The sequence below is a fragment of the Burkholderia sp. Ac-20345 genome (genome assembly GCF_017104825.1).
GTDB classification, from domain to species: domain Bacteria; phylum Pseudomonadota; class Gammaproteobacteria; order Burkholderiales; family Burkholderiaceae; genus Burkholderia; species Burkholderia lata_B.
The window spans coordinates 1-43,005 of the sequence record NZ_JAAGPO010000077.1 but is presented as its reverse complement, the minus strand read 5'-3'; the positions used below and the strand labels follow the sequence as shown (position 1 = coordinate 43,005).

Here is a 43,005-nt window from a genome sequence, read left to right as displayed (position 1 = left end):
AACAGGACCGTGAAACGACTCTACGCCGATGATAGTGCGGATTCCCGTGTGAAAGTAGGTAATCGTCAGGCTCCCTAAGCCAGAAACCCCCGCCCGAAAGGCGGGGGTTTTTGCATTTCAGCGGCGGGAATGCGCGGAGCATTCGGCATGGCTGCATGTCGTGCTGCGATGCATCGCGATGCCGTCGGATGCGGAGAGGATGGGACGCCGCGTCCCTCGAGCTGGCTTCAACTGACCCTGGCCCCGAACACGGCCGACCCCACTGCGATTCCTCTGTGGAGTACGGCCATGAAATCGGATCGGATCTGTGCCGCCTGCGGCGCACCCTTCACTCCGCTCTTACACATCCCGCATCAACGCTTCTGCTCGGCCAAAGCGTGCCAGCGTGCTCGCCGGCGTGCATGGCAGCACCAGCGCATGCGAGTCGATCCCGACTATCGCGAGAATCAGATCCGCGCCCAGGCCAGCTGGCGGGCCCGACATCCTGACTACTGGCGGCACTACCGCGAGACGCACCCGTCTTATCGCGATCGCAATTGCGTGATGCAGCGACGACGAAATGCACGGCGCATTGCTAGTCCTGTTGCAAATATGGACGTGTGGCCAGCCTGTCGCCCACTGGCATCTGGGTTCTACATCCTGCGCGACGTGGTTGAGGCCGGCGTTGCAAAGATGAACGCGTGGACCGTGCACATCGCCGTGCTGTCTGAGCCGAGACCTGTTCCGGCGTGATTGCAAAGAGATGACGTGTTCGACAACGGTCTATGGCCTGCTACCTTGCCTGTGTACTCGCTCGCATTCGACGTCGTAGCAAGGCGCGACGCGTCCGCCGATACAAGTCCTCATAGTTGATGTCGAGGACGGTGCAGCGAGGAGCGGTTGCCGGTGGGAGCTGGATCGTGGACCTCGAATGCACATGCGAATCCGTTGGCGAGCAGACTTGCAGGATGCGGGCTGCTGAATACGTTCGGATGTCGACGGAGCACCAGCAATACTCGACGGAGAATCAGCGTGATCGGATTCGCGACTATCGTTGCAGTCAAGAAATCAACCAAGAGCCGAGGCTAGCGACCAAGCATACAGGCGTGAAATGGCGTTGCTGTTGCTGGTCGGGTTTGGCGTGTTGACCAGGCTCGGTGCGTCGTTCAGTAGGCGATGGCGGTATCCACGCGGGTCAACTCGACAAAACAAGATTTGAATTCTCTATGCCCTGCGCCCGTTCTGGAATTCGTTGGGCAGGCTGGTGCGCCAAGCCTTGGCGCAATAGAAGGCATTGAAGCCATTCCGCTGGTTGATTTCCGTCAGCCCGTGGAAGAGGCGGATGACAGTTTCCTTGCTCGGCTGATCGCAATCGAGCCGGCTGCCCTCATCCACGTGCAGCACGTTGGCACTGGAGACGATGCCGCGTCCGGCCAGTTCCTCGCGCAATGCTAACAATTCGTCCACCGGTTCAGTATAGAGAGCGTCTCTGCCATCTTCGGGCCACATAGGCGCGGCGCGAAGATGAACGCTTGGCAAGCGTTTGATGCGGAGGTGATCGGCGCGTCCAGCCCCCGCCTCAACCGGTTATCCATCGAGGCCTGGGCCGATTGCTTCGAGCAACGCGAGTGCTGCCTGAAGCGCAGCGTAGGCATTATGTACGTCAGCCCGATTATTACGCTTTTGGATGTCTGACATTATATCGGCTGCGATCGCAACAAGTATCTTCGCGCGGTCTGGCAAAATTAGCGGATCGATCGCTAGAAGGACGTCCTCTGTGATTTTATCCACTTGAACCTTCTGGCTGCCTAGTGTCTTAAGCCGATTGACATAATAGTTCTCCCAGACCGTTGGCATTGGATTTCCTCCCTCAGTGTGGACATGCGTCGTAGTCCAACAAGGAAATGCGGATAAAAGTGAATACCCCATCTGTCCGTGCCCATAACAGCGCTGGGCATATGCTCAAGCCATCGCAACTTACACAAGTGGTTCGCGGGGGGGCGTCGCTACCTGGCAGTATAGTCAAGGTTCGAGACGACACATATTATGGCAATCACTCGGTGTTTTAGATCGGATCAAACCAAAATCCCGTGGACAGTCGGTGCACGGGACATCTGTCTGGTCCTCAGTAATTGACTGTTCAAGCCCTTAGGGGAGTTTGGTCCGCAATAGCACAGTGGTCAGGTGCTCCATTGAGGCAAATTTCTGCACAAAAAAAGCCGAGCAACTATGAGAGTTACTCGGCTTCCAATTTGCTAAGCGGCTTGTCGGTAGTGGTGACACATTGTCGATTCCGTCCCTACGGGAATACCCCTATTAACCATTGGCGCCGCAAGTCACTTGCTGCCGGTTAGGTAAGCTCGCCAAGGTCCCGGATGACGATTGCTTGACGGTGTAGGCCAAACGCAGCAACTCGGTCACCCAGTCGCAAAACTGTGGCGCCAGTCGCACTTACTCTGGCGCCCTACGACAGGTGGCGGCTGTAGAAAGACTCATATCGCGAGAAATCGCGCCTTATGGAATAAGGATTCTGAGCAGAGGGCGGACCCATAATCAGAGAAAGTGGACGCATAAATCGAGAAGAACCGTCCAGGCCACCTCGGACTTGTGCCTGAGCTTGTGACGGGACGGGTCCTATCCCACAAGCATCGCTCCCTCAGGTTCGTACAAGGTACCGCAAAAAACTGCGCGTCCGGCAAGGCAATTTAAACGATTTGTGCTGGCGGACGAAGCCTCTCCTTGCACGTCGGCAGTCAAGAAATGTCCAAGTTTCGGAGACCGGCCTACAAACACGCCAAGCAAATCGCGCTAGCCGATTAACGAAGCAGCTACTGAATAAGCCCCTCTCTATCTCGGCCCGCGCCGGTGCCGTCGGTGGCCGGTCGAGGCGCCGGCGTCCGCTCGTCGCAACCTGGCCTGGAGGGCACTCATGAAATCCCCACGCCTCTGTCTCGCCTGTGGCACCGCGTTCGTGCCGCTGCCGCACGTTCCCCGTCAGCGCTATTGCTCATCGGAATCCTGCCAGCGAGCCCGTCGACGTGACTGGCAGAACCACCGGCTCCGTATCGACAGCGACTATCGCGACAACCAGGCACGGGCGCAGGCCAGATGGTGCGCGGGGCACTCAGGCTACTGGCGCGAATATCGAGCCTCGCATTCGGCGTATCGCAAGCGCAATAGCAGCATGCAGCAGACGCGCAACGAACGGCGGAATTTCAGGCCGATTGCAAAGATGGACGTGTCAGGGCGTCCGCAGTCCCTAGGCTCGGGCTTCTACGTCCTGTGCCACGCGGATGACGCCAACGTTGCAAAGATGGACGCGTGGACCGTCCATATAACCGTGCTGTCTGCGCCGACGGCGCCGCCGGTCTGATTGCAAAGAGATGACGTGTTACGCGTAGGCGTCCGGCCTGCTACCTTTGCCTTGTCACCGTTCGCTTTAGAGCGCCACGCCCCGATTTGAGGACGCGGCGTTCGCATTCGGGCTTCTCCCTGCGCATGGTGCCTGCTGCGTGTCTGTGTCTGAGTTGTGGAGCGGAGAATGTCATTCAACAGCGCAGGTGCACCAAGCGTAGCCAGCTCCCTGGCAGGACGGGCAGCTGAGTACGTCCGCATGTCCACGGAACACCAACAGTATTCGACTGAGAATCAGCGCGACCGGATTCGAGACTACGCAACCCGTCGCGGATTCGACATCGTGCGCACATATGCCGATGAAGGGAAAAGCGGTCTTCGAATCGACGGTCGCCAAGCACTTCAGAATCTCATTTCCGATGTGACGAATGGGAAGGCTGATTTCTGCATAATCCTCGTCTATGACGTGAGTCGTTGGGGCAGATTCCAGGATGCCGACGAGAGTGCGTACTACGAATACATTTGCCGCCGTGCAGGAATTCAGGTTGCGTACTGCGCCGAGCAGTTCGAGAACGACGGGTCGCCAGTCTCGACCATTGTGAAGGGGGTGAAGCGCGCAATGGCCGGCGAGTACAGCCGAGAACTGTCTGCGAAGGTGTTTGCCGGCCAGTGTCGTTTGATTGAAAAGGGTTTCCGGCAAGGAGGCCCAGCAGGCTATGGGTTGCGTCGAGTATTGGTCGACGAGCACGGTCTCATGAAAGCGGAGCTGCGTCGAGGCGAACATAAAAGCCTGCAGACGGACAGGGTTGTCCTGATGCCGGGGCCGGAAAGCGAGGTGCGAATCGTCAATTTAATCTATAACTGGTTTATCGACGAATCGCTCGACGAATACGAGATTGCAGCTCGCCTTAACGGTATGAATGTGCGCACTGACCTTGACCGCGAGTGGACGCGGGCGACGGTACGGGAGGTATTGACCAACGAAAAATACATTGGCAATAACGTATACAACCGAGTGTCATTCAAGCTGAAAAAGATGCGTGTGATGAACACCCCCGACATGTGGATTCGAAAGGAGGGAGCATTTCAGGCACTTGTTCCGAGCGAAACCTTCTATACCGCTCAGGGCATCATGAGAGCGAGAGCACGTCACTACTCAAATGAGGAGTTAATTGAGCGATTGCGCAACCTGTACCGTGCCCGCGGATTCCTGTCTGGCGTGGTGATTGACGAAACAGACGGCATGCCTTCTACGTCGGTCTATGTTTATCGCTTTGGCAGTTTAATCCGTGCCTATCAGACTGTCGGTTTCACTCCTGGTCGAGACTATCGTTACATTGAGACCAATCGCTTCTTGCGACAATTGCATCCAGAAATTGTCGCGCAGACGGAGAAGAAAATAGCCGATTTGGGCGGCACGATGATACGCGACACCGCAACCGACCTACTGACAGTGAACGACGAGTTCACAGCGTGTATTGTGCTCGCACGGTGCCAGGCGCATGGCAATGGCCGAAATCATTGGAAGGTGCGCTTCGATACGAGTCTTCTGCCGGACATCACCGTTGCGGTTCGGCTCGACCAGGCGAACGCATCGACGCTCGACTACTACCTGTTGCCGCGTCTCGATTTTGTGCAACCGCGTATTCATCTCGCCGACCAAAATCCAATCGAGTTCGAGAGCTATCGCTTTGACACGTTGGACTACTTGTATGGAATGGCCGAGCGCGCTCGTCTCAGGAGAGTAGCGTGAACTCGCGACAGCAGCCTGGAGAAATTCGGATGATTCCGGTCTCTCAGATTGAAGTCATTAATCCGAGAGAGCGCAATGGTCGGGTCTTCAACGAAATCGTCGACAATATCAAGACCATCGGCCTGAAGAAACCTATCCTGGTCACTCCGCGAGTGACGGCTACGGGCATAGAAAAATACCTGCTTGTATGTGGCGAGGGGCGATTGAAGGCATTTCGCACGCTAGGGGAAGCGACTATTCCCGCACTCGTGGTGCATGTGAGCGACGAGGATGCGTACGTAATGAGTCTGACGGAAAACATCGCGCGCAGACAATGTCGGCCCATCGAGCGGCTTGCCGGCATTCGGCTACTGCAGGAGCAGGGTTATGCGCCGAAAGTCATTGCCGAAAAAACGGGTCTTACATCGACCTACGTTCACGGCATCCTCACGCTATTGCACCAGGGAGAAGAGCGGCTTGTCGTTGCAGTGGAGAAAGGCCTCGTTCCCCTCAATGCGGCTCTCATGATTGTTGGTGCCGGCGACGACGACGCTGAAATACAGGCAGCGCTCCAAGAGGCCTATGAGTCGGGAAAATTGCGGGGCAAGCAACTGATGAGTGCTCGCCGCGTCATCGAGCGCAGAAAAGCACTCGGAAAGAGCACCGCGCACAATATGTCGAGCAAGTCCGCCGCCGTCACGACGTCGAGCCTCGTGCGGACGTATGAACGCGAGGTCGAGCGTCAGAAGTCGATGGTGAGAAAAGCGGAGTTCGCGCAGCAACGGTTGTTATTTGTGGTCGGCGCATTGCGGCAACTGTTTGCCGACGAGAACTTCGTTAACCTGTTGCGCGCGGAGGGACTGGCAAGTCTGCCGAAGTATCTTGCCGAACGCGTCTGGCCAAGCGGGAGTGCCACATGACAGGCGTAATTCTTGGGTTCATCCCCGAGCCATTGTCGCTGCCGGTCACCGGCATCTTGCCTTCGCGCAGAGTACCGACACCCGTGGTTGAATCGCGAAAATTCAAGCAGATAAAAGCCTCCATTGAGGAGGTGGGCCTTATCGAACCGCTCTCGGTAACGCCGGTGAACCAGTCGTCGGGGCAGCACATCCTGCTAGACGGGCATCTACGTTTGCGTGCTATCCAGGAGTTGGGCCACGAGCAGGTTGCTTGTCTTGTCGCGACCGACGACGAGAGCTACACCTATAACAATCGTGTCAACCGCCTCTCCACAGTGCAGGAGCATCACATGATTCGGCGAGTGATTGACCGAGGCGTATCACCCGAACGATTGGCGAAGGCTCTTTCCGTCAATGTGTCGCAGATAGTGAAGAAGATGTCACTGCTCGACGGCATTTGTCCGGAAGCGGCTGAGCTTCTGGGAGACCGGCAATTCTCGCCAGAGCTTGTCCGCGCGCTTCGCAAAATGAAACCTACGCGGCAGGTCGAATGCGTTGAACTGATGGTGGCTGCGAACAACGTGTCGGTCGCCTACGCAGAGGCATTGTTGGTGGCAACGCCTGCAGTGCGTCTTGTGGGTGAAAAGAAGCCACGTAAACTCAACGGCGTTAGCCCGGAGCAGATGGCCAGAATGGAGCGAGAGATGAGCAATCTGCAGGCACAGTACAAGCTCGTGGAACAGACATACGGCCAGGACGTGTTGAATTTGGTGCTCGCAAAGGGATATCTGGCCAAGCTCCTCGAAAACGAATCTGCTCGGCAATACGTTGCGCAACACCATCCTGACTTGATGGTGGAGTTCGAATCTATCATTGCAACCATTTCTCTCGACCAGCAGCAAGTCAACGCGGTCCTCTAGTCAAACAGGGACCATCAGCTCAAGGCGAAAACTTTCGGCCCTTTTGCAAAACACAAACTGCTTTCGCCTCACGACTTCAGATGAAACCTGCGGTCGGCGGCAGTTACGGGATAGAATTCTCCCAGCAGTCGGTCTCGTGGGTCGAACTTCGGACTTGTACCAATCGGGGAAACGAGTACGTGCGTTCTAAATTGTTCTTCTTTTATTGACCTGACCATTCCGAATAAGACCTGCTTTGTAGGCGTGTCACGATGATAGTGGTTACTCCGACTCGTGCTGCTCAGGCAGAACCATGGGTCATATGGAAATTCCACTAACACATCTCTCGTCTGGGCCCTTGCCATCATCATTGATTCTCCGTTTCCCTCGGACTCTTTGTCTGGGGTGTAGAAGAAGTCTAGCTTTACAGATATAAAATCTCCATTCGTGACCAATTCCGTCAAAAGCTCGGGTTCGTCCAGATAAGGCGTGATATCTAGGACCGCCCTATTTCGTGCCAGCAGTTCAATCAGTTGAGTGATGTAGGCGGCGAGGTAGATTTGCTTGTCGCCACTTACAAAGTACCCTCCGTTGTCGCGGGGCGCCTGCCAGTTCTCGTCCACGAAATGTCCATGTTCATTCAGAATTCCAAGTTCGGTCAATCTCTCGCGCGCCAGACCCGTCGGAAAATCGGGGAATTCAAGCGTGCTTTGCAGAACACGACGAAAGTTTACCCAGTCCCAGCGTGCTTCATAAATCCGCCTGGCCGCAGACTCGAGAATCCACCGCTCAATGGATTCGCAAGATTTCTCCCATTTCTTTTTGTAATTTATTATGCGCTCAGGCGTCAAATTTTGCTCCAGCTCAAAATTGGCGTGAGCTTTTGAGTGGTGTGCCGTGCACAATACGGCTAGATTGGAAATATCATGGTTTTTGGAAATGCTATATTTTTTGATATGATGAATCACGACCCCAAGTCCCCGCTTTCTACAAACGCAACATAGCTCGAGATTGCTCGCGAGCACCTGCCGTAGTGTTTTTTCTGGTACAGGTGTTCGTCGCTTATTCAATGACGAGACGACCGATTCGGGCAAGCCAAACTGCATGAGCTTCGATGCGGACAAATTCCGTAAATCTTCTGTCGAGTACCTAACCGATAGATTTGCGGCAACTCGAGTGTCGCATCCTATGCCAACAAGATAATAAAATGTTGCGTTGGGGGCGTGCAAAGTAGAAGTAATTTCCATATTGCTCGATAGATTTATTGGAGCAACATTAATCGGTGAATTAAAATAATCGATGTCGTTGCGAATCTTGGATGTGTACCCGATTTTCACATAAGTTTCTGGGTAATGCGCGGAAAAACAATCTGATGTCAGGCGCTATCATGTCGCTTGTGACGGCGGCTTTCGCCGAGGTTTACTAGCGCGCTGTCTCGGAATCGCATGCCTGGTCATCATCACAGGATTGATAGTTGGGATGGGGGCAATCAGCTCGAGCCAGGACTCGCGGCCCAAGGTGCGTACGACCTCGATAAGCGTATGCAAGGACGAACCGTTTCCGCTTTCGAGATTCCGGAGCGAACGTACGCTGATGCCTGCTCGTGCCGCCAGCGTCGCTTGGTCAAGATTTCGATGAAGGCGCAGCGTTCTCAAGCTATTGCCCAGCTCGATTTCCCACTCTTGGACTGTGCGAATGCGCATCGTTGATTTCCCACGTGAATTGGCGCGTCAACCATGCATCAAATTATAGGCAAAATTTTGCCGATTGAACTGGAAATCTTCAGCTAATGGGCAAGATATTGCCTTTTGTGGTGAGCCGGTTAACCGAGGCCAGAGGGACACAGCCTGCGCTGATTGCTCCTCTCCGGAACGTCCGTTCGTCGGAGCCCGGATGCAAGTGCGGAAGTCATGCGTCTACTCGGGGCGCTGAACGGTACGGGATGAGCACCTGCGCTCCATATATCGCCCGCGAGCGTCATGTCGGACCGTTCACAAAAACCAATTCACGCTATAAAGACTTCGTTTCGATAAGAAATTTTTATGTGACGTGTTCCTGGGGGCGGCCCTCGGAGACCCCTATACCGTTCTGCATTGCATTCGCGCTTGCCCGCCGAGTCATCGAGCCGCCGGGCAGGAGTGCCGCCCAACCCGCCTGGTTGGCTTCGGCCGCACGATGCAATGCCGCTTGCGTGAACGGGGGAATCCACCGGCAGCGCGCAGGGGAAAGCCGAGACTGCGGGGATAGCGTCTGAGATATCGGCAACGGGATGGCGAAGCTAGCGTCCCGGAGGGCGCGTATAGGCTGGCGGGCGAGGCGGCTCCATACCGGTGACAATGTGGGTGGAGAGGTCGAGTGGAAGGTTCTCCTGGGCATTGGTGCCGTAGGGAGGGCTGGGCTCAGCCTCACCACCCAGCGACTCAGACCCACGGATATGCTCAAGGCTGAGCCGCTTTGGGATAGTCGCAATCGTTGTGAAACGAGCGGCCGCCGCTACCTGCTGTGTTGCCGATGTGACGCTGGTAGACCGCAAAAGACTACCTTCATCGTCTATCAGAGCAGGTAGCGCCCCTCAGCCGATGATTTTGACCCATGCCCTATCAACTGCAGATGCCTTTCGCTGGCGGCACGTTCTTCAGGGCAAGTCGTCACCGTATCGAGCGCGTCCTGCATTGCTCTCGCAGTCGGCCGCACTGCCGACCGCCCTCGTCTGCACTTCATCGGTGCTGAGGTGCGGCCCAGAGTCCGGGCAATGCTGCTGCCGAAACCCCTAGGTCGACATCGAGCGGGTAGTGCCGAAGCAACCGTACAGCGATTGCTTGAACTGCACTACGGCTAGCGAGGTCGTCGGAAGATGCGAGCAGCTTCAGGAGCTCGCGCGTCTCAATGACGGCTTTCGTACGTTCATACGGGGTCGTCATCATCACCTCCATCAAGCAGGCGTTCAGTGACGTCGGTGTATGACGTCACCTCGTTCAGTTCGCACCATCTTTTCCAGATGTACTCGCCATCGAGCGACCAGCCTTTCTTGCCGACCAGTTCGTAAACGCGTCCCGATTGAGTCACCCCCTGCAAACTGACCCGGTCGAACGTCAAAATCTGAGAGCTGACTCGTCCCGACGAGTCCAGCATATCCACGCCAACAAAATGTCGGCTCCCATTCTGCGTTTCGAATATGCACCATCGAGATAACGAAATCTTCGGCAATTCGGACGCGGGGCGTGGTTTCCAGATGGGCATCGCAGTCTCCTAGTGGTGGAAAGTCACATCCTTCTGCTCAGTCACTTGGACCGGGCTGCACTACGTGAGAGTCGAACCACGTCACGAACGGCGCTTACATCGCCGCTTGAAGCACACTGTCGGTTCGACGTATCGCTTTCTCATTGCGCCAACGATGCAGGAACAAACAGGTCGTGCCCAGCTCTTGCGCCGATAACGGCCAATCGGCCGAGGTCAGCGATACGAATCAGCGCGCCCCGCATTGCGCCATCAGGAAGCCGCTTCGCACCGACCAGTTCGACGCGGGGCAGCAGGCGCGACAACGCCGACGACGTCGTACCCATGGCACGCGCCAGGTCCGCCAGCGGGACGAAGGTCTGCCTGAATGCCAGCAACTGGTGCGGTAGCACGACGTGGCAAGGTTGGCCGCGTCGTTGAATCGACTCGGACGCCAGTAACCCTTCGTCCATCCAGTGCTGAATGGACTCCCATTTCCAGCCGGTCGCTTGCGCGAGCTGCTGAATCGACATGCCAGCCTCGAGCAGCGGTGTGCCGAAATACCGTGAAGCGTCCGCTGTCGTGAAGGACATTTCGCCCAGTGTCGGAGCGTGCTTGATGGCGTTCACGTTGCCGCCTGCAATGGCTTGCATTAGCGACTCGATAGCCCGCTGGTCACCCATACGCCGGCTAGTCATCTCCGCCCATGTCAGCGTCGAATCTTCGGCAATGGCAGCAGGTTCGACCCGCTGGTCGACACGCCGATACAAATCCAGTATGGATTGGTGCTCGACCGGGCCACCCTTCATCAGGTCTTCCCGCCAGCGGATGTCTGACCGGATTACACCCGCTGCTTTCATGCGTTTGAGTACGGCAGGTGGAACACCCGCGACTTCACAGGCATCCCTATCGGAAATCCATTCGGAGCGTTGTCGTTGGATGCGCTCAACTTCAGCGCACGGAATTTCGAATAGTTGGCCACGCGTGCCGGTGCGCCGGGCACGGTGCTCACACTCACCGGCGAGCATGGAGTCGCGCAGGCGTGAAACGCTGACGCCAATGGCCTTCGCAGCATCCGGCGCACGAATGTATCCGGTCGCATCCGCGGCGATTGCCTTGGCCGAATCCAGGCCTAAGACGCAATCGGATTTCTGGGCAGCGGCATCGATGATGATTTGCAACAGGGGCTCGAGCGCCGTGCCCTGGCAAACCTTGCGCAAATTGACGTACCAGTCGCCCAGCAAGGTGTTCAGCGTGCGAGCATCCTTGCGGCCGGCGGCAATGCGCTGCTCGACGTGATTTCGGAAACCGATTGGCCAGTCGACCAGCAAGGCTTCGAGCGGAGAGAGGAATTCGACTGCGTCGGCGACGAACTTCGGCAATACCGCGCCGCGTGGCAACCCGGGGCGCGTCGGGTCCGAATATTGGCAGAGTGTGCGGATGACCTTCACCAGCACATCGATGTCCACGTCGTGCAGAGAAGGTTTCACGCTGCCAGCCTGCTGCCCGTTGCTCGCAATCAGCGTCGATAGCCACTGCTGCGCCGGGCTTGCGGGCACACGCGGCATGCTGCTCAAGTCATGACCGCACGAGCACAATCCAATGTAGAGCCGCTCCGGTGAAAGGTGCTTGCCGCACGCGTTGCACTGGTCGACCAGCAGAATTTTATGTTGCGGACATGCAGTGACATAGGCGTGTTCCCAGTGGTGTCGTAAATAAGGCGATTCAGCCAGACACGCCGGACACACAGCATCAGCTTGCGCACGGTGCAGACGTCCCCAATCCCGGCAGAGATGTTCCTGATGTCTGGTGCGTTCGGCCCATGCCGGTTCCAGGCCGAGGTTACGCGCTACATCGTCCGTACGTGTGAGCAAGGCGCGGCGATTGCGCTCGACGCCCGCCGAACTTGCGAGGTCGCGCCAGTTGAAAAGCGCATTGTCTGCGGCAAGGCGTCGGTAGTAGCCCATCCCCGACTCGTCGTCCCGGGGAGCGTAGGTGAGAACGAGGCTCATTGTTTGTCTCCTGATTTTTTCCGAACTGGTATAGACGCGGCGTTACTGGTCAGGACATGAACGTATGCCTGTTTCAACGCAGCGGGCTCCACCCCTGCGTCAGCGATGCCAGAATCCTGGAATGCCAGTATGTTTGGCGACCCTGCGTGACTGACATCTTCAAGCGCCTTTTGGCAGTCAACGTATGTAATGGCACGCGGTGGCTCGTGTGCCATCAAGCTCGCCAGCTCACGCATGAAGTCAGCGAGAACGCCAACCAGGCCGCCGGTGAGCAAATAGCTTTGCTGCGTCAACACGCGGGCGGGCACGTCAATGGGATAGCCAGCCGCAGCGAACAGGCGCGCGTAATTCACGACACATGAAATGTAGGCAGCCATTTGGTCAGCTATGCTCGCGTCATACGGTAGAAAATTGCGAGCAGGACAAGCGCGGCGACGCAGCTGCTCGTTTGCTGAAAAAAGTCGCTCGAGTCGCGGAATGCCGAAGAGAATCAGCGTCATGCCGAGCGTGTCTGTTAGGGTCTTGAGCCAATCGCTTGCCGCGCGCGGAGGCACCCTCGACCCTTCATCAACGAGGTGCGATATCTCATCAAAAATCACGATACGTGTGCCGGCCAGGCGAAGCTGCGTCACCATCAAGTCGAACATCGCGCCCGCTGTCATGCTGCCTGGAACCAGGATACCCAACGCACGCAGTACACTTTTAGGAAGCAGTTTGGCCGTTGCGGATTGGGGCACCTCGACAACCAGCACGGGCACGTGACGCCGTCCATCGATACGAGTTTCAGGATAGTCACGAGCCAGCTTGGCGATGAGCGAAGACTTGCCCACACCGCTGGGACCCGGAACGCGAATGACTTTTGGTGCAAAGCCGTTAAGCGCGTCGTCGATTCGTCGTTTGAGTGCTGTGAGGTGCTCCACGAACATAGGATGAGGAAGTTCGCAGGCCTCAATGTCCATGCGCAGTTGTTGGGCTGGTGTCACAGCAGTTTTTCTCCGGTGTTTCTGTTCACGATGTCCATCACGGGCGCGTCGTCGTACGAGATGGCATCAGACTGAAGGTCTTCCACCGGTAGCGACGGATTGGTCGAAGGTGATGGCCCGAACGGCGCTGCCGTAGATAGCGGTCGGCCGATGGCTCGCTGGACGGCTGTCCCTTCTTTGGCGCGCCGCACGGTTTCTTGATTTTCTTCGCGCTTACCGCGGGTTCTTCGCTTTTTGGCTGTCCCGTTTTGGGTGACGGCCTCGTCCATGTCGCGCAGAAATTGCACCTTTTCGTCCGGAACTGTCCAGTCATCCATGCCCGCATCGAATCGGGCTTTGGCCTCCGCAAAAGTCCATGCCGGGGTGTCCGGGCGAACGTGTTCGTGCGTCAGCGTGACGAGCGGAAGGTCATCTCCCTCGTACACGTACGCCTGGCGGAAATCGTCCGGGTTGTAGACTATGTGGAGCTGCGCACGGTCGCCGTACCTGGCCAACAAATACGACATGGCTTCACCTCGGTACCTGAATCCATGTTCAAGCGTGATTCCCGTCTTGGCGCTCAACACGCACTTCTTGTGTTCGAAGAGTGCAGCCATCCATTCACGACGCGGCGGCGGCATGGTGATGGGATGACCCATTTCTTCGGTCTGGTAAGTCAGGCGCTCATGGGGCGTCTTTCCCTTGACCGAATCGACCAGCAGTTCGTCCCAACGCAGCCGGTCGAGTGGGCTGTTGACCCAATCCTCATAGAGCCATCTGACAATCCATTTTTCGAGTGCATCGACGCTCATCAATTCGTCACCCAGCGCCTCCGGGTCACGCATGCCGTCCTTTCCTTCGAAGCGCGTGCAGCCCGGAAGAAGCTGTAATGCCTCCTTGAGCGTTCTGTTCAGACGCTCGATGAATGGCTTGCCTTGAGCCTCCTTCGCCTTGCAGTGTTTGATGTCCATTCCCAGTCGCTCAAGACCGACAATTCGTCCACCTTTGGTTTCCGGACCGTTATCAAAAATAACTTGTGCGGGTGTGCCATAAATATTCAGCGCATGAGCGATGCCAAATTCCTGGAAGCGGGCCGCCTTGGCAGGCGTCAGGTACATTTCGAGGCATAACAGCGAATCCATCTCGCGCGGCGAACCAATGACGAGGTGCCATCCCACCGGATATCCAGTGCAGACATCAATTGCGAGCACCAGATAAGTGGTTCGGGCAATGCCATGGGGGGTGAGCACAACGAATGGCAGATGGAGGGCATCCTGCTCAATGCGGGCGAACGGGAACGCTGCCCGTATACGCTTCTTCGCGAACGACTTGCCGGCGACCCGATTGAGCGGGTCCATCCGGTCGGATTGAGCATCGACGGTCAAGCCGCGAATTGCGGCGCACACGAACTTGCGGCTGATGGCGTGCTTAGCCACATGTAGGCCTCGACGACGACCCTCACGATTGACGTATCTTGTCACGTCGAGAACCGTCCACTTGGAATCGGTGACCAGGAATTCGTTTTGGATGACCTCTTCGACGAATTCGATAAGGTCCTTCGAGTACCTCGCTGTCGCATTGCCTTTGTTCTTGTCCCCCTTGAGGACCGGAAGGCCGAGCAGTTGATTGCAGTGGGCTCGGTACAAGGCTGCGCGCGAAGGAAACGAGCGAACGGGCTTATCACCGTTTTCCACCAGATAAGCTTCGCGGGCCAGCGGAATCGCTGCGTTAAACGACAAGCCGCGTTGGTCACGGATGGCATCAATACGCCGCAGTGTGTCGTTCAGCAGGCGGACCTTGCCGTGCAATTCCGGATTGTCGTACTGGGCGGCAATGCTGACGCGCGGCATTCCCTTTCGATGCAGGACCAGCCTGCCTTCCGAAATCTGTGCGCGGATGTCATCGTATTTGACGTAGAGGGCTTCACTTTTCTCGCCATCGAAGAGCTGGATGGCGCCGGCATGCAGGCGACCGTCTATTACCTCGAAGTAGCTGTCCGCTTTCCCGGGAAGCGCCAACTTGTCTCCGGCACGCAGGTCGGACATCATGACCACAGTTCCTCAATCAAACAGAGGTGGCTCAGGTCACCATATGCGGCCGACAGTTCGAGCGTCGCGCAGATGTGGTGATGCGCTAGGTCTGCTTGCAGTACACCGACAGCGAGCAATGACGGAATCAGGCCCGTCGGAATCTCGAGGTCGGCGCACAGTGCACGCTGCAGCGCCGGACCGGATTCGCAATAGTGTTCGACCCGGTCAATGATGTCCGCCGTCAGGTGTTCGTGGGCCCGAGCTATCGCCGGCTTCAACAGTTGGGCGTTGACAACGGCCGGGTGCCACTCATCCGCGGGCACGACCACCGTGGAGAGCGGATAGCAGTACGCCTCCATGATTTCCCGGGCCCGCTCGACCTTGGCCCAGTACCGCTCATCGCCCTCGAAGCCCTGCAGTTTGACCTCGTATGCACGCTGCAGGCCGTCGGCCTGCACAGTGGCAAAGTCAGGCGTGTACTCCACCTCCCCGGCGCGACCACCGCGCATCTTGCGTGCTTCGGAGAGTTCCTCACGCGTAAACAGCAGCCGTTCACCGACCAGGTCGACGGTGAACGGTTGCTGTCTGAAAGAGCGCACGCGCGGGTCGATGCACAGCATGTGCGCTACCAGACGTTCCGCGTCGGATTCGACAGTGATGTGGCCGTCGGCCTTCTCGGCATAGGTGCCGATGCGGGCCTTACCATACGTACGGGCCGTAAGTCGGACGCCGGCGTTCGCAGCACTCCGGCGACTACGGACGCCATAGGACGGTGCGCTTCTCATTTCGCACCTCCGGCTGGCGGGTGCAATTGAGTGCTGGCCTGGCTATTCGTCTGGGATACCGCAGCGGGCCGTCGGGTCGGTGAGTTGGTTTGTAAGGATTTTGTGGGCATTCTGTCCTCGCAAAAATGGTTTGCTAAGGACGTGTAGCGCTGCCGATTTTGCGTCGGTCGTATACGACCGAAAATTGCCGTGAGAAACTTCAAGTCCCAGAAAAACAGAGGCGCGAGCAACGTCGAGAGGGAACGATGGAAGAACTGCCGCACAACCGTGACCGGGCGCCGGGCCAGCCCTACGAGCAGTGGGAAGAAGAGGCGAAGGGGCTTATAGAAGAGGGGATGGACCGGTGCGAAATCGGCTACAAGCAGCTTTCGCGGATGCTCGAGGAGCTGGGAATCGAGGAATCGCCCGACCAGATAAACCGCAAGGTGAATCGCAAGCGGTTCTCGGCGGCATTCCTGCTCGCCTGCTTGCGCGCAATGGGCGTGGAGACCATTTCGCTCAAAAAGGAACTGAGTAATGCGAAGGCGAAGTAGGCGATAGGCCGCCCACTTCGACGGATTCGTCCATAGCCAGACCTGTTTCATCGCCGGCTCCCGTGTCGTACCCTCTCATAAATAGGGGGCCTGACCATGCGGGCGGTCGATAGACGAATACAGGCTCGTTCTTGGTACTACGCGCCGGCGTTGCACCGGCATGGGTTTACCACGGTAGGCAATGGTCAGGGGATTTTCAAGATGGGTGGGCTCCTGCGGCTTCGGGCTTGTCGGCGACGTCGATAACCCCCTTCCAAGCAGCAGATAAAAAGGATGCGTGTCATTGAAAGGAATGCCATTGGCTTTCATATTTCAAGGTAGACTTGCAAGGAATCGCGCGGACTACGTTATGCATCGCGGGTAGGAACCTGTTTGCTCGTGACGGTAAATGCCGATGCGGCGCAAGCACAAAGAACCATAAGTCTTCGAATACGGGGAATCCTATGCACGTCGATATAGCAGGACGAGTTGAAAACCTGTCTCTTCCAATTACGCAGCCGTACATTCCGGTCTTTGAATGCATCGTCAATTCTCTCGAGTCAATTGATGAGTCGGCGCGTAAAGGCGGACGCATCGATGTCTACTTTCACCGAGATGATAGGCAAGGCCGCTTAATCGACGGTGGAGACGACTACCTTGGCGCTGTTCGTGATGTCACCATCGTGGACAATGGTGGCGGGTTTTCTGACATCAACGCAAAGGCATTTTTCGTCTCCGACTCGACTCGCAAAGCGGCGAAAGGAAACAAGGGCGTCGGTCGCTTCACTTGGCTCAAAGTGTTCGAGAAGGCAACAATTGAAAGCGTGTACAACCAAGGTGACGAACGTTACCGTCGTAGTTTCGAGTTTCGCAAGTCTGAGGAGGGGGTCGAGAACGAAACCCTTAGCCTTTGCGAAGCCGGTGAAGTAAAGACGACCGTAAAGCTGCTCAACATTCGGTCGGAATATCAAAAGCATTTTCCGAAGTCGCTCGATACACTGGCGCAGAAAATCATCGACCACCTCGTCATCTACTTTCTAAGTCCCGGATGCCCAGAGGTGTGGATTCACGATGACGAGCATGAACCAGTCAATCTGAACGAGTACTTCCGCGCCGAGGCCGACACCCGTGCGACCGAGCACAAGTTCGCAGTTGGCAAGCACGAGTTGAATGCGGTCATTGTTCGCTTCGACTCCAGCCTGAATCGACGGCACACCGTCTCCTACTGCGCAAACAAGCGCGAGGTTATTTCCTGGGGCGTAGGCACACGAGTTCCAGACTTCAAGACAAGATTCGTCGACGAGGCGGGAAAGTCGTTTGTTTTCAAGACATACGTGTTCGGGCAATACCTCGATTCGCGCGTTGATTCTTCGCGTACGCAGTTGGTCCTGTCTGGCGAAGACGAACTCGAGCTCGACGATGAGCTGAGTCGACCGCAGCTGGACACGGCGGTGACAGACGTTGTAAAGAGTGCGGCTGCGCCCTACATGACCACGTTGCGTGAAGAGAAGCGACGGAACATCGAAACGCTGGTTGCCAACAAGGCTCCGCAGTACCGCTTCATGCTTAGCGAACGGTATGGCCAGTACATTGACCGTATCTCCCCAAATGTATCCGACGACCAGCTGGACATCGAGCTGTATAAAGTTCAGAAGGATATTGAACTCGCTCACCGAGAGCAGGCGCGTCAGATTGATAGTCTGCCACTCGATGGTCAGCGTAACAGCGAAACGTACAAGCACTTGCGCGAACAGTTCCTTCGCGAGGAGAGCGAGCTGGGCCAGGCTGCTCTGGCTAGATATGTGGTGCATCGGAGGACCATCCTCGAGCTTCTCGATAAAGCCCTCGAAACGCAGGACGACGGACGTTACGTTAAGGAAGAAGCTGTTCACAGCATCATCTTTCCGATGCGTGCAAGCTCCGACGACGTTGACTTCGACCGGCAAAACCTTTGGGTAATCGACGAACGCTTGGCATACCATTGGTACCTCGGGTCCGACCTGCCACTGAACCGGCTCAAAGCTGTCAATTCGGACGAAAATGACGAACCTGACATCGTCGTTTTCAATTCCGCGAAAGTGTTCGCCGAGACAAAGCGCAGCTTTAACTCCGCCGTAATCGTTGAGTTCAAGCGGCCCGAGCGCAACGAATACCCCTCAACGGAGGAAGACCCCGTCGAGCAGGTGATTCGCTATGCTCGAAAACTCCGTGATAGCAAAGCCAAAACGGACGAAGGAAGAACTATAGAAGTTGCAGAATCGACGCCGTTTTACGCGTACATCGTGTGTACGTTGACTCCCAGAATACGAGACATAGCGCTCACCCGAGACTTCATGGTCACGCCCGACGGCGCAGGCTACTTTAGGTTCCACACACAGCTGAACTGCTATATCGAAATTCTCTCGTACGACAAGATGCTGGATGACGCCAAAAAGCGGAACCGTGCGTTCTTCGAGAAGCTGCAGATACCAATGCTTTGAGCGTGCCTTAGGCTGATTCACCGGGCGCCGGCTGCGCGCCCGAAATACAAATCGCATCGAAAATCAGCACAGAACCAGAATAGCCCCTCGCTTCGCACGTGTCAGTGCTACGTAAAGCAACTGTCTCCGGTTGCTATCCTCGGTCTGTTCCCTGACATACGAACTCGGCGCCACGACGGCGACATAGTCGAACTCGAGACCCTTCGCCCGATGCATCGTCGCCATGTGCACCACACCTTGTTCTTCGGTGTGATTGCTCTGCGCGGTAATCGCCACCGTCCTCTCGCCGGCCTTCTGCAGCAGGAGCTCCAGGGCGTCACGAACTTTCTCGCTGGACGCCACCACACAAAAACTGTGAGGTGGCTGACCATCTGCCGTCCCCGGCCACTGGTGCAAGAACTCGTGGACTTTCTCGCCAGCCGGCTCCAAGCCGCTAACCTCGACTTGGACCGGAGCCGGCCCGCGCGTAAGCGAGCGATAACGGCTCGACTCGTCCTGGCCGTCATCGAGGTCATCGACCTCCACACCCTCTAGCAGCGCAACTGCCTTCTGGCGGATTTCGTCGGTGGTCCGGTAGTTGATGTAGAGCTTACTGGAGCGTCCCCGGATGTCGATACCGCACTTGCTCATCGCCGCCCGGTGACGACTGTAAATACGCTGGTGACCGTCACCGACAAAGAACAGGTCATTCTCGCCTGCGGGAATCATTGCGCGCAATAGTCTCAGCGCCTGCGGGCCGAAGTCCTGCGTCTCGTCGATGACGATGGCGCTGTAGGACGGGATACGGGACTTGTCTGCGTCGAACATGGACGCCACCTCGCGGTAGGCATCATCCACCTCCTTGAGCTTGCGGGACGCAAGCTGCCCGCGGTACTCCTCGAATACCGGCCACACGGCGTCGCGCTTTGCGCGGCTGAGCAGTATACCGCGGCCGGTACGGCGCGCCTTGCGGTACTCGTCCAGCGTGGTGATACCTTGAGCAAGGATAACCTGCTCAAGTTCCTGTTCATAGAAATTGTCTGGCAGGTCGAGACTGCTATCCTTCACCGCCATCGCAGCGTCCCAAGCCTGCTTGGGACCATCCTGCTTGCGGTCGTACACAATGCGGTGTTCGAGTTTGCAGCTTCGCATGAAGCCGTGCACCCAAGCATCGAGGTTACGCACCTCCAGCTTTTCGAGCGTCGCGGCCGGGCACAGAGTGCGCAAGTTTTGCTCGATGTCCGTCGCCAAGTTGCGCGTGAAGGTGGTAAAGAGCACCTTCTGCGCGTTACCGGTGCATTTCTCGGCAAGCCACTTCGCGCGGTGCATGGCCAAGACCGTTTTGCCCGTACCGGCGCCACCTAGGACGCGAGCAGGACCACCGAACTTTTTCTCGGCGAGCTTGCGCTGCGACGGATGCAGGAAGACGCGCCACTGCGCGAGCGGCGCATTCAGAATAGCCGCGAGCGCCTCGTCATCGTCCACGACAATGAATCGGGATTGCGACTCCGGCGTAGCCAGTGCGGCTGCAAAGTCCTGAGTATCGATGACGTTGTCGACGCGGCTTTCCCGCGCTATCAGAACCTGCGAAATCGTATCGCCAGCCGCGACGAGGAACAGCCCCTCGTATGCCTCGACCGGCAAGCGTGCCTGGATAGCATCCAGTTCAGCATCACTGGTAATAGCGCGCACATCCCCCAGCAGTTCTTGCGGGACACCCAGGCTCATCAGCTCCCGGTCATCAAACTTGGCAAACAAAGGCGACGTCACCGGTGCAGCATGTGTTGGCGACACTGCAGCAGGCGGTAGTCCATCAGTTGCCGGAGCCTGCTCCGCCACATTCTCAAACGTTACCAGCTGCATCGCACCCGTGACCGGGTTGATGGTGAGCTTGCGATTCTCCGCCCAGCGATACGCTTCGTCGTGCGGCCCCACGTAGAGCAGCACGTAGACGTCGCCGGACGACGGCTTGAAAACAATGCCACGCCAGTCGCCGTCCACGCGGACCGACTTAAGGTTCGGGTCACGCGCACCCTTGATGTTCTCGTAGTTGGTACCAGAACTGGTCGGGTTAGTCTGAAACCCGATAGCCCACTTCAGAACCTTTGTGTGGATGTTGGACGGCAGCCTGGCCAGCTGTACCAGGAATTCGCTGCTCAGGGCAACCTTCGGCTTCAGACTCACTGAGACTCCTCGTTCGGCATGTTGAGGTCAAGCTTGGCGGCAACCACAGTCACCCAGTCGGTGTCGTCGATACGGGTCATGGATTCATCGAGAACAAGCACCGTCCAGCCCTGTGCAGCCCATTCGTCCACCATGTCGGACTGGTCATTGCGCAGCACCACGAGCTTCTGGCCGCTCCAGCAGAGCTCTCCATCTGCGACAACTTTACCCTTCTCGTTGACGAGCTCAAGTCCTGTCACGGGCACCGGTGCACCAGCCTGCGCGAGCTTTTGCAAACCTGCCTTCATCTCGTCAAACGCCCGCCCTAGCGCCTCCTGCCACGCACCACCCAGTGCAGCCGCAGACGCTAGCTGGGCTGGCATGACATCTTGCGCCGGAAACGGCTTGAGCACATCGTAATCATGGGCATCCAGGCCAGAAGTCGTCACTAGCCACATGGCCGGCAGCGTCTGGGTCGTGTTGAACACGTGCAGCCACTGGCGCCAGGCCGTATGTAGGACTTCCTCGTTATCGACGCTCATGTCTTCCAGAACCAGTACGCCCGGTGCAGCCCAATTGGATGTGCTCTCAAACCCTTTCTGGGCAATAGTCATCGGCCAGTTGCCTAATTGGTGGCACAGCACATCCTGCGACTTCGAGATGCTTGGGACATATCCATTGCCAGGTGCGTGAACATGCTCCGGCAGGCGGCGTGCCCATTGCCCCTTCACCTGTTCACAAGCAGCTGCATCTTCCCGGGTGCTCGGCACCATCAAGAAGCCCAGCCACAAGGCATTACGCTGCAACTGCTTGAGTCCAGGGTCATCCTCCAGCGAAGCGGGCGTCGCCAGCCAGGCGAGTAAGCGGGCCAAAGCATGGTGAGTGAAGGCTTTTTCCTGGGCACGCGGAACGTTCGGTGGCGGCTTGATACCGTGGTGGCGTGCCATTGACACCAGCGGAGAGTCGAGGTCAGTTTCAAGGTCACCCTTGAGTGCGGCCGCTACATCGTTGTGCGTCACGGACCAGACCCAATACCGACCACTTGCCACGATGGCGCTGCGTTTGGCCGCGTCGGGCCCCAGGCATTTCTGGTGGTCAGTCCAGCCGTCGCAAAACACAACAATGGGCCGGCGCATGGTTGACGTCGTCGACCACGGCCAGATGACAAAGTCCGGTTTGCTGGCTATGGCCACTCCCTCGTTGCTACCCAGATTGCATTGCGGTTCAATCTTGTATCGCTGGCTGCCGACCTCGAGCACGTAACCCGTCTTGCCGTTCACCACGTCCTGCACTAGCTTGATGACTGGCAGGCCGCCGATACCACTGAGGCGCTTCAATCCCTCCAGGAAACGGGCTTCCAGGACGGAGTCGAAATTTGGGTTGATGTAGATGTCGGAGATGGTTTCGACGGACTGAAGCTTGTCGAGCGAGCCCACCAGTTCGCCCAGGACCGATTTCGCCATATCGCGCGAGACCAGCTCCATGTTGCGGCCAAGGCGGTACTGGTAGACGCACCGGTAGCAACCATCCTTCTCCGGGTCGTTATTGCACGAGCAGGCAGTGACCGCCTGCAACGCCATGCGCAACACGTCCCCCAACGTCTTTGCGCCTTGCTCCAGCAGCTCCTGCAGGTAACCCGTGCCGCCCGGCACCGAGTCGTACAGCATGACGTAGAAGCGACGTGGCCCGCCGTCCTTGCCGGGTTCGTCTTGGAGCACCATGCGTAGGTGGTCAACCTTGCCGCCATAGCGCTTTTTCAGGCCGAGCTGAACCGCGGCCATAAAGGACTGGACCACCCGCTCATCGACACCGTTCTTGGTGTATGGCACCAGGATACGAAGCGCCTCGGATTCGAATTCGCGATACAGATACAGGCACTCGAGCAGGTCCGCCGGGTCATTACTTTCCCGCTTCGGGCAATCGAAGCTGTGATTCTGTTCCGTCGCATCGCCATTACGCCTCGGCGGCTTCTGTACTTTGCCGCAATATCGGCACAGCTTGAATCCGGGGCGCATTGATGCCTTGTCAGCTACCTTGAAGGTTTCGCCGTTCTTGGCCAGCTCGCCGAAATTGACATCGCGGAAGGTCACACGGTCGATGAACTCGAAACCGAATGGCAACTGGCCCGTACTGATTTTCCAAGCCTTGCGTACATTCTCTGGCGCGAAATCCGCCATCAGTTGCCGGACATAAAACTTCGGCTCACGGTCCTCAACACTGTCGTCGATACGGACCTTGAGGTCGTTGCTGTTCGCGATAGCCTGCTTGAAGCGCAACAGCGTGCGCTTCTGTGCGGCATCGGCCCACATTGCATCGCTGCAGCGTGGACAAGCCATATGGGTGTCCGGTTCGATGTCCAGACTCTGCATGTGATGGCACGACGGGCAGAAGCGCCACGGTTCTGTCCTCGCCAGACTCATGTTTATCTGGTCGACCTCAACTCGACGCTGGTTCGCGTAAAAGCGGTTTTCCGGCGCGAACTCGGACAGTGCCGATTGGGCAGGGCGTTCGTACTTGAGCGTATTCAGGGTCACATATCCCCCCTGGCCGGGTTCGTCCGAGCCGCGCTTGCGCCACAGCACTGACTTCAGCTCGATGCCAGATTCGGGGAACGCGTAGTTTGGAATCAGCCCCGCATCGGTCAACGTGTTAAGCAGGTCGCGCCCGTTGATTTCCTTGATAAGTTCGAGCAGCTTGTCGCGCTCGCGCAGCAGCAGGTCGATTTCTTCGCGCGTGGCCTCATCTTGTGGGCGCTGCTGGAGCTTGGTTTTGAGCTTATCGAGTTCGTCCTTGCGTTTCTTGTAGGTGCGGCGCTCATCAAGCAACTCGCTCAGGGACTTCAGCAGCCTGAGGTTCAAGCCATCAGACTCGCCCTCTCCCCGCATGAAGTCAGTCAGCCGCGCGCAGACTGCGTCATTGTTCCTGATAGCTGCCGGGAGAAGGCTGATAAAACCTTCGAGCAATCGCTGCTCGTGCTGGAGAGCGTAATCGCGCAACACGTACGGGAAGCGGTCAAGCTTTACCTGTTCCATCGCATCGAGTGCTTGCGAGGTCTTCTCCGGCAGGGCGTTGGCATTGGTCAGGCTGGCAACCCAGTCGTCCATACAGAAGGCGAACAACTGGCGGCGAAGAACCTCTGCAGCACCCAGAAATACCCCCGGCGGCGCCACCTCGCCACTGAGCATCTCAGCGGTTTCGGCAAAGAAGTACAGGTCGTGCGGGCTAGCACCATCAGCCAACGTCGTCGCCATCGCATTACCGTCGCGACGCCCCGCGCGACCAATGCGCTGCAGGAAGCTTGCCTGGTTCGGCGGCACCGAGCACAGCATCACGGACGAGAGGTCACCGATGTCCACCCCCATTTCGAGCGTCGGCGTGGCCGAGAGCAGGTTTTCGTACCACGGCTTTGGCTGTTTGCTCTTGAACCGGCTTTCCAGGTTCTCGCGCTCGTTGCGCTCGAGCAGACCGGTGTGCTCAGCAGCAATGACCCGTCGCAATTTCGCCTGACTGAAGCGCTTTGCCCACCAGCTCGCGGCGTCCGTTACCTGCAACTCGTAGGTGAATTCCGGTGCATCAAGGCATGGCATGCCGAGGAGGTGCTCCACGCAGTCGCTCGGTACGGACAACCGCCGCTTGCTACCATCGGTCGAGATAAATGCGACGTTCAGGTACAGGCAAAGACGGTCTGGATTCAGCGCCCAGGTTTCACCCTGATGATGCGGCGTCATCACCAACTGGCCTGCGTCTCGCAGAACAGGGAGAGCAACCTTGTACAGGTCCGGTGCGATGCCATTTGGCAGAAGTGTGTCACGTCCCAGCACTACGTAGGCCCAGCGGTCGTACCAGGTCGACCGTCGTGGGTTGGTCAGTTTGTCGAACCCGCTCTGCGTCCCGAGGGTCAGGAATATTGGCCGGGCGGTGTAATCGCCTATGCCAGGCATCCACTCCGAGCGTCCGCCCAGATTGACCAATCCCCATGTCTTGCCGTCGCCCGCGTAAGTGACAAACTCCGGGTGCATCACCCCACCACGTCGGCGCATGTGGGTGAGCATGCCCCACAGCCACTGGCTCACGGTGTGTACCGTCAGGTCGCGAAGACCATACTGCTCGCTAAAGGCGGAGGTCAGCCTGGCAGCTACTGCCTCGATGTCCCCCCACGGTACCGACAGCACTGCCTTGCCAGTCCGCTCGAGTGTACGACCGCGCTGGCTGTGGTACGTCATCTCGCTGTAGGCCTGCCAGAGAAAGCGTTTTTTCACGCGCTCGGGTAGCTTGCTCTCGGCTGGCAGGCGCTGATGCTGCAGCAGTTCCACGGCCCAGTCGCGCTGCCAGGTCATGTTCGGCGCAATGAATTCCGACACCAGTCGCTCCGGCGGCATAAACAGCATCGAGTTGTCGGTTCCGAAGCGCTGCTCCACCTTACTCAGAAACTGACTCCAGGGCATGACAGGCATCTGGAGTTCATCCATCACATGGGCCAAGGCCGTGCGGATGTTGTTCATGAACGTCCTGGCACCGAAGAATCCGGCGCGGTGTGCGGCGTCCTGCACCGAATCCGAAAACGCGATGAGTTTCTTATCGTCGTTGTATACGCTAGCCCAGCTGGATTCCACAATCTGCGAGCCAAGCGTCGCGTTTCTGGCACCGAGCAGAAGCAGCCTGTCGTCTTCTCCGCATGCCGGGCACGTAGTGTCGTGCAGTGTGAACTGAGCTTCGCCGCGCATCTGGGTACGCTGGGACATCACCTGGAAGACTTCCAGAAGCTCCTGGTAACCACAAGCAACGCAAGCGTCGCCGGACGACTGCATGGTCCCGCAGGACACGCATACACACCTGTGCGTGCCGTCAACACGGTTGTTCACCCCGATACTCGCAGAAGCGTACAGTCGCGTAGCTTCCGGTCGGCGCGCAAACCATGTGTTGTAAATCTCGTCGAGTTTGACGGACAAACGCGAACTGCCTTGAACCAGACGAGACAGCCATCCAGTCGTACGACACTGGCTGCACTGCACCATGGGCAGATATACGCCATCACGCTCGCCCGGCAGGTCGCGCTCACTGCGCAGCTTGACTTCTTCCGGAACGGTGCTGAGCTTGCCAACCATGCGCCGCAGCTCGCGCATCCAGAGCTGGATGCGGAGCGTGACTAGCGGTAGACCGTGTTCCCGGCGCGCCCAGGCAACGAGCACAAGCAGTGCGTCGGTCACCTTGCTGACTTCATCGCTGGTCGCCGCTGGCATGCTGCGCGCGAAGGCATCAGTCAGGTCTGGATAGCTGACGGTGCCGTCTTTGGCGAGCTTAAGCAAGTTGACAAACAACTGGTGGTACTTGAGCAGTGCTCCAAGCTTTTCGCGCCATGCAGCATCGTTTACATCCGCCGGCGCAGCCACGCCAATGAAAAACAATGGAAACCATGCCGCCACTGCCGCCTCGGGCGAAGCATAGTGAGCCGGGTCAAGCTGCTTCACCACCTCCTGCCGGTAGGCAAACATGTAATCGACCGTCGAGTCCTCGAGGAATGCAACCATCGACTGTCGGTTTTCGGTGATGACTGATTCTTCCGGGAAGACTGCCCCGAATATCTCTTCGGCGTACTGCCGCAGCAGGCTGGTATCTGACGCACCACCGAGCGTTGCCGACGTGCCGGCACAGATGAGGTGGTTATCGGGAACCTTAAGTCGGGCGCGCAAACGGCGCAGCAGTAGTGCCAAGTCCGTACCTTGGGCACCATCGAACGTGTGTAGTTCATCGACCACGACGTACCGCAGCGTGGTCGGTGTGTTGGACGCCCAGAGCTGCCGGTCCTTCGGGCGCAGCATTAGGTAATCGAGCATCTTGTAGTTGGTCAACAAGATGTCCGGCGGATTCTTGCGTAGCGTTTCGCGGTCGGTGATGACGCTATTGGGCGTCATCACGGTCCCCTGACCGGGAGATGCTATCTGTCCGCCGACATACAGGCCGACACGTAGTCCTGCGAAGGCGGGCACCTTAGCCACCAGTTCAGCGATACGGTGCGCCTGGTCCGACGCCAATGCGTTCATTGGGTAGATGACCAGCGCCTTGATGCCCGTTTCGCCGGCCCGACGCGCACGGGCACAGTGGTCGAGCACCGGATACAGGAAACACTCTGTCTTACCGCTGCCGGTGCCGGTCGCGACGAGCGCACTGAGAGCCTTGCGGTTACTGGCGAGCCGCTCCCAGGCTCGCTCCTGGTGGCTGAAACCTTCGTACTGCGTGTCGAAGGTTGAGAAAAACTTGTGGCCTGCCGTGCCGGCGCTGAACGGCAGGCCAATTTGCACGTAGGGTCCCTTGAGCCAGTTATCCTCGCCGTCAACAAAACGGCTCATCAGGCCGTGAGTGAACGAGTCGGCCGGTTCATACGTCGATATTAGAAACTGCTTCAGGCCAGTCTGAATATCTCTTGCGAGCAGCGAAGGCAGCATTGTTTTGCTTCGATATGTGGGGTTGCTCTTCCGAGGCGTCGGTTTGGGTCGATTCGGTTACTCACCCTCAACCATCGACAGTGGCGCAAAAGCCGCCCACGCGGCGCGATAGTCGTCCTCGCGATTGGCTCGAGCAAAGGGCGCTACATAGGTACGCTCAACGATGCGCGGGCCGCCCGGAAGCGTGTCGTCGGTTACCCATTGCGTAATGGCCGTGCCATCCGGAACCTTCGGCCTGCCGCCAACTTTGGCGACATCCTCGCTATCGCCCGCCTCTGCATCAGCATAGGCCCATAGGTCTTCCCAGCCGAAATTGTCTTCGCGCGACTTGCCGTCGGGCGTTACGATGCGCATCTTCGGCGTGCTGCGGGCCCCCTTGCGTGGCAGGCCGACCCCGGCAAGACCCTTACTGATGGTGAAGACAATACGGCCGTTGATGTCGTACCAGGTGTCACGCTCGTAACCCTGCATCACCGGAAATTGCACGCGGTAGATAAGCAGAAGTTCATCGAGTGTGAGACCCAGCGCCTGCGCGACTAGCACGTCGATTTCGACTAGCGCCATGCGACGTGCGTAATCGCTACGCAAAGCGCAATCTCGTGTCCATGTGCTCGTGAGATTCTGCCAGAATTCCTGTGGCAAGCGTTGGTTATCGGGTTGGCTCCAGCTCTGCTCCGAAAACGCAAAGTCATACACTGCCTCCCAAAGCGGCGCGTAATGGTTGGTCAAGCAATTGAGCGACAAGGCTCTCCCAACAACATCTGGGGCCCAAGTATCCGGTATGGGCAATTGGCCTACAAGAGTTGTATTGGCGTGTCCCATACCGGTTGACTTCACACGAAAATCGGCGAGCAGAGAATGCGTATAGGCTAATGCACCGCATAAATGCTGATTACTTTGAAACGCGTGACCAAGTAGGGTGTTGATGTGTGCCGGTCCGGGGGGAACAAGAGTCGTAATCAGCGTTCGCTCTGAAGCTGGTCCAATCATTTCCCGATTTACTAATCTGAAAAGCTCCGTCACCAGACGCCCCTGCGTTTCCCCTTCCTCGACCCAGCTCACCCTTGGCGTACGACGCAAGTATTCCTCGCGGTCGGCCATCGGTCGATAGTTAGTGCGCGGAAGGTAGTCGTCAGGCAAGGTTTCAAGGTCCAACTGAGCATATGCCTTGTTGGATGTACATGCCTTAAATGGAGTCTTGTTGAAGGGAATTCCAACGAAGAAGTGCGGCCCTGAAAGGACCAGGTCTTCCGGCAAAGTGGCAAAGCCATTGTCGCTAGCCGGCCGACGCGTGATGGTGCCATCATCCTGTGCCAGCTTTTCGTTCCACTGCTGCGTCGAAAAATAGCCCCCTTTAAAGTCGGCCAAGCGACGCGGATAGGCCGCCAGCTTCGCGAGAACGCTGTTCAGTGCACCGGCGTGCAACGCCGGCAGACGTGCGCGTAGCGGCGGCGTACCCGGGTCGTCATACAGTTGGGCGAAAATGGTAAGCGCCTTCTCATCCACGCGCACGATGCGGTCGTGGTGGCCGCCAGTGTTCCACTGGCCGGCCTCGTTCTTGTAACCACCGACCACACCTTGGCCGTCGTGCTGGTAGCACGCGTCCACTGTGGCCGGCACGAACAGATTTGCCAGCTGGTCGAAGTCAGGCTGAGTCAGCGTAGCACCATAAATGTTGATGCTGTACCTAGTGAGGTTGTGGACTTCAGCAAATAAGTGTGCCTCGTTAACAAACTGGAAATGCCGCCGCAGTCGCCGATACACCACCTCACGCAATGCGCCACCTTCAGGGTCGTCGTACGGGCCCTCCGGGTGTAGTAGCCCAGTCACACCATGCGCTCCGTTCAACCCCCAGGCCAGCGGCATGAAGCACTTGTACAGATTGGCCTTCATGCCTTGGAGCAGTGGGTAATTCTGGACAGCATTGAGAAAATTCTGCATGCCCCCTGCTTCTTCCAACTCCTCGGTCCACGCGGCCTGCAATCCAGGAGTCTCGCTAAAGGCTTCCGCCCGGAGCTTGGCCAGGTCGCTCGCACTGATTTTGCGAATCGCGAAGATGGGATTGTGCTCGCCCAAGATACCCGCTTCGTTCCAGTTCACCTTAATCCAGGGTGGATTCCCGAGTATCAGGTCAAAGCCGCCTTTGCGCAGGAGCACATCCGCGAAACACAGCTCCCAGTGCATGAAACGACGCGCGTCGGTGATGGCTTCCACCGTTGTCACACGCGGGAAGTGCTGGCGTAACCTGCTGATACGCAGCTGCCCAAACTTGTCGTGTAACTTCGGCTGTGCTGCCGACTCAGTCAGAGGCAGTTGGGTCTCGAAACCAATCAGGCTGCCCTGAACCTCCGGCATCACCCCTTGCGGTTGCTCGAGTTCGGTAGGTTGCAGGTCCAAGCCAAATTGTTGGGACACGTCCAACACGTTGCCTTCGAGGATGGCTCCAATCTCCATCCACCATTGCTCACGGCTCGGTAGTTGAACGGATTCGGTGATGGACCAGAACCACAGTGCGCACCAGTAGTCCATCACCAGCTTTAGGCGCCGGAAGGGCGTCGCAAGGTCGCCGTCTTCGTTCAACAAACCTTCACGGCGAATGGTGTCTTTCTCGGCACGGCTAATATGGCTGGCGCCGATTTGCTTTACATCCGCCTTGTGCGGCCACACATCCAGCGCGTCCTCGGTACGGTCTCGGTCACGTGCGAGTGCCCTGGTATGCTCCGCCCACAGTTCGTCCACCCGCGCACTGAGTTGCTGCAGGCGCGCAATCTCGAAGGCGGCCAGCGGCGCAGTGAAGGCCTTGCGCCAAGCCTGAAGGCGCTTGAAGTCTTCCGGGTAGAGTTTCTTTGCGTCCTTGTCGGTGTAATTCGCCATGCCGGGGTCGGGCAGCAGGAAGTGCCAGATTTCATCCGCCTGGCGCGGGACTTCCGCAGTCACCCGACGTGGTGCCTCTTCGTGCCACATAGGCTTCGCGCCCTTGACCAGCGCGGTGGCTTTGAACACCCGATAACGCGCGCCGATGAGGCTGTTACCGGTAAAGAGCTGGTAACCGAACCAGGGCACACGTGCTGGCAACGGCCTGCCTTGCTCGTCCTCGTCACCGTAAATGGCGTTCAACCAGATAGATACCTCGGCCAGCTCAACCGCGACGGGGTTCAGGTCCACGCCGAACGCATTGCGGTCCGCCATGTACATGCGCACCTTCTGCAGTTCCTGCGGGTACATATTGTGCGGAATGCGTTGCTTGAGTTCAGCCTGTTTACGCTCCAGGTAGGCTTCCGCCAGCTGATTGACCGCTTCGTTCAGGAACGCCGCGCTTCCCATTGCGGGTTCACATATCGTAAGCGTCAGAATATCGTCGGCGCATTTCACGCGCTCGCTGACCAGCAGCTCCTTGAGCGCGTATTTCACCAGGCACTGCGTAAGTACCTGGGGCGTGTAGTAGCTTGCACTCTTCTGTCGGTCTCGGCCGGCCAGCCGGTAGATAAATGCGCCCTTCTGATACATCCGCAGCTTGCGACGGCCGCTCTCGTTGACGTCGTAGACTTTCTCGTCGTCGCGGTATTCGTCGATGCGGCTGCGTGGCACGAACCAGGCGTTTTCGAGCTTGTCGGCATCGGAATCGCTCACGCGCGAGCTGCCGCTCTTAGTGTCGTCGTCGCCGACGCCATCGTTGCCGTCCTCATCGTCACCACTGCTGGTTGCGCTTGCCTTCTTCGGCGCGGGTTTGACTTCATACAGGTCTTCTTCGGCAAAGAAGCCGCGGTAGCTGAGCAGCGCCTCGTACACCGCACCAAGTTGGTTGATGGAGAGCATCTGGTAGCTCACGCGGCCGAGGCGACGGCCCTTTCCCTGCGCTTTGCTGAGCGACAGCAGGCGGATGACGTGCTGCCACACCTCATTCGGGAAATGCACCTTATCGAGCAGCGGCATGGTGCTATCGTCGAACAGGCGGCTGTCGAGCGGCGCTAGCGCAAAGATATCCATCGCACCTTGGGCCACTTCGTGCAAATGATGCTGGTTCTTCATACCGCAGCCATGGGCGACCAGCCTGAACAGGCGCCGCAGCGTCAGGTCAAAGTATCTGCCCTCGCGTGCGTGTTGTGTGGTGAGCGGCTGCATCTCTAGGTCGCGCAGGCTTTCGAGGCTGTAACCCTTGAGGTAGACCTCGCTCTTCTGGATTGGCACATAGCCCAGTTCTGGGCGCGCTTCGATGTAAAACATGAAGAGCAGCCGGTATACGAGCCGCAAACATTCGAGACTCAGCGCGCCAGCGTCGAGCTTGTAGGCGCCGGAGTAAATGCTCTTCTTGCTGCCCGTGGCGAGTTCATCGAGCTGGCGCGCGGCCTCGTTACCAAGAATTTCGATGGCCTCACGCAGTGCATATTTAAGGTCCTCGCTGACGCCGAACGCATGCTTGTGTGCATTGCTATCCAGGCTCTCAAGCAAACTACTACCCTCGCTGGGGGCGAGGCAATCCCGATGCAGCAGCGCCGCGCATGCTTTGAGAGTGTCCGCGTCCTTGCGGTCGAGTATGTCGGCCCAGTTGAATCGCAGAGCACGGTTATTCGGCCACTTGTAGCGGTCGAGCAGCAGCCATTCATCGAGGCCAACCAGCAGGACATAACGGGGCGGGTTGTCAGCGCCGAACACGGCGTTGGACAGCATCGTCGCCCATGTCTCACCGCGCAACTCGGCGGGCACCGGCTCACCTCCGTAATGGAAGGTAGTGAGCTGCTGGTCGAGTAGGTCGTCGTCTTCCGCACCGGGACGGTAGGCCGGAATGATGGCGAGGCGCGTGCTCTGCACATCCCAGACCGGCACTGGTAACCCGTTGACAAACTCGTGCAGCGTGACCGTGCGCGGCGGCTGGCGATAGCCGAGCGCCCGTAACAGGCCAGACTGCAACTCCATCAAAAGCTGCCAGCGCTCATGTTCATCACGGCCACGCGTAACCTGACCACGTAGAGCAAACCAGCGCTGCGCCCAGCCCTGCAGCCGCTTGTATGGAGCGCGGTGAGCTTCATCGCCAGCGTGCTGCGTTTCTTCTGCGTCCCAGTCGGCCAAACGGTCCCTGATATCGTCCTTGAATACCGCGGTTAGGTACGTGTGGCTGTAGAACTCGTTTTCGTTGCTGATGCCAGCGAAGGTCTGTACGGCGTCGAGTACGGGCATGGTCAAACTCCGGCAGCTTGGGGATGGCACACACCGGCCAGTACCTGAATCCAGGGCCGTGGTTCGGTGGTCAGGGTGTCCTCCACCCAGCGGCGGTAATCATCAAATACTTTGTGGATTTGCTGGCTGCGTCGCTCGAAGCGGCCTTGCTTGACGGTTTCGAGCTGCTTTTCCAGATTCAGCGAAAGCTGTTCCATCTGCCGCCCCTGCAGGCGCTCCAGCTCGCCAAGAGTGTCCTTCAGCCTCGCCTGCATGTCAGCGGAGAAGGTCTGCTGGCGCTCCACCATGAACTCGTGCATGTATTTCACTGCCAGTGGCAGCGCTTGCTGCATCTTCGCTTGGAGAGCTTGCAGCGCGAGCGTTTCTCCACGGTTTGGCAGACCACCTGCGCGGATACCCGCACGTTCGATGAAAGCATCGAACGATTCCAACGCGAACGCGTCGTCGCCGTTGCGGCAGGCTACCTGCCATTCGACCAGCAGTGGCTGGCCTTTTCGGTTCGGAATCAGGCTCATCAGGATGAACGCTTGTTCATCGGGCGCAAGCTTGTGGCTTTGCAGCAGCGGCGCCTTGTGACGACCGAAGTGCGTGAGTACCCGGTCACCAAGCCACTCCATAATGGGATGCTGCGGCCATAGGTAGTGCTGCTGCGGCCATGTTTCTTCTTCGGAGCGCGCCTGACGGGCGATTTCAATTGCGTCCATCATACGCATCGTGTTGGCACAAAGCGTGTAATGGTCGTTGTCGGCTTGCACTTCACGAGGGAGCTGCCGCAGGCGTTCCTGCAGGTCGCGTGGGGCGGTCAACGCGATGACCTGTTCCTCTTCGTGCGAGGTCCAGTCGCACAGCGTCTGCCCTTGATTAAGCTGCGTAAGGGCAGTCTTCGCGAAGTGGAAATCACTTTGGAACAGTGATGCGCGGTCGTCAATCTGGTCGAGACTGCTACCGGCAGGCGTAGCGGGCGTTTGGTTCGCGCGACTATCTGCACTGTCCGTGTCACCACCAAAGAGCTGCATAAGCCAATCGCCCCCGTCTTCATTAGTACCTTCGTTCGCGGCATTTTGGTCGAGCTGGGCCTCAACTTCCTCTGGTTGCATTCCATCTGCCATGAAATCGGCGACTTTGGCCTCTTCTTTGTCCGGGTCGAAAACGTTGAGAAAGGCCGACGGGTCACCGAGATTCTGGTACGCCTGGTCGTCCTTAGCCTGCAGAATTTCGAGGATACGCAGGTCACCACGAATCTTTTCGTTCACCGTTTCGGTAAACAGATAGAGGATGTTCGGCTGATGCTTCTGCCCGTACCGGTCCACGCGACCATTGCGCTGCTGGAACACCATCAGTGACCAGGGAAGGTCGAAGTGCACGAGGCGATGGCAGAAGTAATGCAGATTCAAACCTTCGCTCGCGACGTCGGAACACAGCAACACACGTAGCGCGTCCTCTTTGCGACCGAAGCGCTCGACCATTGACTGCTGGTCGGTATCCGGCAAGCCGCCATGCAATACGGCCAGCTGATTCGACTCGAGCTGGAGGTCGACGGTAAGCTGTCTTTGCAGCCACTCCAGTGTGTCGATACGCTCGGAGAAGATGACCAGACGGTCATCTGCGCTACGCGGCCGCCACCCGAACTCGTCTGAACGCAGCTGTTCTAGCAGTCGCTGGTACTTGCTGAAGCTGCGCGCAGTGGAGTCATTGACGAGCACTTCGAGCGCATCAGCCAGGACTTCAAGACCCTCTACCTCGGACAGTTCTTCGGGCGTAGGACCGGACTTGTTCCGCAACACCGCAATGCGCCTGTCGGTTGACTTGAGGGCCGCTGCCGGGCTTGAGAACAGCGCCTTCTGCATGCCGACGCGCTGCAGTTCCTGCTGGCGCCCCCCGTTCTTCTGGCCGCCCTGCGTGAAAGGCACTTCGAGCAGCGCTCGGTATGCGGCCTCCTCCTCCGCACTAGCATCCTGACGCAGACTGAGCGTCCGGCGCTCCTGGAAATCCGATTGCACCTGGTCCTTGATGTCCTTCTTGAATCGACGGATAACCAAACCCTTGCTGCGAAAATCCTCCGGCGTGTAGTTATCCGGGTCGGGAATAGCTGTCGGGTCCAGCAGGCTCATCAGCGACGCAAAGCTGCGAGCGGAGCCATCATGAGGCGTCGCGGACAGCAGGATGAGCGTATCCGAGCGGCTGGACAGCAGCCGCGCCAGGCGTGCACGTCGAGACAGACCGCCTTCGCCTGCCCGCGCGGCAACGTTATGGCATTCGTCGATGACGATGATGTCCCACCACGCGTTCTCAAGATAATTCCGATACTCAAGATTGCTTTTGAGCGTATCGATGGAGATGATGCTGCGGTCGAAATAATTGAACGGGTTATGGTTCGTCGGAATCCGGTTGCGCACTCGCGCAAGGCCCACAGAATCGAGGCGGACCAGCGGTATGGTGAAGCGACTCCACCATTCCTTTTGGAATTGCGTAAGCATCGCCTTCTGCGTGACAACGAGGATGCGTTTGCCACGCCCACGCTGAATCAGCTCGGTGGCAAGTATTCCCGCTTCGAGTGTCTTACCGAGACCAACTGCATCGGCAATGAGGATGCGTGAACGTGGTTGATGCAGGGCCTGGAGCGTAGGGTCAAGCTGATACGGTACGACGTTCATCACGCCACGATGCCCAAGATGGATGCGTGCGTCGTTCGCCATCCCACGGCGGCGCATGCTTTCGAGGTACAGGACCGTTGCGTTGTACGTGGGGCTTGTGTCAGGCACCAGCTCGGTTTCCGCTGGGTCGAGGACCTCGATTGCGTCCTCCAGTTCCGTCAGAAACAGCGCTGACTGACCTCGAACAAGTGCTGAGACGCCGTCGCATGTCAACAACGAGCCGCCGTCGGTCGTGGGGTCAACACGGCGAATGAGCCATTCCTCATCACGGATGACGGCACGCGAGCCAGGTGCGAAGGAAAGCATGTTGTTTAAATTCCCGAAATCAATACGTTCGTATTACCACTGCCACACGGAGGACCCGTCCGGTTCGTGACCGACGCGACCCCGTGCCGTACCCAAAGCTTTGAATCCACAACCCGTGAATATTTGAGAAAACAGGACATTTACATCAATTTGACTAGATTTCGGTATGCCACGGGCACAGAAAAATTGAGTCCGAGCGGGCCCGGGGCAGCTCCTCGATGCCCCTGAGGCGGCTTCGTTCGCGGTGACCGGGAGCGCTTCTTGTTTGCTGTCATTTCGCTGAGTTGTTTTGCCCGTTTGTCCCGGCGCGCGATGACACCATCTCGGCAAATTCAGTCTTGAAGGCGGTATCGTCGAGGAGGTGTATCCCGAGAAGGCGTTGACGGTCTGCAGGACTTAGCGACTTCGCCTTGATGTGCCATTGTTGGCGTAGGCCGGTCAGTCTCTTTTCAACTTCAGCATCCAACTGCCTGAAAATACGTTGGTCAGTGCAGAACGAGAATGCGGCACCCCACGCTCGAACAGTATTCGAGATGCGCCAGTAAGTGCCCAGCATTGTAGGGTCTTTCACAAACTGTAGTGGCATCCTTGCTCGGATATTGAGATGCCGCTCACTTTCCAGCGCACCTCGGCAGAGAACATCCACCTTCGCCAGCAATGAATTTCGAGCGGCCTTACCTGGCGAGATGGCTTCAGGTGAGATGTCACAGCCGAGAAACGAGAAGCCCTTTTTCGTCTCGCCCGCTGCCGCTTTCGACGAGACCGACTCCTTACCTCGCGTCGGTGGGTCGTACGCATCGAGTTTGAATTCGTCGAGTGCCTGTTTGAGCTCTTTCAGCCTTTTGAAGGCTTGGCTTCGATTGGGTGCGAAAATTATGAGGTCGTCGATGTAGCGCACCGACATGCAGTCGCCGCCGTTGAGGTGCTCATCGATGTCATGCAACAGTAAATTGCATAGCAAGGGCGAGAGGCAAGAACCCTGCGCGACACCACGCGATGACAGGGGGAAAAGGTCTGTGTGCTCCTTCAGTTCCGCGATGTTCGCGAGCTCGACCTGGATGGCGCTCTTCAGCAACTCATCAAACTGAGGGTCGTCGGTATGCTCCGTAACTATTGCAAGCAGCGCGTCCTTCGGAACCTGCGTGAAGAAGTCCTTGATGTCGGTACGAATGTAATACTGGTAATGCATAGCACCTTGGTACGTGCGGGCGATAGCCTTCGCTACGCCGCCATCTTCCACACCGCCGAAGTTGAACCACTTCTTCTGAACATCCTTTACGAATTTCAGGCCACTCAACACGTCGAGGATAGCGCGTTGTACAACGCGGGATTTGATGGGTGCGATGACGATAGGTCGACGAGTCGACTTGTTCGCCTTCTTGGCAGCAACTCCGTGTGCCGGAGGAAATTTGAAGGTACCGGCGACCAACTCTTTGCGGAGCGCGGCAAGGTGCTTGTCGAGCGCCAGTTGGAAGCTGGACGCCTCGTCACGGGTGCTCTCAGACGTTGAATTCAGGGCGTTAGCAAGCACAGCGCGAGCGGCTTTACGCAGATTCGGTGTGCGACAAACCTTCTTGTAGAGCGGGCCCATTCCTTTGCTTCTTGTTGGGTACGGGGCCGCATTGGTTCGCTTGCCCCAAGCCCAGGGAGGTCAGCTTCCTGCGGGCGCGCCGATGCTATGGCTGACCCGTCCGGCGATACATTGCTGCACGCCGGGCGCACCGTGCGAATTTGCGGTTCCGGTGGCCGGACCACTCAGCACGAGGCACAAGAACAATGCGCAAGCCGAGAGGCAGTCGCCGAAGCGCCCACCGCTGGCACGTTTTTGCTTTCGACCTGAAACCCCACTTTTGCCTCCCATTCTGGGCTTTTTGCCCAGGCTGGCAAGCGCCGCGAAGCGTCAAGCCCGCCCAAGCCTGAAAATAAAGTCTACCGACCGTCCAATGCGACCTCAAAACGGCTGAAGCTACGGTGCTAAGGCGGACTACAGGGCTCGGGCTGTTTCCTGCGGGCGCGCCGATGCTATGGCTGACCCGTCCGGCGATACATTGCTGCACGCCGGGCGCACCGTGCGAATTTGCGGTTCCGGTGGCCGGACCACTCAGCACGAGGCACAAGCAAACTGCTTTAGTGATACCAGAAATGCCCGGCGCGCACAACGTCGTCCACACAACGTCACGTCAGATGACACCGGTGCACGCGTCACCAAAGTCAAGGCAGCGCAATCTTGGTCCCTTTCAGGGACAGGTCTCCGGAAAAATGGGGCGTTGCAATGGCCACATACGTGCTATCAACAAATAAAGACCCATAAGTTTCTCAACTTATGGGTCCCAGATTCTCAGGTTATGCGTTTATCTACAACGGCCTTAGACATCAATATTCCCCGCCCGCAACGCATTGCTCTCGATAAACGCTCGCCGCGGCTCTACATCATCCCCCATGAGGGTAGTGAAGATCCCATCCGCAGCAATCGCGTCTTCGATCTGCACGCGCAGCAGTCGCCGCACTGCCGGATCCATCGTCGTTTCCCACAGCTGCCCGGGGTTCATCTCGCCCAGCCCCTTATACCGCTGCTTCGAAACGTTCCGCTCTGCATCCGCCAGTAGCCACTTCATCGCGCTCTTGAAGTCGCTCACAGCCATGCTGCGCTCACCACGCTTGATGACCGCACCTTCGCCAATAAGCCCCTTGAACGTATTCGCGGTGGTCACGAGCTGCTGATAATCCGCCGTGTGCTGGAATTCCTGGTCGATGACCGAAACCCGCACGTTGCCGTGATGCGTACGCTCGACATGCAGCGACCGCTGTTCGCGAACCGGGTCATACGAAGGCACGACCCGCACTTCGTTCTTCAGCGCTTCATCATGCAGCGCCGCATGCAGCGCCTTAGCCGAAGCCTCCGTAGAAGCCTCGTTGGACAGATCGATCACCACCCCGTCCATGATCGCTTCAAGCGCGGCCGGGTCATACAACCGGCTCAACCGCTCGATCACGCTCTTCGACAGCAGATACGACCGCGCCAGCTCACCAAGCGCATCGCCCGAAATCACGGCCGCATTCTCACCCGGCACCAGCTCCGACCCTTGCAGTGCCAACCGCAGCATGTGCGCGTTGAGCTCCACGTCATCCTTCAGATACCGCTCGTCCTTGCCCGCCTTGATCTTGTAAAGCGGCGGCTGCGCGATATACACGTACCCGCGCTCGATCATGTCCGGCATCTGGCGATAGAGGAACGTGAGCAGCAGCGTCCGGATGTGCGCACCGTCCACGTCCGCGTCGGTCATGATGATGATGCGGTGATAGCGGAGCTTGTCGAGGTTGTAATCCTCTTTGCCGATCCCGCAGCCGAGTGCGGTCACGAGCGTGACGATCTGTTCCGACGACAGCAGCTTGTCGTAGCGCGCCTTCTCGACGTTCAGCACCTTGCCGCGCAGCGGCAGGATTGCCTGGAACTTCCGGTCACGCCCTTGCTTCGCCGACCCACCTGCCGAGTCACCCTCGACGATGTAGATTTCGCACTTCGCCGGGTCTTTCTCCTGGCAGTCCGCGAGCTTGCCGGGCAGGCCGACGCCGTCGAGCACACCCTTGCGGCGCGTCATTTCGCGAGCCTTCCGCGCAGCATCACGTGCACGAGCAGCCTCAACGATCTTCCCGCAGATGATCTTCGCGTCGATCGGCGTTTCGAGCAGGAACTCTTCCAGCGCCTTCGCCACAACTTCTTCAACCGGCGCGCGCACTTCGGACGACACCAGCTTGTCCTTCGTCTGCGAGCTGAACTTCGGCTCCGGCACCTTCACGGAAAGCACGCACGACAGCCCTTCGCGCATGTCGTCGCCGGTCGTCTCGACCTTCGCCTTCTTCGCGATTTCGTTGTCGGTGATGTACTTGTTGATGACGCGCGTCATCGCGGCGCGCAGGCCGGTCAAGTGCGTGCCGCCGTCGCGCTGCGGAATGTTGTTCGTGAAGCACAGCACGTTCTCGTTGTAGCTGTCGTTCCATTGCATCGCGACTTCGACGCCCACGCCATCCTTCTCGCCGTTGGCGAAGAAAACCGTCGGGTGCAGGTTGGTCTTCGTCTTGTTGATGTACTCGACGAAGCCCTTCACACCGCCGGCGAATGCGAAATCGTCTTCCTTGCCCGAACGAAGATCGGTGAGGCGAATCCGCACACCGTTGTTCAGGAACGAAAGCTCGCGCATCCGCTTCGCGAGGATGTCGTAGTGATACTCGACCGTGCCGAAAATCGTCGGATCGGCCATGAAGTGCACTTCGGTGCCGCGGTTCTCGGTGTCACCGGTCACCAGCATCGGCGACACTTCGACGCCATCGACCGTCTCGAGCACGCGATCCTGCGCGACGCCACGATGGAACTCCATGAACCGCTTCTTGCCGTCACGGCGCACCGTGAGGCGCAGCCAGCTCGACAGCGCGTTCACGCACGACACACCCACGCCGTGCAGGCCACCGGATACCTTGTAGCTGTTCTGGTCGAACTTGCCGCCGGCATGCAGCTCGGTCATCACGATTTCCGCAGCGCTACGCTTCGGCTCGTGCTTGTCGTTCATCTTCACGTCGGTCGGAATCCCGCGGCCGTTGTCGGTCACGGAAATCGAGTTGTCGGCGTGAATCGTCACGTGGATGTCGTTGCAGTACCCGGCCAACGCTTCGTCGATCGAGTTGTCGAGCACCTCGAACACGAGGTGATGCAGACCGGTGCCGTCCGACGTGTCGCCGATGTACATCCCGGGGCGCTTGCGCACCGCTTCCAGACCTTCGAGGATCTGGATCGACGAAGCGCCGTAGCTGCTGTTATCGGGTTGCGGATTGTGCTGTTCACTCATGGATATCTTCCGGTTCTGCGAGGCCACTCAAGCGGCGGCATGGTGCGTTTCCTTGCGAAAACGCCGGGCCGCTCCAGTTTTCCTGGCCCGTCCAAGGCACCGGTGAGGCACCAAAGGGACGGGTTGTCGGTTCGCCATAAAAACGCCAAAGGGGCTTGCCGCCCCCTGGTGTGTGTCTTGATGTCGCGCGCGTCAGATGCGCATCGGCATCACGACATACTTGAACTCTTCGTTCTCGGGCACCGTGATCAGTGCGCTCGAGCTGGCGTCGCCGAGGCTCACCTGCACGGTGTCGACCTTCAGGTTCGCGAGTACGTCGAGCAGATACGTGACGTTGAAGCCGATGTCGACGGTATCGCCCTGGTAGGCGATTTCCAGTTCTTCCTGCGCCTCTTCCTGATCGGCGTTGGTCGACATGATCTTCAACTGGCCCGGTGCGATGATGCAGCGCACGCCCTTGAACTTGTCCGAGGTCAGGATGGCCGCGCGTTGCAGCGAACGCTGCAGCTCTTCACGGCCGATCTCGAACGAATTCTTGTGCGCCTTCGGGATCACGCGCTGGAAGTCGGGGAACTTGCCCTCGACGAGTTTCGACACGAGCTCGACCTGGCCAAACGTGAACTTGGCCTGGGTTTGCGCGATGTCGATGGTGACGGTGTCGTCGATGTCTTCGAGCAGGCGTTGCAGCTCGAGAATCGTCTTGCGCGGCACGATGACTTCCTGGCGGCCGAACGTGCCGCCTTCGAGTTTCATCGACGAGAACGCGAGGCGGTGGCCGTCGGTGGCCACGGCCATCAGCTGGTCGCCGTCGACGACGAGCAGCATGCCGTTCAGGTAGTAGCGGATGTCCTGCTGCGCCATCGCGAAGTGCACCATGCCGAGCAGCTGGCGGAACGACTTCTGCGGGACGGTGAGGGTCGCGCCGAAATCCTTCGCCTGCGCGACGGTCGGGAACTCGTCGGCCGCCAGCGTCTGCAGTGCGAAACGGCTCTTGCCGGATTGAACGGTGAGGCGCTTGTCGGCGAGCGACAGCGTGACCTGGCCGTCAGGCATCGCGCGCAGGATGTCGAGCAGCTTGCGCGCCGCGACGGTGGTCGCGACCTGGTCGCCGCCGACGCCGAAATCGGCGCGCGTGGTGATCTGCAGTTCCAGGTCGGTCGACAGGAACGAAACGTCCGAGCCGTTCTTGGTGATCAGCAGGTTGGCGAGGATCGGCAACGTATGGCGGCGTTCGACGATGCCGCTGACCGTTTGCAGCGGCCTGAGGAGGGTGTCTCGTTCGGTCTTGACCAGTTGCATAGAGTTCCTTCGTTGAGTAACGGCCTGCAGCGCAGCAGCCTCGCAGCGCCCCGCCAGCCGGGCTCTTGGCCCGCCACCACCGGGGCGGTCAAACCAGTATTGTGCCTCAAAACCGAACCGCCCCCCTTAAATTGGGGCGGAGGCCGAATTATCAAGCGCGCCGCGCGCTCAGCCCTTCAGCGTCTGTTCCAGCACGTGCAGCTCGTGATTGAGCTGCGCGTCCTTGCTGCGCTCATCGGCGATCTTGCGCACCGCATGCAGCACGGTGGTGTGATCGCGCCCGCCAAACAGCTCGCCGATTTCCGGCAGGCTCTTCTGCGTGAGTTCCTTCGCGAGGTACATCGCGATCTGCCGCGGCCGCGCGATGTTCGCGGGACGCTTCTTCGAATACATGTCGGCGACCTTGATGTTGTAGAAGTCGGCGACGGTCTTCTGGATGTTCTCCACCGAAATCTGCCGGTTCTGCACGGTCAGCAGGTCCTTCAGCGCTTCCTTGGTCAGCTCGATCGAGATCTCGCGGCCGTGGAACTTCGAATACGCGAGGATCTTGCGCAGCGCGCCTTCGAGTTCGCGCACGTTCGAGCGCAGGTGCTTCGCGACGAAGAACGCGACGTCTTCCGACAGGTTCACGCCTTCCGACTGCGCCTTGCGCATCAAAATCGCGACGCGCATTTCCAGCTCGGGCGGCTCGATCGCGACGGTGAGGCCCGAGTCGAAGCGCGAGATCAGGCGATCGTCGATCCCCGAGATTTCCTTCGGATACGTGTCGCTGGTGATGATCACCTGCGCCTTGTTCGCGACCAGCGCCTCGAACGCGTAGAAGAATTCCTCTTGCGTGCGCGACTTGCCGGAGAAGAACTGAATATCGTCGATCAGCAACAGGTCGAGCGAGTGGTAGTAGCGCTTGAAGTCGTCGAACGCCTTGCGCTGGTACGCCTTCACCACATCCGACACGTATTGCTCGGCATGGATGTAGCGAATGCGCGCGCCGGCCTTGTCGAGCAGCAGCTGGTTGCCGATCGCGTGGATCAGGTGGGTCTTGCCGAGGCCGACGCCGCCGTACAGGAACAGAGGGTTGTACGAGATGCCCGGGTTGTCCGCGACCTGGATCGCGGCGGCGCGTGCGAGCTGGTTCGCCTTACCGGTCACGAAGTTGTCGAACGTGAGCACGGGGTTCAGCTTCGAGCGTTCGTACATCGAATCGGCTTCGCCACCGCCGGCGGGCGCGGCACCCGGGCCCGGGCGCCACGTGCGACGGCCGGCGGCCGCTTCGTGCGCGGGCAGA

26 protein-coding genes are annotated in these 43,005 nt (G+C 58.3%); 9 read left to right on the top strand and 17 right to left on the bottom strand.

Annotation, left to right across the window (positions count from 1 at the left end; all coding sequences use genetic code 11):
- The first annotated feature begins 288 nt into the window (after positions 1-288).
- Positions 289-732 carry a hypothetical protein gene (locus G3O06_RS25745; RefSeq protein ID WP_205817910.1) on the top strand — a complete coding sequence of 148 codons (444 nt, stop codon included), beginning with the start codon at positions 289-291 and terminating at the stop codon, positions 730-732.
- A 119-nt stretch (positions 733-851) separates the two neighbouring features.
- Complete coding sequence (locus tag G3O06_RS50030; protein ID WP_346779556.1) at positions 852-1,127, top strand: recombinase family protein; 276 nt, start codon at positions 852-854, stop codon at positions 1,125-1,127.
- A gap of 76 nt (positions 1,128-1,203) precedes the next feature.
- Here the strand turns inward: G3O06_RS50030 and G3O06_RS25735 are convergent, their stop codons facing one another.
- Positions 1,204-1,428 (bottom strand): hypothetical protein, encoded by a 225-nt coding sequence (locus tag G3O06_RS25735; protein WP_205817909.1) that lies wholly within the window; start codon positions 1,426-1,428, stop codon positions 1,204-1,206.
- Positions 1,429-1,503: 75 nt separating this feature from the next.
- Between G3O06_RS25735 and G3O06_RS25730 the strand changes: the two genes are divergently transcribed.
- The 5 genes from G3O06_RS25730 (at position 1,504) to G3O06_RS25710 (ending at position 6,884) form a co-directional block, all read left to right on the top strand.
- Complete coding sequence (locus G3O06_RS25730) at positions 1,504-1,674, top strand: hypothetical protein (RefSeq protein WP_205817908.1); 171 nt, start codon at positions 1,504-1,506, stop codon at positions 1,672-1,674.
- Positions 1,675-2,908: 1,234 nt separating this feature from the next.
- Positions 2,909-3,352 (top strand): hypothetical protein, encoded by a 444-nt coding sequence (locus G3O06_RS25725; RefSeq protein ID WP_205817907.1) that lies wholly within the window; start codon positions 2,909-2,911, stop codon positions 3,350-3,352.
- 168 nt (positions 3,353-3,520) lie between these two features.
- Positions 3,521-5,086 carry a recombinase family protein gene (locus tag G3O06_RS25720; protein ID WP_085043219.1) on the top strand — a complete coding sequence of 522 codons (1,566 nt, stop codon included), beginning with the start codon at positions 3,521-3,523 and terminating at the stop codon, positions 5,084-5,086.
- Positions 5,083-5,985, top strand: a complete 903-nt coding sequence (locus tag G3O06_RS25715; protein WP_085043220.1) for a plasmid partitioning protein RepB C-terminal domain-containing protein — start codon at positions 5,083-5,085, stop codon at positions 5,983-5,985. The genes G3O06_RS25720 and G3O06_RS25715 overlap by 4 nt, the downstream gene beginning before the upstream one ends.
- Positions 5,982-6,884, top strand: coding sequence for a plasmid partitioning protein RepB C-terminal domain-containing protein (locus G3O06_RS25710; protein ID WP_124586062.1), 903 nt, complete (start codon positions 5,982-5,984; stop codon positions 6,882-6,884). The genes G3O06_RS25715 and G3O06_RS25710 overlap by 4 nt, the downstream gene beginning before the upstream one ends.
- Before the next feature lie 68 nt (positions 6,885-6,952).
- Here the strand turns inward: G3O06_RS25710 and G3O06_RS25705 are convergent, their stop codons facing one another.
- The 8 genes from G3O06_RS25705 to G3O06_RS25675 all read right to left on the bottom strand — a co-directional run bounded on the left by G3O06_RS25705 (position 6,953) and on the right by G3O06_RS25675 (position 15,868).
- On the bottom strand, positions 6,953-7,831 hold the full coding sequence (locus tag G3O06_RS25705; RefSeq protein WP_205817906.1) for an HNH endonuclease signature motif containing protein: 879 nt from the start codon (positions 7,829-7,831) through the stop codon (positions 6,953-6,955).
- A 417-nt stretch (positions 7,832-8,248) separates the two neighbouring features.
- Complete coding sequence (locus G3O06_RS25700) at positions 8,249-8,566, bottom strand: helix-turn-helix transcriptional regulator (protein ID WP_124586058.1); 318 nt, start codon at positions 8,564-8,566, stop codon at positions 8,249-8,251.
- 1,014 nt (positions 8,567-9,580) lie between these two features.
- Positions 9,581-9,784: a BPSL0761 family protein gene (locus G3O06_RS50025; protein ID WP_124586056.1), complete on the bottom strand. Its 204-nt coding sequence runs from the start codon at positions 9,782-9,784 to the stop codon at positions 9,581-9,583.
- Positions 9,768-10,103, bottom strand: a complete 336-nt coding sequence (locus G3O06_RS25695; protein WP_085043223.1) for a hypothetical protein — start codon at positions 10,101-10,103, stop codon at positions 9,768-9,770. The genes G3O06_RS50025 and G3O06_RS25695 overlap by 17 nt, the downstream gene beginning before the upstream one ends.
- A gap of 140 nt (positions 10,104-10,243) precedes the next feature.
- Entirely contained in the window at positions 10,244-12,091 is a 1,848-nt protein-coding gene (locus G3O06_RS25690; RefSeq protein ID WP_205817905.1) for a TniQ family protein, read from the bottom strand.
- Complete coding sequence (locus G3O06_RS25685) at positions 12,088-13,074, bottom strand: TniB family NTP-binding protein (RefSeq protein WP_346779555.1); 987 nt, start codon at positions 13,072-13,074, stop codon at positions 12,088-12,090. Before G3O06_RS25685 ends, G3O06_RS25690 begins: the two co-directional genes overlap by 4 nt.
- Positions 13,071-15,101, bottom strand: coding sequence for a transposase family protein (locus G3O06_RS25680; protein WP_205817904.1), 2,031 nt, complete (start codon positions 15,099-15,101; stop codon positions 13,071-13,073). Before G3O06_RS25680 ends, G3O06_RS25685 begins: the two co-directional genes overlap by 4 nt.
- Positions 15,098-15,868 carry a hypothetical protein gene (locus tag G3O06_RS25675; RefSeq protein WP_205817903.1) on the bottom strand — a complete coding sequence of 257 codons (771 nt, stop codon included), beginning with the start codon at positions 15,866-15,868 and terminating at the stop codon, positions 15,098-15,100. The genes G3O06_RS25680 and G3O06_RS25675 overlap by 4 nt, the downstream gene beginning before the upstream one ends.
- A 245-nt stretch (positions 15,869-16,113) precedes the next feature.
- Here G3O06_RS25675 and G3O06_RS25670 point away from each other — a divergent pair, with 245 nt between their 5' ends.
- Both G3O06_RS25670 and G3O06_RS25665 read left to right on the top strand, forming a co-directional pair.
- Positions 16,114-16,401 carry a DUF6471 domain-containing protein gene (locus tag G3O06_RS25670; protein WP_205817902.1) on the top strand — a complete coding sequence of 96 codons (288 nt, stop codon included), beginning with the start codon at positions 16,114-16,116 and terminating at the stop codon, positions 16,399-16,401.
- A gap of 443 nt (positions 16,402-16,844) precedes the next feature.
- Positions 16,845-18,860 carry an ATP-binding protein gene (locus G3O06_RS25665; RefSeq protein ID WP_205817901.1) on the top strand — a complete coding sequence of 672 codons (2,016 nt, stop codon included), beginning with the start codon at positions 16,845-16,847 and terminating at the stop codon, positions 18,858-18,860.
- A 63-nt stretch (positions 18,861-18,923) separates the two neighbouring features.
- Here G3O06_RS25665 and G3O06_RS25660 read toward each other — a convergent pair whose 3' ends face one another.
- The 8 genes from G3O06_RS25660 to dnaA form a co-directional block, all read right to left on the bottom strand.
- Positions 18,924-21,023: a UvrD-helicase domain-containing protein gene (locus G3O06_RS25660; protein WP_205817900.1), complete on the bottom strand. Its 2,100-nt coding sequence runs from the start codon at positions 21,021-21,023 to the stop codon at positions 18,924-18,926.
- Positions 21,020-27,445 (bottom strand): DEAD/DEAH box helicase, encoded by a 6,426-nt coding sequence (locus tag G3O06_RS25655; protein WP_205817899.1) that lies wholly within the window; start codon positions 27,443-27,445, stop codon positions 21,020-21,022. Before G3O06_RS25655 ends, G3O06_RS25660 begins: the two co-directional genes overlap by 4 nt.
- A 57-nt stretch (positions 27,446-27,502) precedes the next feature.
- Positions 27,503-32,620: a class I SAM-dependent DNA methyltransferase gene (locus tag G3O06_RS25650; RefSeq protein WP_205817898.1), complete on the bottom strand. Its 5,118-nt coding sequence runs from the start codon at positions 32,618-32,620 to the stop codon at positions 27,503-27,505.
- 2 nt (positions 32,621-32,622) lie between these two features.
- Entirely contained in the window at positions 32,623-35,580 is a 2,958-nt protein-coding gene (locus G3O06_RS25645) for a DEAD/DEAH box helicase (RefSeq protein WP_205817897.1), read from the bottom strand.
- A 271-nt stretch (positions 35,581-35,851) separates the two neighbouring features.
- On the bottom strand, positions 35,852-37,171 hold the full coding sequence (locus tag G3O06_RS25640) for a reverse transcriptase domain-containing protein (RefSeq protein ID WP_205817896.1): 1,320 nt from the start codon (positions 37,169-37,171) through the stop codon (positions 35,852-35,854).
- A 775-nt stretch (positions 37,172-37,946) separates the two neighbouring features.
- Complete coding sequence (gyrB, locus tag G3O06_RS25635; RefSeq protein WP_205817895.1) at positions 37,947-40,421, bottom strand: DNA topoisomerase (ATP-hydrolyzing) subunit B; 2,475 nt, start codon at positions 40,419-40,421, stop codon at positions 37,947-37,949.
- Between the two features lie 192 nt (positions 40,422-40,613).
- Complete coding sequence (gene dnaN, locus G3O06_RS25630) at positions 40,614-41,720, bottom strand: DNA polymerase III subunit beta (RefSeq protein WP_122943982.1); 1,107 nt, start codon at positions 41,718-41,720, stop codon at positions 40,614-40,616.
- A gap of 168 nt (positions 41,721-41,888) precedes the next feature.
- The coding region (dnaA, locus tag G3O06_RS25625) for a chromosomal replication initiator protein DnaA (protein ID WP_205817894.1) at positions 41,889-43,005 on the bottom strand (1,117 nt) is incomplete at its 5' end.

Coding starts and splice junctions, on each gene's coding strand:
- G3O06_RS25640 (WP_205817896.1), bottom strand. CDS start 37,171: ATGGGCCCGCTCTACAAGAAGGTTTGTCGCACACCGAATCTGCGTAAA.
- G3O06_RS25725 (WP_205817907.1), top strand. CDS start 2,909: ATGAAATCCCCACGCCTCTGTCTCGCCTGTGGCACCGCGTTCGTGCCG.
- G3O06_RS25680 (WP_205817904.1), bottom strand. CDS start 15,101: ATGATGTCCGACCTGCGTGCCGGAGACAAGTTGGCGCTTCCCGGGAAA.
- G3O06_RS50025 (WP_124586056.1), bottom strand. CDS start 9,784: ATGACGACCCCGTATGAACGTACGAAAGCCGTCATTGAGACGCGCGAG.
- G3O06_RS25650 (WP_205817898.1), bottom strand. CDS start 32,620: ATGCCCGTACTCGACGCCGTACAGACCTTCGCTGGCATCAGCAACGAA.
- G3O06_RS25655 (WP_205817899.1), bottom strand. CDS start 27,445: ATGCTGCCTTCGCTGCTCGCAAGAGATATTCAGACTGGCCTGAAGCAG.
- G3O06_RS25695 (WP_085043223.1), bottom strand. CDS start 10,103: ATGCCCATCTGGAAACCACGCCCCGCGTCCGAATTGCCGAAGATTTCG.
- G3O06_RS50030 (WP_346779556.1), top strand. CDS start 852: ATGTCGAGGACGGTGCAGCGAGGAGCGGTTGCCGGTGGGAGCTGGATC.
- G3O06_RS25745 (WP_205817910.1), top strand. CDS start 289: ATGAAATCGGATCGGATCTGTGCCGCCTGCGGCGCACCCTTCACTCCG.
- gyrB (WP_205817895.1), bottom strand. CDS start 40,421: ATGAGTGAACAGCACAATCCGCAACCCGATAACAGCAGCTACGGCGCT.
- G3O06_RS25665 (WP_205817901.1), top strand. CDS start 16,845: ATGCACGTCGATATAGCAGGACGAGTTGAAAACCTGTCTCTTCCAATT.
- G3O06_RS25730 (WP_205817908.1), top strand. CDS start 1,504: ATGAACGCTTGGCAAGCGTTTGATGCGGAGGTGATCGGCGCGTCCAGC.
- dnaN (WP_122943982.1), bottom strand. CDS start 41,720: ATGCAACTGGTCAAGACCGAACGAGACACCCTCCTCAGGCCGCTGCAA.
- G3O06_RS25670 (WP_205817902.1), top strand. CDS start 16,114: ATGGAAGAACTGCCGCACAACCGTGACCGGGCGCCGGGCCAGCCCTAC.
- G3O06_RS25720 (WP_085043219.1), top strand. CDS start 3,521: ATGTCATTCAACAGCGCAGGTGCACCAAGCGTAGCCAGCTCCCTGGCA.
- G3O06_RS25645 (WP_205817897.1), bottom strand. CDS start 35,580: ATGCTTTCCTTCGCACCTGGCTCGCGTGCCGTCATCCGTGATGAGGAA.
- G3O06_RS25700 (WP_124586058.1), bottom strand. CDS start 8,566: ATGCGCATTCGCACAGTCCAAGAGTGGGAAATCGAGCTGGGCAATAGC.
- G3O06_RS25675 (WP_205817903.1), bottom strand. CDS start 15,868: ATGAGAAGCGCACCGTCCTATGGCGTCCGTAGTCGCCGGAGTGCTGCG.
- G3O06_RS25690 (WP_205817905.1), bottom strand. CDS start 12,091: ATGAGCCTCGTTCTCACCTACGCTCCCCGGGACGACGAGTCGGGGATG.
- G3O06_RS25710 (WP_124586062.1), top strand. CDS start 5,982: ATGACAGGCGTAATTCTTGGGTTCATCCCCGAGCCATTGTCGCTGCCG.